This window comes from Nevskia sp. (assembly GCF_021732705.1).
GTDB lineage: Bacteria > Pseudomonadota > Gammaproteobacteria > Nevskiales > Nevskiaceae > Nevskia.
Genome location: NZ_JAKFUM010000006.1, coordinates 285619 through 343289, shown reverse-complemented (window position 1 = coordinate 343289; position 57671 = coordinate 285619). Strand labels below are relative to the sequence as shown.

At 66.9% G+C, this 57671-nt stretch carries 44 protein-coding genes (1 of these 44 running past the window's edge); 28 read left to right on the top strand and 16 right to left on the bottom strand.

The window, feature by feature from the left end:
• The 13 genes from QZ951_RS06950 to QZ951_RS06890 all read left to right on the top strand — a co-directional run.
• Window positions 1-216, top strand: partial view of a GspH/FimT family pseudopilin gene (locus tag QZ951_RS06950; protein ID WP_292999810.1) — the 3' end only. The gene continues 348 nt to the left of window position 1, outside the view; 216 of the gene's 564 nt are visible here — the last part of the coding sequence; the start codon falls outside the window, past its left edge; it ends in the stop codon at window positions 214-216.
• A complete protein-coding gene (gene pilV, locus QZ951_RS06945; RefSeq protein ID WP_292999809.1) occupies window positions 213-749 on the top strand; it encodes a type IV pilus modification protein PilV in 537 nt (178 codons plus the stop codon). Before QZ951_RS06950 ends, pilV (QZ951_RS06945) begins: the two co-directional genes overlap by 4 nt.
• An 8-nt stretch (window positions 750-757) precedes the next feature.
• Window positions 758-1798, top strand: coding sequence for a PilW family protein (locus tag QZ951_RS06940; protein WP_292999808.1), 1041 nt, complete (start codon window positions 758-760; stop codon window positions 1796-1798).
• On the top strand, window positions 1795-2424 hold the full coding sequence (locus tag QZ951_RS06935; RefSeq protein WP_292999807.1) for a PilX N-terminal domain-containing pilus assembly protein: 630 nt from the start codon (window positions 1795-1797) through the stop codon (window positions 2422-2424). The genes QZ951_RS06940 and QZ951_RS06935 overlap by 4 nt, the downstream gene beginning before the upstream one ends.
• 43 nt (window positions 2425-2467) lie before the next feature.
• On the top strand, window positions 2468-7909 hold the full coding sequence (locus QZ951_RS06930) for a PilC/PilY family type IV pilus protein (RefSeq protein WP_292999806.1): 5442 nt from the start codon (window positions 2468-2470) through the stop codon (window positions 7907-7909).
• Window positions 7906-8430 (top strand): type IV pilin protein, encoded by a 525-nt coding sequence (locus tag QZ951_RS06925; RefSeq protein ID WP_292999805.1) that lies wholly within the window; start codon window positions 7906-7908, stop codon window positions 8428-8430. The genes QZ951_RS06930 and QZ951_RS06925 overlap by 4 nt, the downstream gene beginning before the upstream one ends.
• 59 nt (window positions 8431-8489) lie before the next feature.
• Window positions 8490-8966, top strand: a complete 477-nt coding sequence (locus QZ951_RS06920; RefSeq protein WP_366943821.1) for a type IV pilin protein — start codon at window positions 8490-8492, stop codon at window positions 8964-8966.
• 216 nt (window positions 8967-9182) lie between these two features.
• Entirely contained in the window at window positions 9183-9740 is a 558-nt protein-coding gene (locus QZ951_RS06915; RefSeq protein WP_292999803.1) for a GspH/FimT family pseudopilin, read from the top strand.
• Complete coding sequence (gene pilV / locus QZ951_RS06910) at window positions 9737-10399, top strand: type IV pilus modification protein PilV (RefSeq protein ID WP_292999802.1); 663 nt, start codon at window positions 9737-9739, stop codon at window positions 10397-10399. The genes QZ951_RS06915 and pilV (QZ951_RS06910) overlap by 4 nt, the downstream gene beginning before the upstream one ends.
• Window positions 10396-11454 (top strand): PilW family protein, encoded by a 1059-nt coding sequence (locus QZ951_RS06905; protein ID WP_292999801.1) that lies wholly within the window; start codon window positions 10396-10398, stop codon window positions 11452-11454. Before pilV (QZ951_RS06910) ends, QZ951_RS06905 begins: the two co-directional genes overlap by 4 nt.
• A complete protein-coding gene (locus tag QZ951_RS06900) occupies window positions 11451-11999 on the top strand; it encodes a PilX N-terminal domain-containing pilus assembly protein (RefSeq protein WP_292999800.1) in 549 nt (182 codons plus the stop codon). The genes QZ951_RS06905 and QZ951_RS06900 overlap by 4 nt, the downstream gene beginning before the upstream one ends.
• A complete protein-coding gene (locus QZ951_RS06895; RefSeq protein WP_292999799.1) occupies window positions 11996-15871 on the top strand; it encodes a pilus assembly protein in 3876 nt (1291 codons plus the stop codon). The genes QZ951_RS06900 and QZ951_RS06895 overlap by 4 nt, the downstream gene beginning before the upstream one ends.
• A gap of 38 nt (window positions 15872-15909) precedes the next feature.
• The gene (locus QZ951_RS06890) at window positions 15910-16422 is read left to right on the top strand and encodes a type IV pilin protein (RefSeq protein ID WP_292999798.1); all 513 of its coding nucleotides are present in this window, start codon (window positions 15910-15912) and stop codon (window positions 16420-16422) included.
• A gap of 19 nt (window positions 16423-16441) precedes the next feature.
• Here QZ951_RS06890 and lspA read toward each other — a convergent pair whose 3' ends face one another.
• From lspA to murJ, 4 genes are all read right to left on the bottom strand, one after another.
• Entirely contained in the window at window positions 16442-16969 is a 528-nt protein-coding gene (lspA, locus tag QZ951_RS06885) for a signal peptidase II (RefSeq protein WP_292999797.1), read from the bottom strand.
• Entirely contained in the window at window positions 16962-19778 is a 2817-nt protein-coding gene (ileS, locus tag QZ951_RS06880) for an isoleucine--tRNA ligase (protein WP_366943828.1), read from the bottom strand. Before ileS ends, lspA begins: the two co-directional genes overlap by 8 nt.
• Window positions 19779-19855: 77 nt before the next feature.
• Window positions 19856-20800, bottom strand: coding sequence for a bifunctional riboflavin kinase/FAD synthetase (locus tag QZ951_RS06875; RefSeq protein ID WP_292999795.1), 945 nt, complete (start codon window positions 20798-20800; stop codon window positions 19856-19858).
• Between the two features lie 85 nt (window positions 20801-20885).
• Window positions 20886-22436 carry a murein biosynthesis integral membrane protein MurJ gene (murJ, locus tag QZ951_RS06870; RefSeq protein WP_292999794.1) on the bottom strand — a complete coding sequence of 517 codons (1551 nt, stop codon included), beginning with the start codon at window positions 22434-22436 and terminating at the stop codon, window positions 20886-20888.
• 166 nt (window positions 22437-22602) lie between these two features.
• Between murJ and rpsT the strand changes: the two genes are divergently transcribed.
• Window positions 22603-22866: a 30S ribosomal protein S20 gene (gene rpsT, locus QZ951_RS06865; protein ID WP_292999793.1), complete on the top strand. Its 264-nt coding sequence runs from the start codon at window positions 22603-22605 to the stop codon at window positions 22864-22866.
• Between the two features lie 195 nt (window positions 22867-23061).
• On the opposite strand, the gene QZ951_RS06860 is transcribed toward rpsT, so the two are convergent.
• The 7 genes from QZ951_RS06860 to QZ951_RS06830 form a co-directional block, all read right to left on the bottom strand.
• A complete protein-coding gene (locus QZ951_RS06860; protein ID WP_292999792.1) occupies window positions 23062-26307 on the bottom strand; it encodes an efflux RND transporter permease subunit in 3246 nt (1081 codons plus the stop codon).
• Between the two features lie 33 nt (window positions 26308-26340).
• Window positions 26341-27555 carry an efflux RND transporter periplasmic adaptor subunit gene (locus QZ951_RS06855; protein WP_292999791.1) on the bottom strand — a complete coding sequence of 405 codons (1215 nt, stop codon included), beginning with the start codon at window positions 27553-27555 and terminating at the stop codon, window positions 26341-26343.
• Window positions 27556-27787: 232 nt separating this feature from the next.
• Complete coding sequence (gene proB / locus QZ951_RS06850) at window positions 27788-28924, bottom strand: glutamate 5-kinase (protein WP_292999790.1); 1137 nt, start codon at window positions 28922-28924, stop codon at window positions 27788-27790.
• Window positions 28925-28940: 16 nt separating this feature from the next.
• Window positions 28941-30056, bottom strand: coding sequence for an Obg family GTPase CgtA (gene cgtA, locus QZ951_RS06845; protein WP_292999789.1), 1116 nt, complete (start codon window positions 30054-30056; stop codon window positions 28941-28943).
• Between the two features lie 130 nt (window positions 30057-30186).
• Window positions 30187-30444 (bottom strand): 50S ribosomal protein L27, encoded by a 258-nt coding sequence (gene rpmA / locus QZ951_RS06840; RefSeq protein WP_292999788.1) that lies wholly within the window; start codon window positions 30442-30444, stop codon window positions 30187-30189.
• A gap of 30 nt (window positions 30445-30474) precedes the next feature.
• A complete protein-coding gene (gene rplU, locus QZ951_RS06835) occupies window positions 30475-30786 on the bottom strand; it encodes a 50S ribosomal protein L21 (RefSeq protein ID WP_292999856.1) in 312 nt (103 codons plus the stop codon).
• A gap of 172 nt (window positions 30787-30958) precedes the next feature.
• Window positions 30959-31768: an alpha/beta hydrolase gene (locus QZ951_RS06830; RefSeq protein WP_292999787.1), complete on the bottom strand. Its 810-nt coding sequence runs from the start codon at window positions 31766-31768 to the stop codon at window positions 30959-30961.
• Between the two features lie 346 nt (window positions 31769-32114).
• Here QZ951_RS06830 and QZ951_RS06825 point away from each other — a divergent pair, with 346 nt between their 5' ends.
• Complete coding sequence (locus QZ951_RS06825; RefSeq protein WP_292999786.1) at window positions 32115-32909, top strand: hypothetical protein; 795 nt, start codon at window positions 32115-32117, stop codon at window positions 32907-32909.
• A gap of 1 nt (window position 32910) precedes the next feature.
• Here QZ951_RS06825 and QZ951_RS06820 read toward each other — a convergent pair whose 3' ends face one another.
• Both QZ951_RS06820 and QZ951_RS06815 read right to left on the bottom strand, forming a co-directional pair.
• Window positions 32911-33870: a beta-ketoacyl-ACP synthase III gene (locus QZ951_RS06820; RefSeq protein WP_292999785.1), complete on the bottom strand. Its 960-nt coding sequence runs from the start codon at window positions 33868-33870 to the stop codon at window positions 32911-32913.
• A gap of 42 nt (window positions 33871-33912) precedes the next feature.
• On the bottom strand, window positions 33913-37353 hold the full coding sequence (locus QZ951_RS06815; RefSeq protein WP_292999784.1) for a pyruvate carboxylase: 3441 nt from the start codon (window positions 37351-37353) through the stop codon (window positions 33913-33915).
• A gap of 442 nt (window positions 37354-37795) precedes the next feature.
• Here QZ951_RS06815 and QZ951_RS06810 point away from each other — a divergent pair, with 442 nt between their 5' ends.
• On the top strand, window positions 37796-38308 hold the full coding sequence (locus QZ951_RS06810; protein ID WP_292999783.1) for a helix-turn-helix domain-containing protein: 513 nt from the start codon (window positions 37796-37798) through the stop codon (window positions 38306-38308).
• A gap of 4 nt (window positions 38309-38312) precedes the next feature.
• The gene (locus QZ951_RS06805) at window positions 38313-39092 is read left to right on the top strand and encodes an HAD family hydrolase (RefSeq protein WP_292999782.1); all 780 of its coding nucleotides are present in this window, start codon (window positions 38313-38315) and stop codon (window positions 39090-39092) included.
• Window positions 39093-39236: 144 nt separating this feature from the next.
• Here QZ951_RS06805 and QZ951_RS06800 read toward each other — a convergent pair whose 3' ends face one another.
• The gene (locus QZ951_RS06800) at window positions 39237-40673 is read right to left on the bottom strand and encodes a M20/M25/M40 family metallo-hydrolase (protein ID WP_292999781.1); all 1437 of its coding nucleotides are present in this window, start codon (window positions 40671-40673) and stop codon (window positions 39237-39239) included.
• Between the two features lie 182 nt (window positions 40674-40855).
• On the opposite strand from QZ951_RS06800, the gene QZ951_RS06795 reads away from it, so the two are divergent.
• From QZ951_RS06795 to QZ951_RS06745, 11 genes are all read left to right on the top strand, one after another.
• On the top strand, window positions 40856-41875 hold the full coding sequence (locus QZ951_RS06795; RefSeq protein WP_292999780.1) for an NADP-dependent oxidoreductase: 1020 nt from the start codon (window positions 40856-40858) through the stop codon (window positions 41873-41875).
• Window positions 41876-41995: 120 nt separating this feature from the next.
• Window positions 41996-42700, top strand: a complete 705-nt coding sequence (locus tag QZ951_RS06790; protein WP_292999779.1) for a 50S ribosomal protein L25/general stress protein Ctc — start codon at window positions 41996-41998, stop codon at window positions 42698-42700.
• 102 nt (window positions 42701-42802) lie between these two features.
• The gene (gene pth, locus QZ951_RS06785) at window positions 42803-43444 is read left to right on the top strand and encodes an aminoacyl-tRNA hydrolase (RefSeq protein ID WP_292999778.1); all 642 of its coding nucleotides are present in this window, start codon (window positions 42803-42805) and stop codon (window positions 43442-43444) included.
• 68 nt (window positions 43445-43512) lie between these two features.
• On the top strand, window positions 43513-44604 hold the full coding sequence (gene ychF, locus QZ951_RS06780; protein ID WP_292999777.1) for a redox-regulated ATPase YchF: 1092 nt from the start codon (window positions 43513-43515) through the stop codon (window positions 44602-44604).
• Window positions 44605-45048: 444 nt separating this feature from the next.
• Window positions 45049-48054, top strand: a complete 3006-nt coding sequence (locus QZ951_RS06775) for a DUF1800 family protein (protein WP_292999776.1) — start codon at window positions 45049-45051, stop codon at window positions 48052-48054.
• A gap of 19 nt (window positions 48055-48073) precedes the next feature.
• Window positions 48074-49480 carry a DUF1501 domain-containing protein gene (locus QZ951_RS06770; RefSeq protein ID WP_292999775.1) on the top strand — a complete coding sequence of 469 codons (1407 nt, stop codon included), beginning with the start codon at window positions 48074-48076 and terminating at the stop codon, window positions 49478-49480.
• 148 nt (window positions 49481-49628) lie between these two features.
• Window positions 49629-50912: an EAL domain-containing protein gene (locus QZ951_RS06765; protein WP_292999774.1), complete on the top strand. Its 1284-nt coding sequence runs from the start codon at window positions 49629-49631 to the stop codon at window positions 50910-50912.
• Window positions 50913-51134: 222 nt separating this feature from the next.
• On the top strand, window positions 51135-52016 hold the full coding sequence (locus QZ951_RS06760) for a hypothetical protein (protein WP_292999773.1): 882 nt from the start codon (window positions 51135-51137) through the stop codon (window positions 52014-52016).
• Complete coding sequence (locus tag QZ951_RS06755) at window positions 52013-52594, top strand: methyltransferase (RefSeq protein ID WP_292999772.1); 582 nt, start codon at window positions 52013-52015, stop codon at window positions 52592-52594. The genes QZ951_RS06760 and QZ951_RS06755 overlap by 4 nt, the downstream gene beginning before the upstream one ends.
• Window positions 52595-52717: 123 nt before the next feature.
• Window positions 52718-53821: a hypothetical protein gene (locus tag QZ951_RS06750; protein WP_292999771.1), complete on the top strand. Its 1104-nt coding sequence runs from the start codon at window positions 52718-52720 to the stop codon at window positions 53819-53821.
• 179 nt (window positions 53822-54000) lie between these two features.
• The gene (locus tag QZ951_RS06745) at window positions 54001-55572 is read left to right on the top strand and encodes a hypothetical protein (protein WP_292999770.1); all 1572 of its coding nucleotides are present in this window, start codon (window positions 54001-54003) and stop codon (window positions 55570-55572) included.
• Window positions 55573-55730: 158 nt separating this feature from the next.
• Here QZ951_RS06745 and QZ951_RS06740 read toward each other — a convergent pair whose 3' ends face one another.
• Window positions 55731-56222, bottom strand: coding sequence for a BLUF domain-containing protein (locus QZ951_RS06740; protein ID WP_292999769.1), 492 nt, complete (start codon window positions 56220-56222; stop codon window positions 55731-55733).
• An 89-nt stretch (window positions 56223-56311) separates the two neighbouring features.
• Entirely contained in the window at window positions 56312-57562 is a 1251-nt protein-coding gene (locus QZ951_RS06735; RefSeq protein ID WP_292999768.1) for a methyl-accepting chemotaxis protein, read from the bottom strand.
• Window positions 57563-57671 lie beyond the last annotated feature (109 nt).

Sequence of the window (57671 nt, the reverse complement as noted above, 5' to 3'; positions counted from 1 at the left end):
ACCTGCGGCTCGATCACCGGCGGCACCAGCTTCGCCAATCAGGTGTCGTTCAACGGCCTCGGCAAGCCGACCGGCAACGGCCGCTTCGACGTCGTCGCCAACAACCAGACCGACATCCGGCGCCGAGTCATCGTCAGCCCGAGCGGGCGGCCGCGCATCTGCAACCCCGACATCGCCGTCAGCAGTTCCGGCACCGCCTGCGGCACCGCGCCATGAAGCAGCAGGCCGGCCTGACCCTGATCGAGGTGCTGATCGCCGTGCTGGTGCTGGCGATCGGCCTGCTCGGCATCGCCGGCCTGCAATCGTCGGTGCTGGCCAACAACCTGATCTCGTACCAGTACACGCAGGCGGCCACCTTGGCGGAAGGCATGATCGAACGGATGCGCGCCAACCGGCAGGCCGTGCTCGAGGGCGCCTACGCGCTGGCGCCCGGTGCCCGGGCACCGGAAGCACCCGCCAATTGCAGCAGCGCAGCGTGCTCGCCGGCGCAGCAGGCCGCGTGGGACATTGCAGTGCTGTACGCGCAGGTGGCGGCCGATGCCAGCGAGACCAATCTGCCGACCGGTCCGCGCGGCATCCTGCCCGGCGGCCGGATCGGCATCACCTGCGAAACCGGCGTCAACTGCAATGAAACCGCCATCCGCCTGATCACGATCTACTGGGACGCCAACCGCACCGGCGCCACCGGCACCGAATGCACCGAAGACAGCGCGCAACTGCGCTGCTTCCGCCTGCCCTACATCCCATGACGATGTCGATGAAGCCTCCGATCAAGCCTCGGGTCCGCCGACTGCCACGGCGTGCCGGCGGCTTTTCGCTGGTCGAGATCCTGGTCACCGTGGTGCTGGCGCTGCTGTTGCTGGTCGGCGTCGCCCGCGTGTTCCTGAACGCGAAGCAGGGCTATCGGGTGCAGGAAAGCACCAGCCGCCTGCAGGAAAACATTCGCCTGACGGTCGACTACTTCAGCCGCACCATCCGCCTCGCCGACTTCTGGGGCGGCGTGAAGGCGCGCGACCTGACCATCCTCGGAGGCACCGACTACACCGGCCCGGGCCTCTGCAGCAACAGCTGGATCGTAGACCCCGGCAGCGGCATCGTCGGCTTTCAGGGCGGTGCGGCGGCGCCGGCACTGCTGCCGACCGACTGCCTGAACGGCTACGTCCCGAACAGCGATGTGCTGGCGCTGCGCTACGCCAATCCCGATGTCTACGTGACCACCGCCGCGCTGACCGCCGGCGGCACTGCGCTGGCCGTCAATGGCAAGTTCTACGTCCGCAGCCGCGTCGGCCAGCGCGGCGTGCTGTTCGATGCGACCAGTCAGGGCGCGAACGCCGTGGCGGCGATTCCGGACAACGGCGACATCGGTGTCCAGAACTACCAGTACCAGACGGTCGTCTTCTACCTGCAGATGAACGACTTCGGTCGCGGCCCGGTCCCGACGCTCGCGATGCTGAAGCTGCGCAGCGACAGGCTCGTCTCCGAACAGCTGGTCGACGGCATCGAGATGCTCAGCTTCGAGTACGGGCTGGATACCGACGGCAATCGGCTGGTGGATCGCTATCGCCTCGCCGGCGGCGTCTCGGACTGGTCGCAGGTGATGACGGTCCGCGCCAGCTTCATCGCGCGCGGCGATGAACTGGACAGCTTCAGCGACACCCAGCAGTACCCGCTCGCCGGCGACCGCTGCTACGGCCCGCCGTCGTCGAACTGCGCGCTGAAGTACAGCGCCGCCGATGCCCGCTACCAGCGGCGGCTCGTGGTCAAGGAAATCCAGCTGCGCAATCGGGTGCGAGGATGAAGCGATCGAGCAGACAGACGTCCAGCGGCTTTGCGCTGATCACGGCGATCATCTTCCTGGTGCTGCTGACCCTGGTCGCGCTGGCTGCCATCCGCGGCTCCGGCCTTGAAGTGAAGTCCAGCGCCAACAACACCTTGCGCGCCACGGCGTTCGAATCATCGGAATCGACCCGTGCGCTGGTCAGCGCCCTGATCGATCCGCTGTGCTACGCCGGCGGCTGGCCGGGGTCGATCGGCGGCGAAGTCAGCGATGCCGAATTTGCATCGCCGTTGCCGACCGGCTTGACCATCGCGAACAACAACACGGCGACGGCCGGTCCTGACAACTGGTGCGTGGAGACCGAAACCACGTTCAACCCGAACACGTCGACGGTCGACGCCCGCTATGTGCGCACGCTGGACCGCACCCAGATCAATGGCGCGGCGTCGGTGCAGCGCCTGTACATCGCCGGCGCGGTCGGCGCCGGTCAGGCGCAGGGTGCCGGCTATTCGCCGCCCGGCATTGCCGTGGCCAGCGGCGGCGGCAACATCTACTTCCATGTCCAGAGCCGCGGCAACGAGCGCGCCGACGCGCCCGAAGCCAGCTACAACACCTCCGCCGTCTATCGCTACGTGATCCGACGCTGATGTCCGTGCCTGCCTGTTCGAGCCCCGCCCGCGAGGATTTCCGATGACCACGTTCTCCGTGCGCCGTTCGCGGCTCGTGCTGTCCGGCCTTGCCGCCGGCGTGTCCGCGCTGCTGCTCGGCCTGTCCGGCCTGCTCGATGCCGCGCCGACCGGCATCGCGATCTCGTCGCAGACAGCATCGGCGTTCAACAGCCTGCCGCTGACCAGCGTCAACACCGCCACGCCGCTGGTGATGCTGACGCTGTCGCGCGATCACCAACTGCACTACAAGGCCTACAACGACTACTCGGACCTGAACCCGGAAGACGGCCGCGGCGAGATCGAAACCACTTACCGGCACTCGATCCGCTACTACGGCTACTTCGACCCGACCAAGTGCTACCGCTACGACACGGCCAGCAATGTCTTCCAGCCGGCCACGGCGGGCTCGGCCGACCCGGCTGCCCCGAATGCCACCTGCAGCAATCAGTGGAGCGGCAACTTCCTGAACTGGGGCACGATGACCCGCATGGATGCCGTGCGAAAGCTGCTGTACGGCGGCTTCCGCAGGGTCGACGACAGGACCGGCACCGTTCTCGAGCGCGATTTCCTGCCGACCGATGCCCACTCGTTCGCGAAGTACTACAACGGCGCCGATCTGCCGCAGGTCACGCCGTTCACGGTCGATCGTGTGCCGAGTCCGGTCGAATACCGATTCTCCGAATCGCGGCCGCTGGTCATTGCCGCCGACGGCACGCTCAGCGGCGACGGCGTCGTCCGCAACGCGGATGGCAGCCACCAGATCCGGATCGACGACGTCGAGCTGAACCGCGTCTTCGTCGGCGATCAGCTCCGGATCGAGCGCCGCGGCGGCGCCACCGGCACCGATCCCTACCTCGTCGGGGCGGTCTCCGAAGTCTCCGGCGACCGGATCACGCTTGTGGTGTTTCGCGGCAGCGTCGTCAACAGCGGGCGGCTCGAGTCGGCGCAGATCACCAACCTGAGCCGCAGCGGCGTCTCGCTGTGCAACCTGAGCAATGGCCTCGGCGCATCGCACTTCAGCACGGCGCCACCGCTGCTGCGTGTCGCCCGCGGCAATTACGAACTGTGGGGTGCGAACGAGCGCCGCCAGTGCCAGTGGCGCGAGGAGTACGAAAACCTGCAGTCCGGCTTCGACGGCGGTTTCCGCAGCAACGGCAATCGCGCACTGCAGTCGGGCCTGAATGCCAGCGCCGAGAATCCGTCCCGCGAAGCGCTGGGTCTGGGCAACGGCGCCAGCCGCGGCGAATACATCGTCCGGGTTCAGGCCTGCGTCAGCGGCATGATCGGCAGCGAGCGCTGCAAGTCGTACGACACCAGCAACGCCTCGCTGGCGCAGAAGCCGATCGGCCTGCTGCAGGTCTACGGCGACGACGACCGCATCCGCTTCGGCCTGGTCACGCCGAGCTACCAGCGCAACGTTTCCGGCGGCGTGCTGCGCAAGAACGCGGAAGCGATGTCGACCGAGATCGACAGCAGCACCGGCATCTTCACCGGTGCCGCCGGCATCATCCGCAATCTCGATCGCCTGAGAATCTTCGGCTACGACTACGGCAACGGCACCTACCTCGGCGACGGCTGCGACTTCCAGCGCACCGGCATCGCCCCCGGCAACAGCGGCAGCGGCAATGTCGTCAGCGAAGGCAACTGTTCGAGCTGGGGCAATCCGCTGTCGGAGGCCTACATCGAAAGCCTGCGCTATCTCGGCGGCCTGCAGCCGACGTCGAGCTTCTCGTACGGCACCGATGTTTCTCGCGACTCCACGCTCGGCCTGACCGTCTCGACCTGGAGCGACCCGCTCAACGCGACCAACTACTGCGCCAGCCTCAACGTGCTGGCGTTCAATGCCAGTGTCACGTCCTACGACAACGACCAGACCAGCGGCCTCGCGAACCTGGCCGGCGCACCGAGCATCACGGCGCAGACCCGCAAGCTGGGCGACGATGAAGGCATCACCGGCCGCAACTGGTTCATCGGCAGTCTCGGTGGCGGCGACGATCAACTGTGCACCAGCAAGCCGATTCCGGATCTCAGCGCCGCCAACGGCATCTGCCCGGAAGCGGCATCGCTGCAGGGTGCTTACGGCATCGCCGGTGCGGCCTATTTCGCGCGGACCAACCGCATCCGCTCGACACTCGGCGGCAGCAATGTCGTCAATGTCGTGCCGAACAACGACCTCAGTTCGCTGAAGGTGACGACCTACGGCGTATCGCTGGCGACCAACACGCCGCAGATCGTGGTGCCGGTGCCCGGTGGTGGCGGCCGTTCGGTGACGATCCTGCCGGTGTACCGGCTGGACCTCGGGAACAACGGCGTCGGCGGGGGCGCGATCGTCGATTTCCGCATCGTCAGCCAGACGGTCGATCCGGCCACGCGCATCGCCACCGGCCGCTTCTACATCAACTGGGAAGACAGCGCGCAGGGCGGCGACTACGACCAGGACGTCTGGGGCACGATCAGCTACGTGCTGAACGGCAACACCAACACCATCGAGATCACCACCGACGCCGTGGCGCAGTCGACCAATCAGCCTCAGGGGTTCGGCTACATCGTCAGCGGCACGACGCAGGATGGCCCGCACTTCCACTCCGGCATCTTCAATTTCCAGTTCACCGACCCGACCTCGCCCACGGTGCGCGTCAACGGCGGCCCGCCCGGCGGGTACATCAACGGCAGCGGCGGCTGCAACGGCTGCAACCTGGGCGATCCGCCGACCACCGTCACCTACGCGCTCGGCAGCACCAGCACCGGCACGCTGGAGAACCCGCTGTACTACGCCGCGAAGTACGGCGCGTTCCAGGATTCCAACAACGACGGCACGCCGGATCGTCCCGAGGAATGGGATTCGCGCCGCGCCGATGGCAGCGCCGGCGCCGACGGCGTGCCGGACACCTTCTTCTTCGTGACCAACCCGAACGCGCTGGAGGCCTCGCTGGACTCCGCGTTCCGGTCGATCCTGGCGCGGACGGCGTCGGGCACGGCGGCGTCCGTGGTCGCCAACGCGCGGCAGGGTCAGGGCGCGGTCTACCAAGCCTTGTACGAACCGCTGAGGACCGATGCCCGAAACAATCAGGTCGCGTGGATCGGCACCTTGCAGGCGTTGTTCGTCGATCGTGCCGGCAACTTCCGCGAGGACGGCGGCACCACGCCGAACGGCATCCTGGACGAGAACGATTACGCGACCGATCCGATCGTCGAGATCTTCTACGACGCGGGCACCCGCTCGACCCGTTTCCGCCGCTACTCGGGTGCGACCCGGGCCAGCAGCTTCCAGACCTTCAACAGCCTGTCGCAGCTGCGCACGGTCTGGAACGCCCGTGATCGGCTCAGCGCACTGACCGACGATCAGGCCGCCACGCAGCGCAGCTACACGGCATCGGCTGCCACCGGCCGCTACATCTTCACCTTCGCCGACCACAACCTAGACGGTCTTCCGGATACCGGGGAAGTGCTGGACTTCACGCCGGCAGCCCTGGCCATCACCGGCGAGTACGGGATGCTCAACGTCAGCTCGGCGGCGGGCGCAGCGAATGTCATCCGCTATGTCCGGGGCGACAGCCGCGTGCCGAACACGCGCAATCGCACGCTCGATTACGACGGCAACAGCAGCACCGAAGTGATGCGGCTTGGCGATATCGTCAATTCGTCGCCGATCGCGGTCGGCCCGCCCGCCGAAGCCTTCGACACCATCTACGGCGACCAGACTTACGGCGCGTTCGCCCGCCAGTACCGCAACCGCCGGAACGTGATCTACGTGGGTGCCAACGATGGCCTGCTGCACGCGTTCAACGGCGGCTTCTACAACCCGGCAACCGGTGGCTTCGGCACCCAGCGCAATGGCAACGATGTCGCCCATCCGCTCGGGTCCGAACTCTGGGCCTATGCGCCGTTCAACCTGCTGCCGCACCTGAACTGGCTCAGCGATCCGAACTACGGCCACATCTGGTACGTCGATGGCGCGCCGCGCGTGTTCGACGCCCGGATCTTCTCGCCCGACGCCGCGCATCCCGGCGGCTGGGGCACCGTGATGGTGGTCGGCATGCGCATGGGCGGCGGCGCGGTCAATCTGCAGGGCGTCAGGTCCTCGAACGCCGCCGGCTTCTCGAACTACACCGGGCTGGCCGCGAATGCCACGGAGCTGGTGACCCGCTCCGCTTACGTGGTCATGGACATCACGAACCCGGAAGCGCCCCCGCGCCTGCTGGCGGAGATCAACCATCCTTCGCTCGGCTTTACCACCGTCAACCCGACGGTCGCGGTGTTCAGCGCCACCGGCAACGCCAGCGCTCCGGCCGGCGAGAAGTGGTATCTCGTGTTCGGCAACGGACCGCAGCTGTCGACCCTGAACGGTGGCGCCATCTCGCCGACACAGAGCGCCCGGGTTTTCGCGTTCGACCTCGGCACCCGCGCCTTCGCCGAAGGCTTCGGCCCGCGTGATCTCGGGACCAGCGGCGCGGCCAGCTTCCTGGGCGATCCGGTCAGCGTCGACTGGGATCTGAACTTCCGGACCAACAGCATCTATTTCGGCACCAGCGGCGGCACCACGGCGGCACCGACCGGGCGGCTGTTCAAGCTCGATTTCAATCCGACCAATGGCCAGAACGCCGAGACGCCCGCGTCGTCGAACTGGTCCACCGGGGTGCTGCTCGACACGGCCCGGCCGATCCTGGCCGCACCGTCGCTGACGACGGACGAGCAAGGCCGGCGCTGGGTGCTGACCGGCACCGGCCGCTTCCTCGTTTCGGCTGACAAGGCCAGCACCAGCCAGCAGTTGCTGTTCGGCGTGATCGACCGCCCACCCGGCGGCAGCGCGGTGACCCTCGGCGATCTGGTCGACACCACCAACGCCGTGGTGATGACCAATGGCACGATCACCGGCGTCGCCGGCGCAACCACCGAAACCGAACTGACCGAACTCGCGGCGACCCGTGGCGGCTGGCGATTCGATCTCGACGCGATTTCAGGATCGTCGGCCGAGCGCAGCGTCAATCGCACGGCCCTGCTCGACGGCGTGCTGTTCGACACCAGCTACACGCCATCGACCACGCTCTGCGCCGGCGAAGGCAGCAGTCGCCTGATCGGCTTCAACTTCCGCACCGGCACGCCGCGCGCGGCAACGCCGGTGTTCGGGGCCAGCTCCAGCTTCGTCGTCAACAATTCGGTCGACCTCGGCAGCGGCCTGGGCACGGCACCGACGCTGCACATCGACAGCGTGATCTCGGCCATCGGCGGCAATGGTGGCAATGGCGGCAACACCGGTGGCGGGACCGGCGGTTCCACGGGCGGCGACGGCGGCGGTGCCGGCAGCGTCTCGGGCAGCCTGACCTGCCCCGGCGGCCTGACGATCAACGTCCAGACCTCGACCGGCGCCATCGTGCAGCAGTGCGCCAACGTCACCGGCGGCATTCGTTCCGGCGAAATCGACTGGCGCGAAACCCATCCGAACAGCGGACCTTCCGGGCCGTGAGCCATCGCCATCGCAGCCAGCCGATGCCGCCGTGGCGCCGCCTCTCGCGGCCTCGGCCGCGCATCGCCGGCGTCACCTTGCTGGAACTGATGGTCGCCGTCGCGATTGTCGGCATCCTCGCCGTGATCGCCCTGCCCAGCTACGAGAGCTACCGGCTGCGCACCGCGCGTGCGATCGGCAAGGACTGCCTGATCGAGGCGCAGCGACGCTTCGAGAACTACTTCGCGCAGCGCGGGCGTTATCCGGATCGCGAGCTGAACCCGCTGGGCGACATCGGCTATGCAGGCGCTCCGCCGATCTGCGATCAGGACGGTCTGTACGCGCTCACGATCGAAATCGAACAGACCTACGCCCGCTACACGCTGATCGCGACCGCGCGGGGGCGGCAGGCGCGCGACGGCGCGCTGGTGCTGCGAGTCACGCCGGGGCTGGCCAATCCGAACGATCGGATGGAACAGCTGCACAGGCCCCCGAGCGGCGGGGTTGCCATCGCCGGCTGGAACTTTCCGCCAGGACAATGACGATGCCGATCCCGATTGCCGGCGCGTCGGCCGGCCGACGTCCGCACGCCTCGCCGCCCATGCGTCATCGCGGCGCAGGATTCACACTGCTTGAGCTGATGATCACCGTCGTCATCGTCGCGATCCTCGCCTCGATCGCGCTGCCGAGCTATCGCAGCTACGTGCTGCGCAGCAACCGCGCCGCGGTCCGCGCGATGCTCGTCGACATCGCGGCCAAGCAGGAAGTGGAGGCATTGAAGTCAGGCGCGTACGCCAGCGATTTCAACTTCTACCTGCGCGGGTCGAACGCGGCGATGAATGTCGGGCTGACCCGTTTCTTCATCACCAGCAGCGGCCTGACCCAGGCGGTGGCGACCGGCCAGAGCGTCTACCAGATCGATCTGTCGACGACCGCTGTCGCAGCCACCAGCCGCAGCTTCACGCTGACGGCGACGGCGATCGGCAGCCAGACGCAGGACAGCGACTGCCTGACGCTCAGCGTGAACTCGGCCGGACAGCGTCTGCCGGGTGCCGGCAGCGCGTGCTGGTCACGCTGACCTCGCCACGGGTACGGTCGACAGCCCGATCGACGGCGCAACCGGTTGCACCTCCCGCGAGTTGTCACGGCTCGGCGCTGGCCGCCGGCAGGTCGTTGTCGCGGCATGTCCCTTTGTCCGGATCAGCCGCCCGTCGGTCAGAATCGACCCCGTCAAAAATACGACAGCGCCGGCATCTGCGGTAACTTTCTGCCACTTGTCGACCTTGCGCAGGCCATGAAGCAACATCGGGGATTCACGCTGCTGGAACTGATGGTCGTCATCGCGATTTCCGCGGTGCTGATGGCCATCGCCGGACCCGGCCTGCGCAGTTTCCTGCTGGCCGGCGCGCGCGGCGATGCCGCGACCTCGCTCTACAGCGCGATGGTGCTGGCGCGGGCCGAGGCCATCACCCGCAACGCCCCGGTGACGCTGTGCCGGCGCGACTACGCCAGCAGCACCGGCTACGCCCGCTGCAGCGCCAGCAGCACCGGCAACTGGGCGGACGGCTGGGTCGTCTATCGCGACAGCGCACCGAACGCCAGCGGCACCAAGCCGGCGGCAGCGGCCGACATCATCGCCACCGGCGAGCGCGTCAACAGCGCCTTCGTCTACGTTGCCGATCCGGTCACCACCAGCGCCGTGCAGTTCGAGCCGTCCGGCCGGCTGAGCGCCAGCAGCCGCGTGGTGCTGCGGCTGTGCAAGTCGGGCGACAGCGGCTACGAAGGCCGGCGCGTTCAGGTCGATCTGAATGGCCACATCCGCCTGTCGAAAGATGCAGGATGCACGGCATGAGCCTTCCCCATCGCCCGTCGGGCTTCACGCTGATCGAAGTCATGATCACCGTGTTTGTCGTGGCCGTCGGCTTGCTCAGCGTGGCCGGCCTGCAGGCGTTCGCGAAGAAATCGAACTTCGATGCCATCCAGCGCACGCAGGCCGCGGCGCTTGCGCAGGACCTGATCGAGCGCATCCGCGCCAATGCCGCGCAAGGTGCCGGCTACGTCACCGATGCCAGCGCCGGCTGGAGCAGCAGCAATGCGCCCGGCGCGCCGACGCAAAGCTGCTCGACCTCGTCGACCGCGAGCAGCCCGGCCTGCACGCCGGCTCAGGTCGTCGCGTTCGACAAGTACCAGTGGACGCGCGCGCTGTTCGGTGCGGCTGAAAGCCTCAACGGCGAATCCGCCGGCGGACTGAGCGAGCCGACCGCCTGCATCACCAACGCCACCGCGCCGTGCGGCGCGTACACCATCGCCATCGCCTGGCGCGGCATCACGCCGCTGCCGCCGGCCGACAGCAGCGACACGGCCAATCCGGCGAACAATCGCTGCGGCAGCGGCAATGCCGCCTATGACGACATCGCGAACCCCGGCACCGACACCCGCCTGCGCCGGGTGATCGTCGTGCGCACGGTGATCGACGATCACAGCGGCCGCTGTGCCGGAGTCACGCCATGATGCGCCGCCGGCAGCGGGGCTTGTCGCTGGTCGAGCTGATGATCGCGATCACGCTCGGGCTGATCGTGCTGACCGCGCTGCTCACGCTGTTCTCGGCCAACAACCGCAGCTTCCGTCAGACCGACGCGATCTCGCAGATGCAGGACAGCGCCCGCTTCGCGCTCGACACGCTGGCGCGCGACATCAGCATGGCCGGCTTCTTCGGCGGCATGTACGGCGCGTCGAACATCGTTCCGAACACCTCGACGGTCAGCAACGACTGCGGCGCCGCCGACACCGCGGTGACGCCGAATCTGCCGTGGGCGTTCCAGGTGCAGAAGCGCGTCGAGTTCCGCAATCATGCGTCGACGCTGGCCGTGAGCTCGGCGTTTCCATGCCTCGGCCAGACCGATACGCCGGTCGCTGCGAACACCGATGTCGTCGCGCTGCGCCGTGTGGCCGGCCAGCCAACGGCCGAGATCGCGAGCGGCTCGACGCTGACCCTGCGCGCCAACCAGTTCTATCTGAAGACCAACGGCACGGCCGGCTCGCTGATCCACATGGGCAGCGGCACCAGTTACTCCATGGCCGCGAGCACCGATGCGCCGCTGGCGGCACCCGTCGGCTTCTGGAAATACGTGCCGCGCGTCTATTTCATCCGCAGCTATTCGCAGACCGCGAACGACGGCATCCCCGCGCTGTGCCGAATGGAAATGCAGCACGCTGCAAGCGCTTCGATGGCCGTCGAATGCCTTGCCGATGGCGTCGAGAACCTGCAGATCGAATGGGGGCTGGACGTCGACAACGACTGCGTCGTCGATACCTACACCTCGAGCCCCGACGCCGCCGCCCTGGCGCTGTCGGCGATCACCGCACGCATCGCGATCCTGGTCCGCACCACCGATGCCGATGCCGGCTATCGCGATGGCAAGACCTTCACCATCGGTGACTACGCAACGACCGCGCCGAACGCCGATGCCTTCCACCGCCGCGTCTACACCACGACCGTACAGTTGCGGAATCCCGTCGGCGACAACGGCCCCTGCGTGCCGGCCCCGACCGCGAGCACGCGATGAAAGCTCACGGTTCGCCGCGTCGGCAGCAGGGGGCCGCGCTGGCCACGGCGCTGCTGATCCTGATCGTGCTGACCTTGCTCGGCCTGGCCGCGATGCGCGGCAGCCGGCTGGAACTGCGGCTGTCGCAGAACGCCGAAAGCCGCGTCAACGCGCTGCAGTCGGCACAGGCAATTGCCGATGGCGTGACGCAGACCGACAGCAATCTGTCGATCGCCAGCGGCCCGGGCTACATCGGCTGCTACCTGCCCGGCAGCAGCGATGCCCAGCCCGACAGCGTGCCGTTCGCCTGCGCGACCTCGACCATCGCGGCGCCGACCGAGGTCTCGCTGCGCTCGTACACCTATGCCCGCGTCGTCCGCGAAAGCCCTGAGTTCCTGACCACCGCCACCCTGCGCGGCGCCGGCAACAGTGGCCGCTCGTACGACTTCGCGCGGTTCACCGTGATCGGTGGCTACGACCATTCGGCCGAAGGCTTTGGCGCTGCCGAAGTCGTGCAGGGACAACTGAAGCTGCACGCGAAATCGCAGGGAGTGAACTACCAATGAACCACCGCGCGCGCGCCAAGTCCTGGCTGTCGTCGATCCTGCTGACCGTGGCGATGTTGTGCGCCGGGCTGCCTGCCGCTGGCGACGACATCGACATCTACTCGAATCCGGCCGCCAACACCCTGCGGCCGCCGATGACCGTGCTGGTGCTCGATCTGAACCTGCTCGGCATCTGCAACAACGTGCTGCTGAACCCGGCACCGTCGTCCGATGGCAACAACCCGCTGGGCCAGACCGCCTGCATCAATCTGCGCGCGACGACCTCGCTGCTGACCTACCTGACACCGATCACGCCCGGCGGCTCGACGCCGGCGCAGTTCCTGACCTCGCTGCTGGTCGGCGCCAATCTCGGCGCGCCGGCGCTGTGCAATCTCTACAACCTGCTTGGCCTGCAGTCGCCTGTCGTCGCGCTTCCCGCAGTCGGCCCGCTGCTGTCGCCGCTGCTCGGCGGCGTCACCCAGTTGACCTGCGGCACCCTGAGCTTCCTGACCGGCATTCCGCTGCTGGGCACCGTCGTCAATGGCCTGCTGCCCGGCTTCATCACGCAGTTGATCAGCGGCCTCATCAACCCGCTGCTGTCGACGGTCGTCGGCGCGTTGCCCGCCGCCATCGTCGGCCTGCTCGACAACGCCCTCGCCGCGCCGCAGAAAATCCTGGCCGACCCGCTCAGCGTCAACAACCTGATCAGCGTCATCGGCGGCCTGTTGACGCCGCTGGTGAACTCGCGCGTGGCGATCGTCGTCGCGCACAACAACCGCAGCAACGCCGCCGGCACACCGGTCAGCATCTCCGGCGGCAGCTATGCCTGCTCGTTCGCCGATCTGGCGTCGATTCCCGGCAGCCGCCGCACCACCACCAACTGCAGCAATGGCGGCTATTTCCTGCTCGGTTTCACCGAACTGGTCGGCACCACGACCATCGCCAGCGTGCTGCAACTCGTCACCAATCAGCTCAATGGCCTGCTCAATCCGCAGAACCTGGTCAACGTGCTCGGCACGACGCTGGCCTCGGTGACATCCGCCAACCTGAGCAGCCTGACGCCGCCGTATCAGGGCAAGGAGTTGTACACGGAAATCGCGCATTACTTGAGCGGCGATGCCGTCTACAACGCGCCGTTGCGAACCTGGGATTCGGTGCTCGGACTGCTGTCGCGCGATACCTCGATCGAAAGCGGTGGCCGATACATCCAGCCCCAGGCGGCTTGCGACATCGTCAATGTCGTCAACATCCAGCTGACCAACTCCAGCGGCGAAGGCGATTCCGATGTCGAGACCGCCCGGTATTTTCCGGGTGCCGTGCAGGGTGGCGGCATCACCTTCCCGAATCTCGTGCGGGAAGCGGCGACCACCGGCTTCACCGACACCAGCGGCCGGCTGATCAAGCTGAACTCGTATTTCGTGCTGCAGGAGAACCTGTCGAGCCTCAACGCGCTGGCCAATGCCGGCGCCAACGTCCTGACCTATGCCAGTTCGGTCGGGCTGCTGAATTTAGGCCAGACCATCGCCGATTTCGTGAAGCCGAGCCTTGTGGTCGATGCCTCGCTGGTCACCGCGAGCGTGGCCAACAGTCCGCTGTCGACCACCGGCTTGCTGGAACCGTCGTACTTCGCGCAGTTCCAGCCGAAGGCGAACCAGAGGCCGACGTGGAGCGGCAACGTCAAGCAGCTGCTGCTGAACCGCGGCAGCGCCGGCGGCGCGCTGGCCTACCGCGACGCGGCTGGCGCCACCGCGATCGCCACCGACGGCCGCATCGCCACGTCGGCGCTGACCGTGTGGACACGCAGCAATCAGCTCGGCAGCGCCGGTGTTGACGGCCGCAACACCGAGCTTGGCGGCGCCGGCCAGAACATCCCGGGCTATCGCTTCGGCGGCGGCGGCAATCCCGGCCGCAACAACAGCGATGCGGCCCGCAAGATCTACTACGACGCGATCAACGCTTCGAACGTGCCGTCGCTGGCCGGGCTGGATGCCGACACCCAGAGCGTGCGCGATGCGCTGCGGACGGATCTCGGCATCACCGGCACCACGACCGCCGACGACACGCAGCGCCGCGCGCTGCTGCTGCACGCGCGTGGCTTCAATGTCGGCACCACGGCACAACCGCTGGGCACCGGCAGTGGCCTGAGCGGCGTCACCGGCCGGCCGTGGCTGCTGGGCGCCGTGCTGCATTCGCGGCCGGTGGCCGTGAATTACGGTGCCCGCACCGGCTTCACGACGGCCGATCCGGATATCCGCGTGCTGTTCGGATCGACCGATGGCCTGCTGCACGCCGTGCGCAGCGGCGCCCGCGCCACGCCATCCGGTGCCGAAACCTGGGCGTTCATGCCGCGGGCAACGATGTCGAACCTGAAGACCTTGCGTGACGACACCTACTCGGCACGTTTTCCGTACGGGGTCGACGGCGCACCGTCGGTGCTGGTGATCGATCGCGGCACGAGCAGCAGCCTGCCGGAAGGCGGCCCGGCAGACGGCGTGATCAACGCCAGCAACACCAACGACCACGCCTATGCGTTCTTCGGCCTGCGCCGCGGCGGCAACCAGTACTACGGACTCGACATCACCAATCCAGACACGCCGAGCCTGATGTGGCGGATCGGCAGCGATGGCTTGTACAGCGCCACGGCGGCAACGCCGGGGCTGGTCAGCGGCTCCGCCGCGCAGTTCGCGGAACTGGCGCTGAGCTTCGGCACGCCGATGGTCGGCCGCATGCGCTTCACCACGACAGGGACCACCGTGGTCACACGGCCCGTGCTGCTGTTCGGCGGCGGTTACAACGGCGGTGTCAGCGGCACCGGGGCTCGGCTCGGCAAGGACCTGAACAGCAGTCGCAACGCGACGGCGGCGGCCCAGGTCGGTGTCGACGACACGCGCGGCAATGCGCTGTTCATCGTCGATGCCGTCACCGGCGAGCTGATCTGGAAGGCCAACCGCAGCGCCACCAGCAGCGTCACCGCCTACGACAGCACGGCCCGCAGTTTCGGCCATCCGATGCTGCGCGACAGCATCGCGTCCGATGTCACCGCGCTCGATACCGACGGCGACGGCCTGACCGATCGGCTGTACGTCGGCGATACCGGCGGCCGCGTCTGGCGTGCGGATTTCCCGTCCAACGATCGCGCTGCGTGGACGATCACGCCGATCGCCGTACTCGGCCGCAGCCATCCGAACGGCAGCACGCCCGCCGATGCCACCAATGCCGACGATCGCCGCTTCTTCCACGCGCCGGATTACGTGCCGCAGCGCGACAGCAGCGGCCCCTACGATGCCATCGTCATCGGCTCGGGCGACCGCGAAGATCCGTTCAACATCGCGACGACGAACTGGCTGTACACGATCCGCGATCGCGACACCGTCAGCGGCAAGTCGCTGACCGATACCGGCAGCAACGGCGTGATCGTCAGTGAAACCGATGCCCGGCTGATCCGGCCAGCGAGCCTGACCGACGTCACCGCGACCTGCACGGCCATCAACAGTGTCTGCACGACGGCTGCCGCCGGCTGGCGGCTGCAATTGCCGAACGCGGGCGAGAAGGCGATCTCGGCGCCGGTGACGATCGGCAACACCGTGACGCTGAGCAGCTTCGTGCCGCCACCGGTCGGCGGCACCAGCTGCGCACCGAGCGAAGGCAGCAGTCGCCTGTACGGCGTGAATCTGCGCGACGGCCGTCCGTACGTGCAGCAGTTCATCGACGATGGCGATGGCGCCGCCCGCAGCACGCGCGCCGCGGCGCCGGGCCTGGCCGGCGAGGCCACCGCACTGACGCCGCAGCTCATCGGCATCAACGCCCAGACGCTGAATACGACCGTTCCGCTGATCTACCGCACATTCTGGCGCGAACGTCGCGAAGACGAGGAAAAAGCAGTGGCACAATGAGACATAACAACAATTCGTTGCCCCTGCCCGGATCCAGCATGTCGCGACCCAGCGGCTTCTCACTGATCGAACTGATGGTCGCCGTGGTCGTCGTCGCGATCCTGGCGACGGTGGCGTTGCCGTCGTATCGGACCTACTCGGTCCGGACCAACCGAACGGTCGCCAAGACCGTGCTGAGCCAGATCGCGCAGCAGCAGGAAGCCTGGTTCGGCGATCGCAAGACCTACGCGTCGCGGCTCGGGCTGCCGGGCTATCCGTCGGATTCGATGTACATCGACTCGTCCGGCGAAGTGCGCTCCGGGGCCACCAGCAGCAGCACCTACCGCATCAGTCTCGCGGCGGTCGGCACCGGCGAGTTCTCGCGCTGCACGACCAATACCGCATCGACGGCCTCGACCCGTTTTTCATGGGTGCTGATCGCCGAACCGCAGGGCGCCCAGATGGCGGGGGATTTCGTCTGCGGCACCCTGTGCCTGTACTCCACCGGCCAGCGCGGGGCGACGGCGCCGGCAACGTCCGATCAGATGTTCAAGGAGTGCTGGTCGCGCTGATCGCGCGCGCCCTCGCCGATCAGGCTTTGTTGGCGTCGGCAGCGCCAGGCCGAAATGTCTGCAGCAGCAGGTCGAGAATCATCAGGCCAGCGCCGAGCGAGATCGCCATGTCGGCGACATTGAACGCCGCGAAACTCCAGTCGCCGACGAAGAACTGCACGAAGTCGACGACGTAGCCGCGCGTCGCACGGTCGATCGCGTTGCCGAGCGCACCACCCAGCACGAAGACGAACGCGAGCGCGGTCAGCAATTGTCCGTAGCGGTTGCTGCGCAGCCAGATCATGATGCCGGCGCTGACACCGACGCTGAGCACGATGAACAGCGCCGGGTGCGCCGTGTTGAACATCGAGAATGCCGCACCCGTGTTGTGCAGGCGGACCAGGTTGAAGTGATCGATCACCGGGATCGAGTCGAACAGCGCCAGCCGGGTCGCGACGAAATACTTCGTGATCTGGTCGACCACGATGACGAACGCCGCGATCCACAGCAGCCGGATGTTGTCGAAACCCTTGGCCGTGCCCGCAACGCTGGCGCCCGAATCAGACATGTTGACGCGCCTCGCCGGATCCATCGATGTTGTCGATGCAGCGGCCGCACAGCGCCGGATGCGTGGCGTGCGTGCCGACATCGGCGCGGCGATGCCAGCAGCGGCCGCACTTCTCCGCCGCGGTTGCGCTTGCCGCGATCCAGACGGTCTGGCTGTCGTCGAGCCTGGCTTCACTGGCCGCGGCCGGCTTCCGTAACAGCGGCTGCGTTGATGCGCCCGATGTCAGGAGCCAGAAGCGCAGTTCGTCGCCGACCTTGGCCAGCGCATCGTGCGTGGCGCCGTCGGCGTAGATCGCCACGTCGGCATCGAGTGCGGAGCCGATCGTGCCGGCTGCACGCAGCGTTTCCAGTTCCTTCTTGACCGCCTCGCGGGTCGCGAGCAGCACGGTCCAGTCGGTCGGCGCGATCGGGTTCGACGCGGCGACCGGCACCGGATACCAGGTCTGGATGAACACGGTCTGGCTGCGATCGCCCGGCAGCAGCTTCCAGATTTCGTCCGCCGTGAACGACAGGATCGGCGCGATCCAGCGCACCATCGCTTCGGCGATGTGCAGCAGCACGGTCTGCGCCGAACGGCGGGCGTGGCTCGCTTCCGGCAGGGTGTAGAGCCGGTCCTTCAGCACGTCGAGGTACAGGCTGCCGAGATCGACCGCGCAGTAGTTGTGCAGCTGCTGGTAGACCTGATGGAACTGCTTCGCCCCGTACGCGGCCTTGATGCCGTCCTGCACGCGCGCGAGTTCCGACAGCGCCCAGCGATCCATCGACAGCAGCGCATCCGGCGTCACCGCGTGCAGCGCCGGATCGAAGCCATGCAGGTTCGACAGCAGGTAGCGCACGGTGTTGCGGATGCGGCGGTAGGCATCGGCGATGCGCTTCAGCAGGTTGTCGCTGATCGCGATCTCGCCGGAGTAGTCGCTGGCCGCAACCCAGAGACGCAGCACGTCGGCACCAAGCGTCTTGGTCACCGTCTGCGGGGCGACGACATTGCCCAGCGACTTCGACATCTTGTTGCCCTTCTCGTCGACCGTGAAGCCGTGCGTCAGCACCGCCTTGTACGGCGCGCGGCCGCGCATAGCGACGGACGTCAGCAACGACGACTGGAACCAGCCGCGATGCTGATCCGAGCCTTCGAGATACATGTCCGCCTGCGGCGCGAGGCCATCGGCATCGAGCTTGTCGGGATGCACCGAGACGAACGAGCACTGGTGCACCGAACCCGAATCGAACCAGACATCGAGCGTGTCCGGGCACTTTTCGTAATCGTCGACCTCGGTCGTCGGCAGCCAGTCGGCCACGGTCGAGCCGAACCAGGCTTCGAGGCCATTGGCTTCGACAGCATCGGCCACGCGCTTGAGCAATGCCGCGGTCTGCGGATGCAGGGTCAGTGTGTGCTTGTTGACCAGCACCGCCATCGGCACGCCCCAGGTGCGCTGACGCGAGATGCACCAGTCCGGCCGCTCGCCAACCATGCCGCGAATGCGATCCTCGCCCCAGCCCGGAATCCACTCGGTCTTGCCGATCGCGGCCAGCGCCTGCTCGCGCAGGCCATTGCCATCCATCGACACGAACCACTGTGCGGTGGCGCGGAAGATCAGCGGCGTCTTGTGGCGCCAGCAGTGCGGATAGCTGTGCTGGAACCGGGTGTCGTGGATCAGCGCACCGACGTCGCGCAGCGCGCCGATCACGGCCTCGTCGACCTTGCGGACGTACAGGCCGCCGACCACCGGCGTGCCCGCGGCATAGACGCCCGTGCCGAGCAGCGGACTTTCGACCGCGATGCCGTACGCCTTGCTGACGTTGTAGTCGTCGACGCCATGCGCCGGCGCGGTATGCACGAGGCCGGTACCGGCATCGAGCGACACGTGATCGCCCAGCAGGATCAGCTTGGCGCCGGAATCCACGCCGCTGATCGCATCGAACGGATGCGAGTAGGTCAGCCGATCGAGCGAAGCACCCCGGGTCTTGCCCAGCACGACCGGTGCCTCGATGCCGTAACGTTTCGCGCAGGCTTCGAGCAGGCCTTCGGCAACGATCACGCGGCCGAACGAGCCCATTTCGACCAGCACGTAATCGAGGTCGGCATTGACCGACGTCGCCTTGTTCGCCGGAATGGTCCACGGGGTGGTGGTCCAGATCAGGAACTTGATCGGCCTGTCACCACCAACTCCGCCGCTGGCCCCGAACAGGGCCGCGACCTTGGCCGGTTCATGCGCGGTGAAGCCGACATCGATCGCGAAGCTCTGCTTGTCCTGATACTCGACCTCGGCTTCCGCCAGCGACGAGCCGCAGTCCAGGCACCAGTGCACCGGCTTGAAGCCGCGCGTGACATGGCCGTTGTCGACGATGCGCGACAGCACGCGCAGCTGTTCGGCCTCGAACTTCGGCTGCATCGTCAGGTACGGCTTGTCCCAGTCCGCCAGCACGCCCAGACGCTTGAAATCGACGCACTGGCGCGCGATCTGCTCCTGCGCGTACTTGCGGCATTCGGCGCGGAATTCGGCGGCATTGAGCTTCTCGCCGACCTTGCCGAACTTCTTCTCGACCTGCAGTTCGATCGGCAGGCCGTGGCAATCCCAGCCCGGCGTGAACGGCGCATGGAACCCGTCGAGGCGCGCGGCCTTGACGATCATGTCCTTCAGCACCTTGTTCACCGCGTGGCCGATGTGGATGTCACCGTTGGCGTACGGCGGACCATCGATGAACCAGTAATCCGGGCGGCTGGCGGTGGCGCGGTCGATCTGCGCGTACAGGCCTTCGGCTTCCCAGCCCTCCAGCATCTTCGGCTCGCGCACGGCGAGACCGGCCTGCATCGGAAATTCGGTCTGCGGCAGGTTCAGCGTCTGCTTGTAATCGGGGCCCGCTGGCGCGGCGTCTTTCACGGAATCGTTCACGAGGGGATCAGCTCACGCTTGAAATGGTTGCGCGCGTCGAGGCCATCGGCCTGCATCTGCGCGGCGAGTGCGTCGAGCCCGTCGAACTTGAGCTGCGGCCGCAGGAACTTGTGGAACTCGATGACGACTTCCTGCCCGTACAGGTCGGGCTTGAGGTCGAAGACGTGGGTTTCGAGCAGGCAAGTGGTCATGCCGAGCGTCGGCCGCACGCCGAGGCTGGCGACACCGGCCGCCCCTTGCGGACAGCCCGGCCAGCTCGCGCGCACCGCGTACACGCCATGCGCGAGCGCCGGCGGGCGCTGCAGGTGGACGTTGGCCGTCGGCATGCCAAGTTCGCGGCCGAGCTTCAGGCCATGACGCACGCGGCCGACGATGCAGTAGCGGCGATCGAGCAGGCGTTCGACGTGCGCAAGATCCGGCTCCGATAGCGCCGCACGCAGCGCCGTGGAGCTGGAGCGCTCGCCCGCCACTTCAACCGTGCCCATGCCTTCGGCGCTGAAGCCGGCACGAGCCCCGATCTGCTGCAGCAGCGCGAGATCGCCTGCCCGCTTCTGGCCGTAACGGAAATCGTCTCCGACGACCACGGCGCGCGCCGCGAGACCGTCGACAAGCACCGCCTCGACGAAGGCTTCGGCCGACATCGCCGCCAGCCGCGGCCCGAACGGCAGCACGACGACACGGTGGACGCCGTAGCGCGCAAGGTCGTGGATCTTGCCCCGCAGATCGGCGATGCGCGCCGGTGCCTGCGCGCCGAGGAAGTACTCGCGCGGCATCGGCTCGAAGGTGACGACGGTGATCGGCAGGCCATGCACGGCCGACAGCTCCCGCAGTCGGGCGATCAGCGCCTGATGGCCGCGATGCAGGCCGTCGAAATTGCCGATCGACACGACGCTGCCGCGATGTCGCGGCGCGAAGTTGTGCAATCCGCGGATCAGCTCCATGGCAGGTCGGGAACTCGGAAAACGCTGATTATAAAGGCCGCGTCGTGACGTGATCGTGCGCCCGAGCGGGTTGGCCGCTCGCCCATCAGCGCGGCGCGGCGCGGAAGTGCCGCAGCCGCAGACCGCTGGCCGCCAGCACGGCGAAATAGACGGTGATTGCGGCCGCCAGCAGCATCAGCATGCGGCCGCCGCGCACCCATTCGCCGGCCGCGGTCCAGCTGGCCAGATCGCCGGCCAGCCACAGCACCGCTGCCCCCATCAGCAGGTTGGCGACGATCAGCCGCAACCAGAAGCCACCCCAGCCGGGTGCGGCGCGGTAGATGCCATCGCGCCGCAGGCGCCAGAACAGCAAGCCACCGTTGATGCAGGCCGTCAGCGAGGTCGACAGCGCCAGCCCCACATGCGCGGCCTCGAACGCGTAGAGCTTCGACGCCGCGAACAGCGACAGGCTCAGCGCCATGCCGATGACGAGACTGGTGATCGCGTACCGCACCGGAATCTTCGTCTCCTGCCGCGCGTAGAAGCCGGGCACCAGCACCTTGACCATCGAGAAGCCCATGAAGCCGGCGCCGTAGGCCCACAGCGCGTAGGTCGTCATGCGGACATCGTCGGCACCGAAGGCGCCGTGGCCGTAGACGGTCGACACCAGCGGTCCGGCCAGCAGGATCATGCCGACGGCGGCCGGCAGACCGATCAGCAGGATCACGCGCAGGCTCCAGTCGAGCGTCGACGAGAACGCTTCGGGCGTCTTCTTCGCGTGCTGGGCCGACAGTGCCGGCAGGATCGCGGTGCCGACCGCAATCGAGAAGATGCCGAGCGGGAACTCCATCAATCGGTTTGCGTAATAGAGCCAGCTGACCGACCCGTGACCGATGTGGGTCGACAGGTTGGTGTTCAGCAGCAGCGAAATCTGGGCCACCGACGAGCCGATCATCACCGGGATCATCAAGCCGAGAATGCGCTTGACCCGGCCATCGCCCCAGGCCCAGCGCGGTCTCGGCAGCAGCCGCAGCTTCGCCATCAGCGGCAACTGGAACGCGAACTGGAGGATGCCGGCGACGAAGACCGCGTAGGCCAGCACCTGCACCGAATTGGCGTCGATGAAGGCGGTGGCGATCAGGCACAGGTTCAGGATCACCGGCGTGAAGGCCGGCACCGCGAACTTGCCGTAGGCGTTCAGCACGCCGCCGGCCATCGAGGTCAGCGAGATGAACATCAGGTACGGAAAGGTCCAGCGCAGCAACTCGGTGCCGAGCGCGTCCTGTGCCGGATCGGCCGTGAATCCCGACGCGAACAGCCAGACCAGCACCGGTGCGCCGAGGCAGCCGATCACCGTGACCACGCTCAGCACGCCGCCGAGCGTGCCCATGACGACGGCGACCATGTCGCGCGCCTCGTCGTGGCTGCCGGTGGTCTTGACCTCGGTGAACACCGGCACGAAGGCCTGCGCGAACGCGCCTTCGGCGAACATCCGGCGGCCGAAGTTCGGGATCATCAATGCCACGAGGAAGGCGTCCATCGCTGCGCCAGCGCCGAAAGCGGTGGCAAGCATGATTTCGCGAACGAAACCGAGCAGGCGCGACAGCAGGGTCAGCAGGCTGACGACGCCGCTGGACTTGAGCAGGCTTTTCGACATTCGGGATCAGCGGGGATGGCGTGCGTCGGCGGCGCCCCGAGTCGGTTCGCGTTGACAGAGGCGGAGTCGGCGAAGATACTAGCGCGCTTCGATTTTGTCAGCCGCCGCTTCAAGGTGCCGACAGGTCGCAATTCCCGTCACACCGAACCGCTTCAGGAGTTTTACCTTGGCCAACACCCCGCAGGCGCGCAAGCGCGCACGCCAGTCCGAACAGAACCGCGAGCGCAATGCCAGCCAGCGCTCGATGACCCGCAGCACCATCCGCAAGGTGGTTGCCGCCATCGAAGCAAAGTCGAAGCCGGAAGCGCAGGCCGCCTACGCCGCGATGGTGCCGGTGCTTGACCGCTACGCAAACCGTGGCCTGATCCACAAGAACAAGGCCGCTCGCCACAAGAGCCGCTTGCTGGCGCACATCAACGCCCTCGCCTGATTCGGGCGAAGCGTCCAGAAAAACGCGACCTTCGGGTCGCGTTTTTCGTTGTGGCTGCGATTCTTGTCTGTCAGCCCGTCGATCGCTCGAGGGCTTTGAACCCGGGCGCTGGCCACCGATGCATTGCCGGCCTTCCCGCCCGCGCAAACGACGACGCGACCCGAAGGTCGCGTCGTTGCTGATCCAACCCGACGATCAGTCGTCGCGGCGCGGCGACATCGGGCTCGCCAGCGGCGCGCCCCCGCCACGCACGGTCGGCGGCAGATGGCCGTCATCGGCCCCGGATGCGAACCAGCGCGATGCCCGCTCGCCGATCCGCTGCAGGTAGGTGAACAGCACCGGCACCACGACCAGCGTCAGCAGGCTGGAGGTGATCACGCCACCGATCACCGCACGGCCCATCGCCGCATTGGTCTCACCACCCGCGCCGGCACCGATCGCCATCGGCAGCATGCCGAAGATCATCGCCAGCGTGGTCATGATGATCGGCCGCAGACGTACCTGTCCGGCCCGCAACAGCGCGTCGCGCAGTCCGTAGCCCTCGCGCAGGCTCTGGTTGGTGAAATCGACGAGCAGGATCGCGTTCTTGGTCACCAGACCCATCAGCATGATGAAGCCGATGATCGAGAACATATTCAGCGTCGTGCCGGTGACCAGCAGCGCGATGAAGACACCGGCCAGCGACAGCGGCAGCGATACCATGATCGCGATCGGCTGCAGGAAGCTGCCGAACTGCGACGCCAGGATCAGATAGATGAAGATCACGGCCAGACCCAGCGCCGCCAGCGCCGCCTGACCGGATTCGTCCTGATCCGCCTGCTGGCCCCCGATATCCCAGCGGTAGCCCGGCGGCAGCGGCCAGTTGTTGATGATCTTCTTGACGTCGTCGCCGACATCGCCGGCCGGCCGGCCTTCGGCGTTGGCGTAGATCGACACGCGACGCTGCAGGTTCTGGCGCTTGATCTGCTGCGGACTGGTCGTTTCGGCCAGTTCCGCGACCTGACGCAGCGGCACCAGCATCGGCGCGCCATTGGCGTCGAGGCGCGTGCTGGTCAGCGACAGCGCACCGAGATCGCCGGCGATTTCGCGATTGCCGCGCGGCAGACGCACGATCACGTCGTAGTTCTGGCCGTCCGGCCCGAGCCAGTGGCTGATCTGGTCGCCTGCGATCAGCGGCCGCAGTGCCTGTCCGATCCGGGCATTGCTCAGACCGAGGTCGCTGGCCAGATCATTGTTGATGCGGACCGCGAGCCCCGGGCTGCCGCCCTTCTCGCTGCTTTCCAGATCGGCGATGCCACGGACCTTGGCCATCTCCACCATCACCGCCTGCGTGATCTCGGTCAGCTTGCCGGCATCCGGACCGAGCAGCGAGATGAAGATCGAACCGCCGAAGCCGACGGTCAGATTGACGCCGGCGACGCTCGCCACGCGCTCGCGCAGCGCTTTCTCGATGTCCTTCTGCGGGCGCCGGTGCGTCGTCCAGCGATCAACCAGGCGCAGGTTCATGCGCGCGTAGTTCTTGCCTTCCTCGGTGCCGATCTGCGTCGCGATCGTCTCGATCTCCGGGAATTCCTTCAGGATCACTTCGACTTGATCGGCCTTGGCCTTGGTGTATTCGAGGCTGGAACCGATCGGCGTGTTGATGCGGATCGAAGTGAAGCCGTCATCGCCGCGCGGGAAGAACTCGCTGCCGATGAACGGCAGCAGCCCGAAGCTCCCGAAGAACGTGACGGCGGCGATCCACAACACGATGCCGCGGTTCGACACCGTGCCGATCTGGCGCCAGTCGAGCTTGCGCGCCGCATGCGCGAGTCCGAACAGCGGGAACCAGACCCGGCGGCGCTCGGTGCGCAGCGCCCAGGCGAGCACGCGACCATAGACCCGGTGCAAGGCTTCGACGCCGTGCTCCACCTTCTCCATCAAACGGCCGAGCCACGGCACGTACTTGAAGCGGTTCTCCGGCGGATCGCGCCAGACGGCGGACAGCATCGGGTCCAGCGTGAAGCTGACGAACAGGCTGACCAGAACCGCCACCGCCACGGTGATGCCGAACTGGAAGAAGAAGCGACCGATGATGCCGCTCATGAACGCCACCGGCACGAACACGGCAAGGATCGCGAACGTCGTCGCCATCACCGCCACGCCGATTTCCTGCGTGCCGTCGAGTGCGGCGCGGACATGGCTCTTGCCCATCTGCAGGTGGCGCACGATGTTCTCGCGCACCACGATCGCGTCATCGATCAGCAGACCGATGCACAGGCTCAGCGCCATCAAGGTCAGGAAGTTCAGCGTGAAGCCGAACGCGTGCAGCGCGATGAACGTGGCCAGCACCGAGATCGGCAGGGTCAGGCCGGTGATGATGGTCGAGCGCCACGAATGCAGGAACAGGAACACGATCAGCACCGTCAGCAGGCCGCCTTCGATGATCGTTTCCTTGACCTGCTCGACCGACGCCCGAATGTCGTCGACCGACGCGTAGATGGTCTTGATCGTGACGTCCGGCGGCAGTTCCTTCTTCAGCAGCGCGATCTTTTCGGCCACACCATCGCCGACCGAGACGATGTTCGAGCCCTGTACCTTGAAGATGTCGAGCGCCACCGCGCGGCGGCCATCGACGCGCGAGATCGAGGTTTCCTCGGCTTCGCCATCGACCACCTCGGCAATCTGGCCGAGATAGACCGGCGTGCCACCGGTCGACGCGACGATCACCCGGGCGAATGCCGCCGGATCCTTGATGCGCCCTTCGACCCGCACCAGCTGTTCGGAGTCGCCTCGGCTGATCGTGCCGGCCGGCAAGTCCTGATTCGCGGCCTGGATCGCGGCAATCACCTGATCGACGCCGACGCGATATGCCTCCAGCGCATCCGGCTTCAGGAAGATCTGGATCTGACGCTCGGACTGACCGTTGATCGCGATGTTGCCAACGCCCAGCACGGTCTGCAGCCGCTTGACGATGATCTGGTCGACGAGCGTCGAGACCTCGCGCAGCGTGCGCGTGTCGGAATAGACCGCCAGATTGATGATCGGCTGCTGGTTCTCGTCGTTGTTGGTGCGCGAGATCAACGGTGCCTTGGCATCGCGCGGGAAGCTCGGCTGGATCTGCGCGACCTTGTCACGGGTTTCCTGCGCCGCACGGGCGGCATCGACCTGCAGATCGAACTCCACCGACATGAAGCCCAGACCTTCGCGCGCCGTACCCCAGATGCGCTTGACGCCTTCGACCGAGTTCACCACTTCCTCGATCGGCTTCAGCAGGTCGTTCTCGACCGCCTCCGGCGAAGCGCCCGGATACTGCACCGAGATGCTGAGCACCGGCACCGAGACATCCGGCAGCTTTTCGACCGGCAGGCGCTGGTACGAGAACACGCCGAGCACCAGGATCGCGACCATGACCATGGTCGCGAACACCGGCTGATTGACACTGGTCTTGGTGATCCACATGCGTGTTGGCGCTCCGTGATCGCGGCTTGCGGATTACTTCTGAACGCCGGCCGGAGCCGTCGCGGCGCCGGGTTCGGCAGCCTTGGCGATGGTGATCTCGGCGCCGGGCAGCAACGTGTCGATCTTCGCCGACAGCACCTGCGTGCCGACACTGAGGCCATCCACGACCTCGACGTAGCTGTTGTCGTCGGTCTTGAGGCCCAAGGTGACCGTGCGGCGTACCAGCTTGCCGTTGTCGACGACCAGCACATAGGTCACGCCGGCGTCGCTGCGGATGGCGGAGGTCGGCACCGTCGGCGCCGGGGCGGTCTTGTCGAGCACCAGTTCGCCCTGCGCGAACATGCCGCCGCGCAGCGCGCCATCGCTGTTGTCGACCGACAGATACAGCTTGATCGAGCGGGTGCCGGCATCGGTGGCCGGGTTGATCCGCTCGACCTTGGCCTCGAACACGCGATCGCCGTAGCCGCCGACTTTGAACTGGCCAACCTGCCCGATCCTGACCGACGGAATCTCGGACGCCGGTGCCGGTGCTTCCAGCTCCAGCTTGGTCAGATCGACGATGGCGAGCAGCGGCAGGTCCGACGACACCTTTTCGCCCGGTTGCGCCATGCGCTGCGACACGATGCCGGCGATCGGCGCGCGGACCACGGCATCCTCGACGCCGATCTGGGCCAGCCGCGCCTGGGCCTCGGCCACGCGCACGGACGCGGCCGCCGCTTCGTAAGTGCTGGCCGCAGAGTCGTAGGCATTCTGCGAGATGAACTTTTCCTTCAGCATCGCGGCGTTGTTGTCGCGATTGATCTTGGCCAGCGACAAGTCGGCGCGCGCCTTCTCGAGCGCCGCGCGTTGCGAGTCGAGTTGGGCGCCGAGATTCTTGATGTCGATGCGGGCCAGCACTTGCCCCTTGGTCACCGCCTGCCCCTCGCGCACCGTCATCTCCAGCAGCTCGCCGGAGACCTTGGCCTTGACCGTGGTCTGCACCAGCGGCGTCAGCGAGCCGGACAGCGGCAGCGCGCGCGCCAGCGTTCGAAGCTCGACGGTCGCGACATCGGCGGCCGCGAGTTCGCGCGGGCCGGTCGGGGTCTTGCCGTCCTTGGCAACGGCGGCGGGTGCCGCCGTGTCGCCGGACTGGAGCAGCACCAGGCCGCCGCCCAGCGCGGCGATCACCGCGAGCGCCGCGACGATCTTCCAGATGGTTCCGAAACTGCGCACGCCGTTGACGGGCCCGCTGTGGGTCATTGCACTCATCCTGAAAGTCCCCGTTCGGCGGTCGCGCGTGGCGCGCTGCCGATCTGTCATGGTGGCTGGAAACGCTAATGCGCGTTTGATGCAGCCAAGCTGCCGCTTGGATGCAGCAGCTTTCACCGGGGTTTGATCGGGGTCTCGATCGGCTTGCCGGCCAGCGGCTGCGGCCCTGTTGCCGTTCGACGACCGTGTTGCAGCGTCCGGACGCGCGGGCGCGACCCGTGCGGCGGAACGATCAGACCGCGAGCACGAGATTGTCGCGGTGGATCAGCTCCGGCTCGCCCGGGTAGCCGAGACGCCCGGCGATGTCGGTGCTGGGCGCGCCGACGATCCGCGCCGCTTCGGTAGCATCATAATTGACCAGCCCGCGCGCGATTTCCCGCCCGTCGGCATCGAGGCACAGCACCAGATCGCCGCGATCGAACTCGCCGCTGACCTGCCGCACGCCGACCGGCAGCAGGCTGCGGCCCTGCTCGCGCAGCACCTTCACCGCGCCATCGTCGAGCGTCAGTCGGCCACGGACCTGCAACTGGCCGGCAATCCAGCGCTTGCGCGACGCCATCACCGATTGCGCCGGCTTCAGCAAGGTGCCGATCGACTCGCCGGCGGCAATCTTCAGCAGTGCATCCGGCGTGCGGCCGTAGGCGATCACCGTTGCCGCGCCCGAGCGCGCCGCCCAGTGCGCCGCGGTGAGCTTGGTCCGCATGCCGCCGCGGCCCAGTTCACCCTTGGTTTCGCCCGCCATGCCGCCGAGGTTCGGGTCCGACAGGTCCGCTTCCGACAGCAGCCTGGCATCCGGGTTGTTGCGCGGATCCGAGTCGTAGAGGCCTTGCTGGTCGGTCAGGATCACCAGCAGGTCGGCTTCGATCAGGTTGACGGTCAAGGCCCCGAGCGTGTCGTTGTCGCCGAGTCGTATTTCATCGGTCGCGACCGTGTCGTTCTCGTTGACGACCGGGACCACGCCCAGTTCCAGCAGCGTGTTCAACGTGCCGCGTGCATTCAGATACCGGCCACGGTCGGAGACATCGTCATGGGTCAGCAGGATCTGCGCGGCGCGCAGCCCGTGCTTCTCGAATTCGGTCTCGTAGGCGCGCACGAGGCCCATCTGGCCCACGGCGGCGGCGGCCTGCAGGCCATGCAGGTTGGTCGGGCGCTTGCTCATGCCAAGCCGCGCCATGCCTTCGGCAACGGCACCGGACGAGACCAGCACCACCTGCCGGCCTTGCGCACGCAATGCGGCGATCTGCGCGCACCAGTCGGCGATCGCTTCGCGATCGAGCCCGCGGCCGCGCGCGGTGACCATCGCGCTGCCGACCTTGATCACCCAGCGCCGGCTGGTATTCAGCGTTTCACGGCTTTTCGTCTGCGTCATGACTCGGTCTTGCAGTTCAGGCGTCGAGATCGTCGTCGGCGTCGTCGTGGTCATCAGGTGCCGCAACCGGTCGCACCGGCGGCGCATCATCGAGCAGCGTGTAGTCCGGCACCGTGCGCACCGGCGCATGCGCCTCGACCCACTCCATCGCGTCCTTGCACAGCGGTTCGAGATTGCGCCGGGCACCGGCGGAAATGCGGTAATGGCGGCCCGTCCAGCCGAGCCGGTCGAGCGCGTCGTCGATCAGCGCGTCCGATTCCTCGTCGGTCATCAGATCGATCTTGTTGAACACCAGCCACTGCTCGCGGCCGGCCAGTTCTTCGCTGAACTCGCCGAGTTCGGCAATGATCGTCTCGATGTTGTCGACGATGTCGGCATCGTCCGGCGGCAGGATGTCGACCAGATGCAGCAAAAGGCGCGTGCGCTGCAGATGCTTGAGGAATCGGATGCCCAGACCCGCCCCCTCCGCCGCACCTTCGATGATGCCGGGAATGTCGACCATCACGAAGCTGCGGTTCTGGCCGACCGACACCACGCCGGGCTGCGGGTACAGGGTGGTGAACGGGTAATCGGCGATCTTCGGACGCGCGGCCGAAACCGCACCGAGCAGGGTCGACTTGCCGGCATTCGGCATGCCGAGCAGGCCGACGTCGGCCAGCACGCTCAGTTCCAGACGCAGGTCGCGGCGTTCGCCGGGCGAACCGGGGCTGGCGCGGCGCGGCGCGCGGTTGGTCGACGACTTGAAACGGGTGTTCCCGAGGCCGTGGAAGCCGCCGGCGGCGACCTTGATGCGCTGGCCCTTCATCGTCAATTCGCCAATCAGTTCCTCGGTGTCGACATCGAAGATCTGGGTGCCGAGCGGCATCGGGATTTCGATGTCCTCGCCGCCGGCGCCACGGCAATCGGAGCCGGAGCCGTTCTCGCCGCGCTTGGCGCGGAACACGCGGTTGAAGCGGAAATCGGCCAGCGAGTTCAGATTCGGTTCCGACACGACCCAAACCGTGCCGCCGTCACCGCCGTCGCCGCCATCGGGGCCGCCGAGCGGAATCGCGCGCTCGCGCCGGAAGCTGACGCAGCCATTGCCGCCGTCACCGGCTTCAACGCGGATGGTGGCTTCGTCGACGAATTTCATGGTCTGCGGCAACTCTGGAGAACAGCAAATCGGACTGCGGAATCAACGTCTTGCAGCAGCAAGCGAGACAACGGGGTGCAGAAACGACAAGGCCCCGTTGTGCGGGGCCTTGTCGCGATGCAGACGCGGATCAGGCCGCGACGATATCGACGAACTTGCGACCGTGCGGACCGCGGGTCACGAACTTCACGTGGCCATCGGCCTTCGCGAACAGCGTGTGGTCGGTGCCGATGCCGCAATTGACGCCCGGGTGCACCTGGGTGCCACGCTGACGGATGATGATGTTGCCGGCGATCACCATCTCGCCGCCGAAACGCTTGACGCCGAGGCGCTTGGCCTGCGAATCGCGACCGTTACGGGTTGAACCACCAGCTTTCTTGTGTGCCATTTCTGTACTCCTGCGTTAAGAACGTCGCCCTCAGGCGACGATCTCCTTGATCGTGATTGCGGTGAAGTTCTGCCGGTGGCCCTGCTCTTTGTGATAGTGCTTGCGGCGGCGGTGCTTGATGATGCGGATCTTGTCGCCGCGGCCGTGGGCCGTGACTTCCGCCTTGACCGTGGCGCCAGCGACGGTCGGCGCGCCGACCTTGATCGCGTCGCCATCGGCAACCATCAGCACTTCGCTGAAGCTGACGACGTCGCCGACAGCGGCTTCGATCGTCTCGATCTTCAGGGACTCGCCCGGGGCAACCCGGTACTGCTTACCACCCGTTTTGATGACGGCGTACATGAAAAACTCCAAAAGAATGAAACCATCTAGTTGCTTTTGTAAGGCCATCCCGCCGACAGCAACAGCCACGAGCGGCCCCGTGAACTCGACATTCTAGTTTTGCAGGCAGCCGCGGTCAAACCGCCCGGCCGGTGCACGATCTGCGGCGGGCCGCGATCCGCGACGAACATCGCTAGGCGATCGTCAGGTGCTCGCGAACCAGGTCCGCGACCCGCTCGGGCGCTTCCGCCGCTGCCCAATGACCGGCATCGGTCAGCACCTGCACGTCGGCAGCGCCGAAGCGCTGGCAGAACGACAACGGAATGAACGGATCGCGCGCGCCCCAGATCACCCGGGTCGGCCGCTGCGCAGTACAGGCCAGCATCGGCTGCTCCCACGGCGCGAACTTCGCCGGATCGGTCTCGCGATAGATCCGGAGCACCTGCGCCCGCGCCTTTGGATGAAAGTTGGCAAAGGTTTCATCGAGTTGCGCCTTGGTCAGCAAGGGCCCGCCGATGCGCATCGTGATGCCGAGTGCGGTCGGGCCGATCACCGGCCAGTCGAACGCCTTCATCGACAGCTCGCCAAGTCCGGACCGCCAGACCCGCGCCCAGAAGTGCCATTGATAGTCGGCATGCAGCAGTGTGTTGCTGACGACCAGCCGCCGCAGTTTGTCCGGATGCAGGGCTGCCCAGGCCAGACCATAGAAGCCGCCGATGTCGTGAACCATCAGGTCGACCGGCTGATCGAGTTCGAGTGCGGCAATCAGGTCGTCGGTCCAGCGCGCGAAGCCGGCCAGGCTCACGTCGTTGTTTGCGGGCAGCGCGGAAGCCCCGAAACCTGGCAGATCCGGGGCGATGCAGTCGAAGCGGTCGGCCAGATGCTCGATCATCGGCAGCCACATCCGGTGCGAATCGGGATTGCCGTGGATCAGCAGCAGCGGCGTGCCGCCACGCGGACCACGACGGTGGACGAAGACCTCGGCGTTCTGGACTCGGATCATGGCTCTCGGGTTCGAATGGCGTGCCGGCATCAACCTTGTCGCCGGTCGTGCAGTATCGATGAGCCGCGCACGCGATGAAACCGCCGTTTGCCGCCTGCCCTGCCAGCCCTGGTCGAGTCGCCCGGCCCGTGCCGCTGGCGCCCTTCGACGCCGCGAGTCGCCATCGAACGGCGTTGGAGCGTTATCCTGCGCAGCTTGTGAGGAATCACCGCCGTTTCCTACGCCAGCCGCCGCCCGCGCCACGCCCGATGCCCGCTGCCCCGTCTTGCCGCTGCCTTGCTGATCGACGTCCGGACCTCGTTCCTGCCGGCGAGTCGTCGCGCGTTGGCCGCGAGGGCATGACCGCGTGAGCGAGTGGTCAGTCCTGGTCTTCGGTTTTTTGCTCGGCGTGCAGCACGCGACCGACAGTGACCACATCGCCGCCGTGGCCGCGCTGACGACCCGCCAGAACAGCCTGCCGCAGGCGCTGCGCCAAGGCGTGGCCTGGGGCTTCGGCCACGCGCTGACGCTGTTCCTGCTCGGCGGCACCGTGCTGGTGCTGGGCCGCGCCCTGCCGCAGCAGTTCGTGCCGCTGCTGGAGATGGCGGTCGGCGTCATGCTCGTCGCGCTCGGTGTCGACGTGCTGCGCCGTCTCGCCGGCAATCCGATGCATGTCCATCGTCATCGCCACGGTCCCGGCGAGCGCGAACACTTCCACAGCCACCTGCATGGCGGGCCGACACCGGTTGCGCCGCCGCGAGCCGCGGGGCTCGAGTTTTCGGCGCTGCAATTCCGGCCCGATCAGCGCGCTGCCATTCACGGCATGGCGCCGCACGTGCATCCGGAGATTCCGGGTTTGCCGCTGCGGGCATTGCTGGTCGGGATGATGCATGGCATGGCCGGCACCGCGGCGCTGACGGTGATGACGCTGCAGCAGGCCACGTCGATCACCAGCGGGCTGCTCTACATCGCGCTGTTCGGCGCCGGATCGATTGCGGGCATGGCGCTGCTGTCGCTGGCGATCGCGGTCCCGCTGCGGCTGTCGGCCGGCTCCGTGACCTTGCTGCATCGGGTGCTGACCGGTGCCGTCGGCGCCATCAGCATCGGCATCGGCATCTGGACGCTGATCAGCACCGGCATCACGCTGTCGCAGGCGCCCTGAATCACCAGCGCAGCAGCACGGACCCCCAGGTCATCCCGCCGCCGACACCCTGCAGCATCACCAGATTGCCGTGCTTGATCCGGCCGTCCTTGACCGCCGCATCGAGCGCCAGCGGCACCGACGCCGCCGACGTGTTGCCCTGCTGGGCCACCGTCACCACGACCTTGTCCTTCGGCACGCCGACCTTCTCCGCCAGCGTGTTGATGATGCGGATGTTGGCCTGGTGCGGCACGTACCAGTCGAGCTGGTCGGCGGTGACATTGTTCTTCGTCAGCGCTTCCTGCGCGCACTCGCTCAGCGACTTGACCGCGACGCGATAGACCGACTGCCCGTCCATCTCCAGATAGGGCGAGCCGCGCAGCTGGCCGCCGGCAATGCCGCCTGGCACGCGCAGGATGTGACTCAGCGAGCCGTCCGAATGCAGGTGCGACGACAGGATTCCCGGCGTCTCGGACGTCTTCAGCACCACCGCCCCGGAGCCGTCGCCGAACAGCACGCAGGTGCGGCGATCGTTCCAGTCGAGGATGCGCGAGAACACTTCCGCGCCAATCACCAGCGCGCACTTGTGCTGACCACAGGCCACGAGCTTGTCGGCAATCGCGAGTGCATAGATGAACCCGGTGCAGACCGCCTGCACATCGAACGCAGCGCCCTTGGTCACGCCGAGCTTGGCCTGCACGAGACAGGCCGTGGACGGAAAGACCATGTCCGGCGTCGTGGTCGCGACGATGATCAGATCGATCTCGTCGGCGGTCACGCCAGCCGCCGTCATCGCATTGCGCGCGGCGTGCAGGGCCAGGTCGCTGGTCAGTTCATCGTCGGCGGCAACGTGTCGCGCCTCGATGCCGGTGCGGCTGACAATCCAGTCGTCACTGGTCTCGATCCGGTCTTCGAGCTCGCGATTGGTGACGATGCGCTTCGGCAGGTAGCTGCCGGTGCCAACGATGCGGGAGTAGGTCATAGCCGCGCAGTTTAGCGCGCGGCCAGACCGCCACCCCAGCCCTTATTCCAGCTCGATCAAAAGGTCACGAGTGTTCACCGTGCTGCCCGGCTTGGCGTGGATCGCCTTCACCTTGCCATCGCGCGGCGCGCCGAGCACGGTCTCCATCTTCATCGCCTCCAGTGCCAGCAATGGCTCGCCACGCGCCACGGTCTGGCCTTTCTGCACGGCGATGCGCACCACCATGCCCGGCATCGGTGCCCCGACATGGCTGGCGTTGCCCTCGTCGGCCTTCGGCGTCTCGAACTGCGCGGTGGCGCCGGCTTTCGGCACGCGCACGAGGCGCGACTGGCCATTGAGCTCGAAGAACAGCTTCACCACACCTTCGTCTTCCAGCTCCGTGCGGCTCTGCAGGCGAATGACCAGCGTCTTGCCGGTATCGATGTCGACGCTGATCTCTTCCTGATCCTGCAGACCATAGAAAAACGTCGGCGTCGGCAAGGTGGAGACATCGCCGAACAGCTTGCGATGCTCGACGAAGTCGCGGAACACCTTCGGATACATCAGATACGACGCCAGATCGGCCTCGCCGATCGCCTCGCCGACCAGTTTCTCGACCTCGATCTTCGTCGACGCCAAGTCGACCGGTGCCATCGAAGCCCCCGGGCGCCCCGCCAGCGGCGGCTTGCCCTTCAGGATCTTGTGCTGCAGCGCCGTCGGCCAGCCATCCGGCGGCACGCCGAGTTCACCCTTGAACAGGCTGACCACGGACTCCGGAAAATCGATGTCGCGATCGGGATTGGTGACGTCGTCCGGCGTCAGGCCGTTGCCGACCATGAACAGCGCCATGTCGCCGACCACCTTCGAGGTCGGCGTCACCTTCACGATGTCGCCGAACAACTGGTTCACGGCCGCGTACGCACGCGACACTTCCGGCCAGCGCGCTTCCAGACCCAGCGCTCGTGCCTGCTCGCGCAGATTCGTGTACTGCCCGCCCGGCATCTCGTGGCGATAGACATCGGCAGTGCCGGAGCGGATGTCGGCCTCGAACGGCGCGTAATAGCGACGCACGCCTTCCCAGTAATCGGACAGCGACTGCATCGCGTCGAAATCGACCCGCGGATCGCGCTCGGAGCCGGACAGTGCAGCCGCAATCGCGCCGAGGTTCGGCTGTGACGTCAGTCCGGACATCGCATCCATCGCGCCGTCCACGGCATCGCAGCCGGCTTCGATCGCAGCCAGCACACTGGCGGCGGCGATGCCGCTGGTGTCGTGGGTATGGAAATGGATCGGCAGGCCGATCTCGTTCTTCAACGCCTTGACCAGTTCGCGCGCGGCCCGCGGCTTGCAGATGCCGGCCATGTCCTTGATGCCGAGGATGTGCGCGCCGGACTTCTCCAGCCGCTTCGCCATCTCGACGTAGTACTTCAGGTTGTATTTCGGGCGCGCGGCATCGAACAGGTCGCCCGTGTAGCAGATCGTGCCTTCGCAGACGCCGCCGGCCTCGATCACCGCTTCCATCGCGACCTGCATGTTGTCGACGGCATTCAGCGAGTCGAACACGCGGAAGATGTCGATGCCATGCTTCGCCGCCTGCTGCACGAAATAGCGAACGACGTTGTCCGGGTAATTGGTGTATCCGACGGCATTGGCCGAGCGCAGCAGCATCTGGAATGGAATGTTCGGCACCGCCGCGCGCAGCATCGTCAGCCGCTGCCACGGGTCTTCCTTCAAAAAGCGCATCGCCACGTCGAACGTCGCGCCGCCCCAGCATTCCAGCGACAGCAGTTGCGGCACCAGCCGCGCGTAGTGCGGCGCGATGTCGAGCATGTCGCGCGTGCGCATGCGCGTGGCGAACAGGCTCTGGTGGGCATCGCGCATCGTGGTGTCGGTCAGCAGCACCTGCGGCTGTGCCTTGATCCAGTCGGCAAAGCCTTTCGGCCCGCGTGCCTTCAATTCGTCGCGCAGCCCTTTGGGTGGCGCGCTCAGCAGATCGAGTTTCGGCCGGATCGGCTTGGCCAGAATGCCCTGCGGCGCCTTGCGGCCCTTCATTTCAGGATTGCCGTTGATCGCGACATCGCCGATGAAGCGCAGCACCTTGGTCGCCCGGTCGCGCCGCGCCGTGAATCGGAACAGTTCCGGCGTGGTGTCGATGAAGCGCGTCGTGCACTCGCCGGACTTGAACAGCGGATGCGAAATGACGTTCTCCAGAAACTGGAGATTGGTCGACAGCCCGCGAATCCGGAATTCGCGCAGCGCGCGGTCCATTCGCGAAATCGCCTCGGCTGCCGTCGGCGCCCAGGCGGTGACTTTCACCAGCAACGAGTCGTAGTACGGCGTGATCACGGCACCGGAATACGAGGTGCCGCCATCGAGTCTCAGTCCGAAACCGGCCGGGCTGCGATACGCGAGGATGCGGCCGTAATCCGGAGTGAAACCGTTTTCCGGATCTTCGGTGGTGACTCGGCACTGCAGCGCGAAACCATCGAGCTTGATCTTGTCCTGCGCCGGCAGCAGGCCGTCCGGCGCACCGATCTTCGCGCCTTCGGACACCCGGATCTGAGCCTTGACGATGTCGACACCGGTCACTTCCTCGGTGACGGTGTGCTCGACCTGAATGCGTGGATTGACCTCGATGAAATAGAAATGGTTGGTGTCGGCATCCATCAGGAATTCGACCGTGCCGGCGTGGGTGTAGCCCACCTGCCGACAGAGCCGAACGGCCGCGTCGCACAGCTCGATCCGCCGTTCCGGCGTCAGGTAGTGCGCCGGCGCGCGCTCGACCACTTTCTGGTTGCGGCGCTGCACCGAGCAGTCACGCTCGAACAGGTGGATCAGGTTGCCGTGCTGATCGCCCAGCACCTGCACTTCGACGTGACGCGCGCGGCGGATGAGCTTCTCGAAATAGGCCTCGTCATTGCCGAAGGCCGCCAGCGATTCGCGCCGTGCCGACTCCACGGCCGACTGGAGTTCCGCTTCGTTCTCGATCGCACGCATGCCGCGGCCACCGCCGCCCCAACTCGCCTTCAGCATCACCGGGTAGCCGATGCCGGCCGCGATCTTCTTCACTTCCTCGATATCGCGCGGCAATGCCTGCGACGCCGACAGCACCGGCACGTTGGCGGCTTCCGCAGCCGCACGCGCGGCGACCTTGTCGCCCAGTGCCCGCAGGACGTCCGGCTTCGGACCGATGAACAGGATGCCGGCGGCGGCGCAGGCCTCGGCGAACAGCGGGTTTTCCGACAGGAAGCCATAGCCGGGGTGGATGGCATCGACACCGGCCGACTTGGCGATCCGGATGATGTCCGGAATGTCCAGATACGCCGCGATCGGCTTCTGTCCGGCGCCGACGAGATAGCTTTCGTCGGCCTTGAAGCGATGCAGCGCGAAACGGTCTTCGTGCGCGTAGATCGAGACGGTGCGAATTCCCATTTCGGCGGCAGCGCGCATCACGCGAATCGCGATCTCGCCTCGGTTGGCAACCAGCAGCTTGCGGATAGACATGGTCCCGGGAGCAGTTCTTGTATGTAAGGTGGAAGAAGGCCTTGAAACGCTGGAATGACGGCCATTCCCGTGGCCGTGATTGAAATCAGGGTGGATTACAGCACAAGCGGTGACAGCAGCAGGTGATTCGACGATTTAATTCCCGCATCCAGCCTCGGACGCGACCCTTACCGGTAATTTGGTGCAGCCATCCGATCAGCGGATCGTTGCAATGATGCGAGCGGCAGCGAGGATGCGGCCCAGACTATAGTTTTTTGAGCCTAATCCGGACCCTCCACTGTTCTGATCCAGACAAATAAAATCATTTCAGGCAATAATTGCGTCTGGTCTGTTGGACCCCTACTGGCGGGCACGAGAATGCTGATCGATTCCGCCCGTATTGCCGCTTCCCCCTGGAGCAACGTTGAAAACCAAATCCCGCACCAAAAAGGCATCCAAGAAAATGACTTCTGAATCGTCGTCCCCGCGTCGCAAGCGTCAGAGTGGAGTCCGTGGCCGCATCCTCGACATGCTGGCGGATGGCCCGGCCCTCGCGCAGGACATTCTCGACAAGGGCGGATTCTCGCCGGCCTCGCTGTACCTGAACCTGAAGGCGCTGAAGAACGAAGGTGCGGTCGACACCCAGCGCGATGGCCGCGCGGTGCGCTATTTCCTGACCGGCCAGGCGCCGGCGGCGGCCGAAGGTTCCGACGAAGAAGGCGCAGCCGCGCCAGCGCCGAAGAAGCGCGGCCGCAAGCCGGGCTCGGGCAAGAAGGGCAAGACCGCCGCAGCGCCGAAGGCACCGAATGACCTGCGCGATGCGCTCGGCGTGCTGACCGCGCGTCTGGCCCCGATCGACAACGTCAACGAGAAGCTGCTGGTGCTCGGCCAGCTCGCCGGTTCGCTGCCGGGCCCGGTGTCGAAAGTGCTGAACTCGGTGATCGACGACCTCAGCCGCCTGTCCGGCAAGCGCTGAGGCGATGCCGGCAATCCCGCTTCAGGCCCTGATCTTCGACGTTGACGGCACCCTTGCCGACACCGAACGGGATGGCCACCGGATCGCGTTCAACGACGCGTTCCGGGAAGCGGGATTGGACTGGCGTTGGGATGTGCCGCTGTACGGCGAACTGCTCGCCGTCACCGGCGGCAAGGAACGCATCCGTCATTATTTGCAGGGCGCGCATCCATCCCTGCTGATGGAACCCGGGATCGACGCGCGCATTGCGGCGTTGCATCAGGCAAAAACCCGTCATTACGTCGAATTGGTTTCCCGCGGCGGCCTGCCGTTGCGGCCTGGCGTTGCGCGCCTGATTCAGGAAGCCCGTGCCAACGGGCTGCGCCTCGCCATCGCCACCACGACCACGCCGGAGAATGTCAGCGTGCTGCTGAAGCATTCGCTGGCCCCGGACGCGGTGGACTGGTTCGAGGTGATCGGTGCCGGCGACATCGTGCCGGCCAAGAAGCCGGCGCCGGACATCTATCGCTGGGTGCTCGACCAGCTGGGCCTGCCCCCGGAAGCCTGCCTGGCATTCGAAGATTCGGACAACGGCCTGCGGGCATCGCGCGGCGCGGGCCTGGCCACGATCGTGACCGTCAACGACTACACGGTCGACCACGATTTCACCGGTGCCACGGTCGTGCTGAGCGATCTCGGCGAGCCGACGCAGCCGTTCAGGTGTCTGTCAGGCGATGCCGGCAGCGCCGTCTGCGCCGATCTCCGCGCGCTGCGTCACTGGCATTCCACGGCGCGCGGCCGTTGATCCAGCCGTAACAACCGGCGGGTGTGGCGACCCGATCGAACGCTTGCCGCGCCGTTGTAGCCATCCGGCGAATCGCAAAAGTCCGAACCGGGTTGCTGGCCCACGCGCCGGGGCGCGCTTGCTGCGCCCGACGCACGGATTGCCTCACTCGCCGGCCTTTTCCACCGGCAGCCGTTCCAGCGGCTCCGGGGCCTCGGCCAGCCACCAGGCCAGCGTCGTCATCACGGCGACCTGCCGCCGCAGATGGTCCGGCTCGACCTTGTCCAGCGTGTCGGCCGCGGTGTGGTGATAGTCGAAGTAATGCCGGGTGTCGAGCAGCGGCTCGAAACCCGGCACGCCGGCCAGCGACAGCGGCGCGATATCGGCACCCACCGGACGATCGCTGCGCTTCAGCACCGACGCTCCGAACGGTCGCAGCGCGTCGGTCAGCGCCTCGAGTCGCTTGATCGAGCCCAGCGTGACATTGGCATGAAGGCCCAGCGGCAGGCCGGCGCCGGCATCGCTCTCGATCGCGGCGATCTGCTTCTCGATGCTGCCCTTGTTCGCGTCGAAATAGGCGCGGGCACCGCGCGAACCGTTTTCCTCGTTCATGTAGGCGACGAGGCGGATCGTCCGTCGGGCCCGCAGGCCCTGAGACTTGAGGACCGACAGCGCGCCCATCGCCGACGCAACGCCAGCGCCGTCATCGATCGCGCCGGTGCCGAGATCCCAGGAATCGAGATGGCCGGACAGCACTACCACCTCGTCCGGCTTGTCGCGGCCCGGCCAGTCGGCGATGACGTTGTAGCTGTCGGCGTCCGGCAAGGTCTGCGGCGTGACGGTCAGCGTCATCGTCACCGGGCCTTTCGCGGACAGTCGTTCGATCAGCAGCGCATCCTCGACCGTCACCGCGGCCGCCGGAATCTTCGGGCCCTTGTCGTCGAAGCGCGTCGCGCCGGTGTGCGGCAGGCGGAAGCGGGCGCCGCCGACCGAACGCACCAGCATCGCGGCGGCGCCCAGCTTCGCGGCAGCCGCCGGGCCGCGGAAACGTGGCTCGCCGCCCTGCCCGTAGGCCACGCCGGAATGGCCGTTCTCGGCCAGGTTCTGATCGAACGGCACGCTGAGCAGCACGATGCGATCCTTCACGGCGGCGGCCTTGGCCTCCAGTTCGGCGAAGCTGCGGACGACGACGACCTCCCGGGTCAGTCCCTTGGCCGGCGTCGCGCCGGAGCCGCCGAGCGCCGTCAGATCGATCCGCTGCGTCAGGCCCGCCGGCTGACCGGGATAGCCGACCAGCTCCGCGCGTTCCTCGCCGCGCACCCAGTGCGGCACCTTGACCGGCTGCAGGGTGACGGTGGCGCCGAGCGCGCGCATCGCGTCCGCCACCTGCGTCACCGCCGCGGCCGCCTGCTTCGAGCCGGACAGACGCGGGCCGATGGTGTCGGTCAGATCGCTCAGCCGCTCATAGGCGTAGTCGCTCTGCAGCGCAGCGTCGCGCAGCTTCGCGAGCGTGGCCGGATCGACTTCGGGCGTGGCGTCGGCCGCGAATGCGGCGGTGGTGGTCAGGCTGGCAATCAGCAACAGCGAGGCAAACGGACGCATGGCGGGTTCGTCGTGGTGTCGTCAAGGAGTTCGGCGAAGTGTTGAGCAATGCCCGTGCCGCGTAAAGCGCGACGCATCCGATCGCGGATGACGAAGCACCCGGGTGCTTGTCGGATGATCGGAGGGTGCCCGCGCATGCAATCATTCGAAATCGTTTTCAACTTTTTCGAGGAGCGGGTTCGATGTCGGCAGTGATGACCGGTTTCACCAACACCAGTTTCAAGCTTGCCGCGCGGCCGTTCGGGCTGCCGAAGGACAGCGACTGGCTGCGCGAACAGACGCCGGTGCCGGCGCCGGGCGACGGCGAACTGCTGGTCAAGGTCCGTTACATCTCGCTCGATCCGGCGATGCGCGGCTGGATGAACGAGGGCAAGAGCTACATCCGCCCGGTGGCGATCGGCGAAGTGATGCGCGCCGGCGCGCTCGGCGAAGTGATCGCGTCGAACCATCCGGATTTCGCCGTCGGCGACATCGTCGAGGGCATGCTGGGCGTGCAGAAGTACGCAATCTCGAATGGCCGCGGCCTGAGCCGCATCGATCCGACCCTCGCGCCGCTGCCCAGCTTTCTGAATGCGCTCGGCATGCCCGGCATGACCGGCTATTTCGGCCTGCTCGACGTCGGTCAGCCGAAGGCCGGCGAGACCGTGGTGGTGTCGGCAGCGGCCGGAGCGGTCGGTCAGGTCGTCGGCCAGACCGCGAAGATCCTCGGCTGCAAGGTCGTCGGCATCGCCGGCGGACAGGACAAGTGCGATTTCGTCGTCAACGAACTGGGGTTCGACGCCTGCATCGACTACAAGCGCGGGCCGATCTTCCCGGGGCTGGCCAAGCACTGCCCGGAAGGCATCGACGTCTATTTCGACAATGTCGGCGGCGACATTCTCGACGCGGTGATGGCGCGCCTGCGGCTGCACGCCCGCATCGTGCTGTGCGGCGCCATCTCGCAATACAACAACACGACGCCGATCCAGGGCCCGAAGAACTACCTGTCGCTGCTGGTCAACCGGGCGCGGATGCAGGGCATCGTCGTGTTCGACTGGGCCGATCGTTACCCGGAAGCCGTGACGGCGATCAGCGGCTGGATGCGCGAAGGTCGTTACAAGTCGCGCGAGGACATCGTGCCAGGGCTCGACGCCTTTCCGGAGACCCTGCTGAAGCTGTTCCGCGGCGAAAACTTCGGCAAATTGATCATTGAAGTGACGTGATTGGCGGCGTTTCAGCCGGTCCCGCCCGGTCTGGCAGGCCGGCAGCCACCTCTGTATAGTGCGCGGCTCGCTGCGTCTGGTCGCGGACGCGGCTTTTTGCTGCAAGTCACGGAGAGTCACATGAAACAGTCATTCGTCATCAGTGCCGAAACTCGCACGGTGCACGGGAAGGGTGCGAGCCGCCGCCTGCGCCATGAGGGCAAGGTGCCCGCCATCATCTACGGTGGCACGGAAAATCCGCAGTCGATTCAGGTCAGCCACAACGAGCTGATGAAGAGCCTGAAGTTCGAGTCGTTCTACTCGGCGATCCTGAAGGTCGAGATCGACGGCAAGGCCGAGCAGGCCGTGCTGAAGGATCTGCACCGTCACCCGGTGCGCAATGAAGTGATGCACATGGATCTGCAGCGCGTGCTGGCCCACGTGCCGCTGCGCATGCACATCCCGCTGCACTTCAAGGGCGGCGATGTGGCCCCGGGCGTCAAGATCGGCGGCGGTGTCGTCGAACACCAGCAGATCCAGGTCGAAGTCGAGTGCCTGCCGAAGGACCTGCCGGAGTTCATCGAAGTCGACCTGTCGGGTCTGAATGTCAACGAAGCGGTGCATCTGTCGCAGCTGCAGGCGCAGCTGGCCGACGGCGCCACCTTCTATGAACTGAAGCACGGCAACGACATCTCGGTCGCCGCGATCCATCTGCCGCGCCAGTCGGCCGCGGAAGCTGCGACCGAAGCCGCCGAAGCCGCTGCAGCGAAGGCGCCGGCCGCCAAGGGTGGCAAGGCCACCCCGGCTGCCGCCGCGACCAAGACCGCGCCGGCCAAGAAGAAGTAAGGATTGCGGGACGGTCCACGTCCCGGCAGCAACCGACCCGTCCGTTCGCCCGCCGAGCGGACGGGTTTTTCATGATGCGGCAGTGCCGCGCGGAGGGGATCGATGTCGGACCATCGCCTGCGTGCCATCGTCGGCCTCGGCAATCCGGGGGCCGAATACGAGCGCACGCGCCACAACACCGGCTTCTGGTTCGTCGACCTGCTGGCGTCGGCGCATCGCGGCACGTTCCGGATGGAATCGAAGTTCAAGGGCGAGCTGGCGCGCATCCGCATCGGCGGCGACGAGGTCCTGCTGCTGAAGCCGGCCACCTTCATGAACCGCAGCGGCGAAGCGATCCAGCCGCTGGCGGCGTTCTACAAGCTCGCCCCGGAAGACATTCTGGTGGCGCATGACGAACTCGACCTGCCGGTCGGCGCGATGAAGCTCAAGCGCGCCGGCGGTCACGGCGGTCACAACGGGCTGCGCAGCGTTCATCAGCATCTCGGCGAGGCTTACCTGCGGCTGCGGATCGGCATCGGCCATCCGGGCACGAAGGATCAGGTGCTGGGCTACGTGCTCGGGCGCCCGAACGCCGCGGATGACAAGCTGATCCGCGATGGCCTGATCGACGCGATGAACGCCGTTCCGGTCTGGCTCGACCAGACGCTGGAAAAGGCGATGCAGAAGCTGCACAGCGCCGCGCCGGCGCCGGCCAAGGCCCCCCGACCGGAACCCGCATCACCGGCCGCGAAACCGGCGAGCTAGCCGGTCGCCGGTCACGCTACAAAGCCTCTTTCCACGTATCAGCTCGCAGCACTCAAGGATTCGAAATCATGGGCATTCAATGCGGCATCGTCGGTCTCCCGAACGTCGGCAAGTCGACCTTGTTCAACGCGCTGACCAAGGCGCAGATCGCCGCCGAGAACTATCCGTTCTGCACGATCGACCCGAATGTCGGCGTCGTCGGCGTGCCGGACCCGCGCCTCGATGCGCTGGCGAAGATCGTCAAACCGCAGAAGATCCTGCCGGCGACGGTCGAGTTCGTCGACATCGCCGGCCTGGTCGAAGGCGCGGCCGAGGGCAAGGGCAAGGGCAACGCCTTCCTGTCGCACATCCGCGATACCGATGCCATCGCCCATGTCGTGCGCTGCTTCAAGAATGACGACGTGATCCACGTGATGGACAGCGTCGATCCGATCCGCGACATCGAAGTGATCGGCACCGAACTGGCCCTGGCCGATCTCGAACGCGTGACCAAGGCGCTGGAACGCTCGAACAAGCTGGCGAAGTCCGGCAACGCCGATGCCATCGCCCGCAGCGCCTGCCTGAGCCGCGTGCAGGCGCATCTGAACAACGCCGAAGCCGTGCGCAGCATGAGCCTCGACGCCGACGAGCGCGCCATCGTCAAGGAACTGCAGCTGATCACCGCCAAGCCGGGCCTGTACATCGCCAATGTCGACGAGGCCGGTCTCGGCGGCAATGAGTACGTCGAGCGGGTGAAGGCGCTGGCGGCAAAGGAAAACGCCACCGTGGTCGTGGTCTGCGCGCAGATCGAGGCGGAAATCGCGCAGCTCGACGAGGCCGACAAGAAGGACTTCCTCGAATCGCTGGGACTCGACGAGCCGGGCCTGAACCGCGTCATCCGCAGCGCCTATGACCTGCTCGGCCTGCAGACCTATTTCACTGCCGGCGTGCAGGAAGTGCGGGCGTGGACGGTCAAGGTCGGCGCCACCGGGCCGCAGGCAGCTGGCGTCATCCACACCGATTTCGAGCGCGGCTTCATTCGCGCGGAAGTCATCGCCTATGACGATTACATCGCCTACAAGGGCGAGGCGGGCGCCAAGGAAGCCGGCCGTTGGCGGCTGGAAGGCAAGGACTACATCGTCAAGGAAGGCGATGTCATGCACTTCCGCTTCAACGTCTGACGCCATCTCCCTCGGCGTGACCTGAAAAACCCCGCTTCGGCGGGGTTTTTTGTTGGGCGATGGTCAGCGACGCGCCGGGCGCTTTCGCTGCCTTGCGTGCGCGAGACGACCATTCGTCGCCTTCGCGTGCCGGATTTGGTGACGCAAAAACGGCAGATGACCCGTTCATCTTCGGCCGATACCCGCTTGTCGATAGCGCTCAAGATCGGTTTGGCTAGCACGATACAAAGGCCGCGTGCTGTAGAGATTATTTACTACTGCCCGCCCCCGATAAATCTTGACCACCCCCGAATCGTCATGACCCCCACCTGTCTCGCCGGCCGCGACCAGCGCTTGAACAGCGTTGCCGCTTCGACGGGTCAGTCCTCCATGACGTGCCGCGAAGTCTCGATGCCTGCCCCCAGACGCGTCACAAGCGCAAAAGAACCCATTAGGGAGATCGCCATGAGCGCCGCATCCATCCGTATCCAGAGTCTGACACCGCAAGCGACGCTACTGCGCTCGCTGGCGATTTTCCTCGCCTTTTTCCTGACGCTCGGTCAGGCCTTTGCCCAGACGGTCACCTACGCCCGTCCGGTTATCTCGAGCTTCTCGCCTTCGTCCGGCCCGGTCGGCACGGTCGTGACGGTCCGCGGCAGCAAGTTCACCGGCGCCAACTCGGTCCGCATCGGCCAGACCAACGCCACGTTCACCATCGTCAACGACACCACCCTCACCCTGACCGTGCCGGCGAATGCCCCCACCGGTGTGGTGCGCGTGGCGAATCCGTCGTTCTCGACCTCGACCTCGGCGCGGTTCACCGTCACGGCCAGCGCGCCGCAGCCGGTTGCGACCTTTCCGCAGCCGTATCTGGTCAGCCGGGCTCCCGCTTCGGGACCGGTCGGCACCGTCGTCACGATCCGGGGCTCCGGCTTCACCGGCGCCACCGCGGTCTGGCTCGGCGCCGGTCGCGACCTGCCGTTCACCGTGGTCAGCGACACCGAACTTCGCGCCACGGTCACGGCTTCGTCGACCACGGCCGGCTTCGGCATCCTGAATCCGGTCCATGGCGGCTTCTCGCCGGATGTCTTCACGATCACTTCCGGCACGCCCACCGTGCTGACGCCGATCATCAGCAGCTTCCTGCCGGCCAGTGGACCGGTCGGCACGGTCGTCACGCTGACCGGCAGCAACTTCACCGGCGCCACCAGCGTCACCGTCGGCGCTTCGGCGCAGATCCCGGTCACCAACGTCACGGCGACCTCGCTGAGCTTCACCGTGCCGGCCACCGCGACGACCGGCAGCATCCGCGTCTACAACAGCAGCACCAACGGCACGTCGGTGGCGAGCTTCACGGTCACCGTGCCGGCGCCGATTCCGGTTCCGAGCGTGCTGACCTTCTTCCCGCTTTCGGGCCCGGTGGGTACCGTGGTGACCGTCACTGGCCTCGGCTTCACCGGTGCCACGGCAGCCTCGATCGGCAACTCGACCCGCGTCGCCGTCAGCGGCGTCACGGCAACCTCGCTGACCTTCACCGTGCCCGCCGGTGCCGCCAGTGGCCCGGTGCAGGTGCATAACGCCAGCTACAGCGGCAGCTCGCCGCTCAGCTTCACCGTCACCGTGCCGGCCGCCGTCCCGGCGATCACCAGCTTCGCGCCGTCGTCCGGCCCGGTCGGCACCGTCGTCACCGTCACCGGCACCGGCTTCACCGGCGCCAACAGTGTCTCGATCGGCGGCGTCGCCGCGACCGGCGTCACCGTGGCCTCGAACACGTCGCTGAGCTTCACGGTCCCGAATGGCGCCAGCAGCGGCACGATCCGCGTTGCCAACCCGACCAACAACACGACGTCGACGGCCAGCTTCACCGTCACCACGGTCACCGTCCCGCCGGTGCCGCCGGTCACGCCGGTCGGCGCGATGGGCCTCACGGCGGCCTCCCGTCTGCTGACCCAGGGTACCTTCGGCGCCTCGCCGGCCAGCCTCGATGCCGCTGCCGCCCAGAGCTACGACGCCTGGTTCGCCGCGCAGGCCGCCGCGCCGACCAGCCTGATCCTGCCGAGCGTGCCGAACAAGGACGCGCCGTGGGTGCCGACCTGGTGGAAGAACGTGGTCACCGGTCCGGACCAGCTGCGTCAGCGCATGGCCTTCGCACTGTCGGAAATCCTCGTGGTGTCCGATCAGGCCGGTTCGATCATGAACCGCAGCGAGACGATGGCGGCCTACTACGACCTGCTGTCGACCAATGCCCTCGGCAATTACCGCACCCTGCTGGAGCGCGTCACCCTGTCGCCGACCATGGGTCTGTACCTGAACATGTTCCGCAACAACAAGGAGAACCTCGCGACCGGCGTCCATGCCGACCAGAACTACGCTCGCGAAATCATGCAGCTGTTCAGCATCGGTCTGGTACGGCTGAACCTCGATGGCTCCGTGCAGAAAGACGCTGCCGGCGTGCCGCTGCCGACCTACTCGCAGGCCGATGTCGAAGGCATGGCCAAGGTGATGACCGGCTGGGCCTCGGCCCCGGTGACGCAGACCGGCGAAGGCGCCTGGCAGTACGACATCGACTACATCCGTCCGATGGTCGCCTACGAAAGCCACCACGACACCAGCGCCAAGACCATCGTCGGCGGCGTCGTGGTGCCGGCGGGCGGCACCGCCGCGCAGGACCTGCGGATCGCGCTCGACACGCTGTTCAACCACCCGAACGTCGGTCCGTTCATCGCCCTGCGTCTGATCCAGCGCCTGGTGACCTCGAACCCGTCGCCGGCCTACATCGCCCGTGTCGCCACCGTGTTCAACAACAACGGCAGCGGCGTTCGCGGTGACCTGCTGGCGGTGGCCCGGGCGATCCTGACCGATCCGGAAGCGGTGAACCCGGGCGACAACACCGCCGGCAAGCTGCGCGAACCGCTGATCCGCGTGACCAACCTGTGGCGCGCCTTCTCGGCCTCCGACAGCAACGGCAATGTCAGCGAATACGGCCTGATGCTGCAGTCCAGCGACATCTTCGCCCAGTCCGTGCTCAGCTCGCCGAGCGTCTTCAACTTCTTCGCGCCGGACTACCAGCGCAGCGGCCCGCTGAAGTTCGCCGGCCTGCTGGCACCGGAGTTCCAGACCACCAACGAGAACACCTTGGTGCTGACCGCGAACATGCTGCAGCGTCAGGTCTACCAGTACGTCGACAGCAACGGCGTTCGCAACGCCGGCCCGAACGGCTACAGCGAAGCCGGCAATCTCGGCCCGACCAGCGTGCTGCTGAAGACCGCCGCGTGGGAACCGTATGCCGCCAACCCGGCGACGCTGGTCGACCGCCTGAACCTCGTGTTCATGCAGGGCCTGATGCCGGCCGCGATGCGGACCACGCTGATCAACTACGCCTCCGCCATTCCCGCCAGCTCCCCGGCCAGCCGCGTCATCGAAACGACCGACCTGCTGATCAACTCGCCGCAATTCGCCGTCCAGCGCTAATCGCTCAAGGAGACCGAACATGACCCACCAGAACACCCAGAACGCGAACCCGGCCGGCCATGGCCTCAATCGCCGCGATTTCCTGAGCTTCGGCGCCAAGGCAGCCGGTTCCGCCGGCATCCTGGCGACGATGGGCGGCCTGCAGTCCGCCCTCGCCGCCACCGCTGACACCACCGGCTACAAGGCGCTGGTCTGCCTCTACCTCGCCGGCGGCAACAACGGCTTCAACATGATCGTGCCGACCACGGCGGCCGGATACTCGACCTACCAGCGCAGCCGCAGCAACCTGGCACTGGCCCAGAGTTCGCTGCTGCCGCTGACCGGCACCGCAAGCGACGGCTACAGCTACGGCCTGCACGGCAACTGCCCGGAACTGGCCAGTCTGTTCAACAGCGGCCGCATGGCGATCCTCGGCAACGTCGGCACGCTGGTGCAGCCGACGACGACGGCGCAGGCCGCCGGCGGCCAGGTGCCGCTGCCGCTGCAGCTGTTCTCGCATTCCGATCAGCAGACGGCGTGGTGGACCAGCATCGCCAACCGGTCGGAGCGTTTCGGCTGGGCCGGCCGCGTGGCCGACCTGTACGCCAGCCAGGGCTATCGCTCGCAGCTGTCGATGAACATCAATGTCGGCGGCGCCAACTACTGGCAGGAAGGCGCGGTGGTCAACCCGTACGTGCTCGGCACCGGCGGCGCGCCGACGCTGCTGTCGACGGCCGACACCTTCTACCGCGGCGGCCTGCGCCGTGCGGCCTCGCAGGACCTGCTGAACCAGTCGCTCGGCAATGCCAACATGCTGGTGGCCGAGTACGGTTCGATCGAAGCCAACGCCGCGTCGAAAGTCGGCATCGTCAATACCGCCCTCAACGCGGCCGGCGCCGTCGCCACGCCGTTTCCGGTGTTCCCCGGCGACAATGGCCTCGGCTACCAGTTCCGCGCGGTCGCCAACTGCATCAAGGCGCGTTCGCAGCTCGGCGACAGCCGGCAGATCTTCTTCGTCCGCCTTGGCGGCTTCGATACCCACAACAACGAGCTGGGCGGTCAGGCGGCGCTGCTGAACATGGTGTCGAAGAACGTCGCGGCATTCTGGGCGGCGATGGGCGAGATCGGCCTGCAGAACAATGTCACGCTGTTCAGTGCATCGGACTTCGGCCGCTCGCTCGGCTCCAACGGCGACGGCTCCGACCACGCCTGGGGCAACCACCATTTCATCCTCGGTGGTGCCGTGAAGCCGGGCTGGTACGGCCAGATGCCGAATCTGGCGATCGGCGGCCCGAACGACATGGGCGCCGGCCGCATCGTGCCGACGACCTCCACCGACCAGTACTCGGCCACGCTCGCACGCTGGTTCGGGGTCGCCGACAGTGATCTGACCACCGTGTTCCCGAACCTCGGGAACTTCCCGACCCGGACGCTCGGCTTCCTGTGATCACGCGCTGAAGCAGGGAACCCGAAACCGCCCGGCATCCCGCCGGGCGGTTTTTTCATGTCCGGCCCGGCTTCCGCATGATGGCCGGACGGCCCTCCACGACCGCCGAACGGTTGCGCCAGACGCTCGGCCCCGCCGATAGCCTGTGATGAGCCTTCTTTCTCCCGACAATCGCCCCGCCACGTCGTACGCGAGCCTGATCGAGCGCCTCAAGGCCTGGTCCTGCGAGCCCTGCGCCGCGCTGTTCTACATTGACCTGCGGCAGCTGCGCTCGATCAACCGGATCGCCGGCTCGATCGAAGGCGACGCCGTGATCTCGCAGGTCGAAGCGCTGCTGCGCGACTGGGTCGGCCGGCTCGGACTGTCGGCCCGGCTGTGGAGCAATGAATTCATCGCCGCCCGCGTCATCGACCACACCCAGAGCGCGATCGACGACGCCACCGAACTGCGCGATCGCCTGTCGACGCTGCGCTTCCACGGCCCGCTGGGCGAAAACCCGGTCGCGGTGTCGATCGGCGTCACCGTCGTCCGGCCGGGCGTCGACTGGCCGGCGGCACTGGCCGAGGCCGGCGATGCCTGCGAGGCGAGCAAGCGGCGTGGCCTGAACCAGGTCAGCTGCCACGGCCCGAGCAACACCTTCGCCACGCGGCCGACGGTCAACGCCGGCGATGTCACGGTGTTCCGCAAGCTGATGGCCCGCGGCCAGCTGTCGCTGCATCCGCAGCCGATCATGGACATCCGCAACGGCGAGTCGCGCCTGCGCAAGGCCGAATTCCTGCTGCGGATGGAACGGAACGGCGTCTACATGCCGGTGCCGGCCGGCACCATCGAAACGCTCGAATACTTCGGCCTCGTGGGCGAACTGGACCGCTTCTCGTCCACCTTCATCCTCGACTGGCTGGCCGACAACCGCAGCGCGCTCGACCACCTGCACAGCGTCTCGATCAACCTGTCGGCCCGCTCGATCGTCGACGGCCGGTTCATGGATGATCTGCTTCGGGAGGTCAAGAATGCCGCGCTGCCGGCCGGCAAGCTGTATTTCGAGATCACCGAAACCGCGGCGATCGAGAATCTGGAAGTCGCGGCCGACGTCATCCGCGCCTTCCGCGCCATCGGCTGCGGCTTCAGCCTCGACGATTTCGGCTCCGGCCTGTGCTCGTTCGGCTACCTGCAGTCGCTGCCGGTGGACGAGGTCAAGATCGACGGCTGCTTCATCAAGGAAGTGGCGCAGGGCGGCGCCTCGCAGGAAATCGTCCGCGCGATCAATCAGGTCGCCCATGCCACCGGCAAGCGCACGATTGCCGAGTTCGTCGACGACGCCCGCAAGCTCGCCGCGCTGCAGGACATCGGCATCGACTACGCCCAGGGCTGGCTGTTCTACCCGACGGTGCCGCCGGAAAAGTTCCTGCAACTGCTCGACGCCCGGCACTGACCGCGTCGGCGCTCGCCGAACGCGGGCCGCCGGCCCGGTTCGCGAGCGCGCCCGACTGCCCGCCACGGGCATGCGCAGGCCCATCGACGCCTGCCGACAACGCCATTCCATTCAATGGCTTGTCGTGACTTTCAATTTCGTTTGAGTTCCGTTTGAAATCCGTGAGGACTCCTGAAGGCAGGGGTCCCAGTGTGGCGGCAGGTTTTCCGGAGCTGATCCGCCATGCCGCTGCCCGCCTCTTCTGGCCCCACCCCGCCGCCGTCGGCCTCGTCGCCGAGCCCTTCATCGACCCCGTTCGAGCGCAGCGTCGTCGATGGCGACGTGCTTCGAACCAACGCCTGGCTGCGGATCGATCTGGTCGCCCTCGCCGCCGAACACGGTACCGCCAACGCCGCCGTGCTCGCCGACGAACTGGCCCGGATCCACACCGCCCGCGCCGCGCAGGAACGCCGCCTTTATCTTGCCCGTGAAGCGACCGGCCGGCTGATCGGCTTCGTGCTGACCCGCTGGCAGCCGCTGGTGCTGGCCGGCAAGTCGATTCCGGCCGTGCAGGTCGTACTCACCGTGGCCGCGGCCGGCCCGGCGGGCGTCCCGGTCATCGCCGGCCTGCTCGACGATTGCCGTGACGAACTCGCGTCCCAGCATCGTCAGCCGAGCCAGCCGCCGATCCTGTGGGCTGCGGCACGATCGCCGCTCGATTTCCTGAATCTGGCCAGCCACCTCGACCAGACCGAGCCGCGCTACGACGGCAGCTATTCGCTGCGCGGCGACCGCATCGTCCGCGCCATTCGGGAGCAGCTCGGCGTGGGCCTCGGCGACGCCGACGATCACCCGTTCGTGCTGCGCGGCGATGCCGGCGAGCCCGCACCGGGCGTCCGCTCCGCGCCGTCGGGCGCGGCCCGCTACTCGCTGTTCGAACAGCTCGGCGTCGACGGCAGTCGCGCCGATCGCCTGATCGTCATCGCCAGCCCGCCGCTGACCCGAGCCAGCCGCGTGCGGCCCGAGCAAGCACGTGCGGGGAATCCCGCCGCGCCAGCCGCCGCCGATACCAGCCACCGCCGCACCGTCCATCCGCTGTCCACCGCCCAGGAGTCTCACCGATGAACCCTCTGCACGCCGATCCCGCCACGGCCGTGGTCGTCCTGCTGATCCTTGCCGGCTATGCCAGCTGGGGCTGGGGCGCCCGCCACTTCTTCACCAAGCCCACCGGCACCAATTCCGGCATCGACGCGATCTACCTGCTGAGCAATCTGCTGGGCCTGTACGTGCTCGCCGGGCTGCCAGTGCTCGGGGTGGCGTCGTCCGGCCATTTCGCGGCCGCCGCGATCCTGCTGGGCCTGAGCCTGTCGCTGTTCTGGTGGGCGATCGCCGCCAACCGCCGCAAGCCGCTGTCGTTCGCGTTTTCCGAGGATCTGCCGGAACACCTCGTCGCGGAAGGGCCGTACCGCTACATCCGCCACCCGTTCTACACCTCGTACCTGCTGACCTGGCTCGCTGCCGGCGTTGCCACCGGCAGCGCCTTCATGGCCCTGCCGTTCGCGGTGATGGCGCCGATGTACTTCACCGCCGCCCGCGTCGAGGAACGCAAGTTCAGCAGCACCGCGCTAAACCGCGATTACGACCGCTACCGCGCCGGCACCGGCATGTTCCTGCCGTGGCCGTTCAGCAGCCGCGCCTCGTGATCCCGCTGGACCCTGCTTGAACCCAGCTCGATGCACGCAGCCCGGATGGTCAGGGGCGCGTCGCCGAGACCCGGAACGGATGCCGGAACGCCTCACTGCCATGCACATCTATTCGGGGTTCCCATGTCTCTCAAGATCGCTGTCGCCGAAACCGAAGCCGAGCGCGAAGCCTGCTACCGCCTGCGCTACGACGTGAACATCAACGCCGGCAAGCAGGGCAGTTTCCTGTGTCATCACTCGCGCCGCGTGGTCGATGAACTGGACGAGATCGCGACCATCTACTACGCCGCCGAAGACGACCGGATCATCGCGACGATGCGCACCGTGTTCGGCCGCGACGCGGTGCCGGATCGCTACCGCGACTGGTTCCAGACCGACCTGCTGCACGACATTCCGCGCAACGAACTGTCGTTCACGTCGCGTCTGGTCATCTGCGAAAGCCATCGCAACTCGATGGCGCTGCGCCTGCTGCTCGGTGCCAACTACTACACCGGCCGACGCAACGGCGCGCTGATCGATCTGATGCATTGCGCGCCGGCGCTGATCCCGATGTACGAAAAGATGGGCTACCAGTGCTATGCCCGCGGCATCGCCCATACCGATGTCGGCAGCCATGTGCCGATGCTGCTGCTGTCGGACGATGCCGTGCGCCTCAAACGCCTCGGCTCACCGTTCGGCTTCTGGGCCGAGGAGTTTCCGGTCAGTGACGCCCGTACCGCCTGGTTCACCCGCCGCTTTCCGGAATTCGCCGGCGGCATGAGCACGTCGCTGAGTCCGGTCGACGGCTTCATCGCGCGAATCAAGGCGGCCCTCGCAGCCGATACCGGCGTCGGTCCGGCGGCCTCCCCGGCCGACGTTGCCGCCAGCCGCATCGGCAGGGAACTGGCCGCGGGCCTCGCCAGCGGCGAGCGCCCGTTCAAGCGTGCCACCCGCCTGCTGTGCCGTCGTGGTGACATCGCCGCCAACAGCGACGAGGCCTTCGCCGACCTGCTGATCCAGATCAGCGGCAGCAGCACGCTCGTCGCCAACGCCACCAGCCACCGTCTGAACATGACCGCCCACAGCGGCACGACCGTCATCGACCAGTTCGTCGACCGCCCGAAGCACGAGCAACTGCTGCTGCGCTGCACGGCCGACAGCGAGTTCCTGGTGATCCCGGGCAAGGAACTCGCGCGTCGCAAGCCGCAGCCGGCAGCGGATGGCGAGGAGTCCGCTCGGGCGGCCTGAACGGCTTTTCGATCAATGGCTTGCGCTTCGCAAAACGTCGTTAGGAATTCGTTAGAAATTGAATGGACATCCGTTGAGACCGTGGCGGCGCAATCGCCGACCGTCTCGGCACACCGAGCCACCCGGCACGGTCTGCCGGGACGACGAGCCCGGCGCCACATCTCATCAGGGATCACACCATGAAAAAGAGTTCTACCTGCATCCGCACCGCCGTCGTGATCGGCGTGGTCGGCGCGGCAACGCTGCCGCCGACGTTCGCCGCCACCGGATCGAAAGCTGTCGGCACCCTGGCCCCCAAGGTCGTGATCGCCGCGACCTGCGCGGATCTGCGCAGTGCGGCATTCGCGTCCGGAGAAGGCAATCTGGAGAAGCTGCGCGCGGATGCGCTGGCATCGGCCAATCAGGCGATGAACAAGGCCGTCGCCGACGAACGCGCGGCGGCGACGCCGGAGGCGCGGGCCAGCGCTGCATCGGCCCGGAAGTTTGCCGAGAAGGCGGTGGAAGCCGCCAACGCCTTGCCGATCGTCACCGGCAAGTCGGCGAGCGTGAAGGCCGCGGAAGCCAACATGCTTGCCGCCAAGACCGACGATGAAAAGCTGGCCGCGCACCGGGCGCTGAAAGCCGCCGAATCCGCGTCCGACGCCAATCCGGCCGATCCCTCCAAGGCGGGCGCGGCCGAGGCCATGATGGCGGCCTCGGCCGAACCGACCGTCCGCGACGGCATGATGGTCGGCGAGATGCTGAAGGAGTCTGCCGGTGAGGTCGCCATTCTGGACAAGTCGATGGAAGCGCTGCGCTCGGCATGGGATGCGCTCGGCCCGTACCCGGATTCGCACATCGGCAATCGAGACTACGCGGCCGAACGCGACCTGGTGAAGGCTCGCGAGAAGTTGGCCGACTGCGCGCTCGAAGCGTTCGAAGGCGCGTACGCGCATTACGAGATTCTTCAGAAGGTGGCGGCCAAGGATGCGTTGACCCGGACGGCCCTCGCCCGCTTCCGTGAACTGAAGCGCGACTATCTGTACATCGCGCAGCGCGAGGTCTACGACAAGGCGCAGCTGGCGATCTATGCCGGCCCGAGCCTGTCGCTGAACGGCGACGACAAGTTCAAGACCGGCGTCGAGGCCGCCGTGGCGTTCGAAGGGGGTGCCGGCTCGCTGCTCGGCGTCGGACGCGTGTTCACCGACATCACCTACCGCACCAAGGGCAGTGTCGATGTCGCCTCACGCGCCAATGCGACGGGTGCGGTGCCGCCCCCGAACGCGAACGACCTGTTCCGCTCGGACAAGGGCTACCTGCGCTTCAATGTCGGCGCCTCGACCAAGATCAGCTCCGATGACCGCTATGCGCTGTTCACCGTCGCCGGCGTCAGCACCATTCCCGGTGTCGGCGGCGATTTCCCGCAGGCACTGCGGCCGCGCTACGGCCTCGGCATTCGCGGTCAGACGTTTCTGTCCGACGGGGCCTACTCGCGCCTGTCCCTCAGCGTGGCGCATGACGAATACTGGCGGCAGCCGCAGGGTGCGAACGCCACGAACATCGTCAACGCGTATGAGCGTGGCGTGATCGAGGCGCTGGTCCTGCTGCCGAATGCCGGCAGCAGCGGTGTCGCCACGTCGGCCCGTCTGACGCTCGACACGCCGCTCGATGGCAAGGGCCCGTCGGAAGTGCGACTGTCGGTGCTCGCGGCATTCAGTTTCGAGGACTTCTTCAAGAAGATTCTCGCCGCCGGCGTCGCCACGCCGAAGTAGCACACGGTGTCCCCGTCGCTGGCCTGGCACGACCGCTCGTCGTCCGGGCCAGCGACGCGGTTCAAGCCCCGCCAGCGCCGACTCGCGCGGGCAGACCCCGGCTGGCCTCGCGCCGGCGCGACGCTGACCGTCTCAGCGCATCGAATCCACCCGGCCGCTCACGGCGCGGTAGGCACCGCATCGATCACGGCGGCGCTGCGCACGACGGCTTCGGCATTGCCATCCAGCGCGATCACGCGCGGAATCGCCATCATCAGCTGGACCATCGCGGTCCGCGACGGAACCGGGCTGATGATCACGGTCTTGACCAGTCGACGCAGCTCGGTCATCGCGAGGTCGTTGACGGTGTAGTGCTGGTCGAGATTCATCATCCGCATCGACCAGTTCGGGAACCGGCGTTCATGCACGAGGCCGCGATACAGCGTGCGGAACTCGCCATGCCGATCGTCGACGAGGATCCGCTCGACCAGGTCCAGCACCGGATCGCGCGCGCCTTCCAGCACCTGCACGAAGTGGTCGCCGATGACCATCAGCACGCCGGTGATACCGGTCTCGCTGTTGCGCCGGGCGAAGTGGCGGCACATCACGTCCAGCTCGGCGACATCGAACGAGCGCGAGAAGCGGCTCATGTACACATGGGTGGTCAGCATGATCGGTTTCCGGTGACGTTCGAGGACGACGGGACGCAGGGCTCGTGACAGCCTTGGCCATCACCGCCAGAGCGGTGGCGGCCAATGATTCAGAACAGTTCGACCGCGCCGGCCTGCATCGACAGCTGGGCCACCGGCTTGTGTGCCGGGATGCGCCAGTCGTTCGCCGCGGGCGGCACCGCGGCCGGCGGTGGCGGCGGCACGGCAGCCGGAGCAACGCGCGGCGCGCTGTAGGCCGCAGGCGGCGGCGTCGGCACGTGATAGGTCGGCGACGGCAGTGCTTCGTTGACCAGCACCGCCTGCAGGCTTTCGGTCTCGTCGCCGATCTGGCGCAGATGGCCGACATGAACCAGCGCCGAACCGAGCGCCTGGGTCGCGATGTCCTCGAACTGCAGGCAGCGAACGGCCTGACCGACCGCGATGTTGATCTGCTCGCCGGCCAGCGAGGCTTCGCGGGCGCTGGTGGCGACCGCGGCGTTGATCTCCTCGACCTGCGACATCAGCCGGCCGACCTCGTTCTTGGCATGGACGCTGGCGCCCATGTCGCGCGTGGCCATCTCGCCAACCGCTTCGCGGACCTTGGCGATGGCGTCCTTCGAACTGAACACGAGCTTGCGAATCTGCTCGTTGAAGCTGGTGGACCGTTCCGACAGGTTGCGCACTTCCTCGGCCACCACCGCGAAGCCGCGGCCGGCTTCACCGGCGCGGGCCGCTTCGATCGCCGCGTTCAGCGCCAGCAGGTTGGTCTGATCGGCGATGGTCTTGACGTCGCCGAGCAGCTCGAAGATCGCGTCCAGATGCTTGACCATGGCGTCGATGTGCTGGACCGAGTTCGCGCTCTGCCGCGACACGCCGGCGAGGATGTCGACGAGGCCTTCCATCAGCTGGCTCGCGGTGCGGGCGAAGTACTGCACGTCCACCCCGCCGCCACCGGCACCGCCTTCGGCCCGGCTCAGGATGCGGCCGACCGCCGCTTCCTGCGCGCGGGACTGCTTGTTCATCTGCTCGAACGCCTGCCCCAGCGTGCGCACGGCTTCGGAGATCAGCGTGCGGACGCGTTCGACCTCGTTCTGCACGCCGACCGATTCATTGACCAACCCGCCGCGCAGTTCCTCGAGCAGGCGGCGATGGTGCTGCAGCTGCGTGTCGTGGCGCTCGGCCAGATGGCGCCCGGCGTCGCTCGTGCGCCGCGTCATCCAGCCGAACGTACCCCAGCCGGCCAGCGCCGCGGCGATGCCGATCCAGGCCAGCGCACCCGAGGCGCCGGCCAGTTGCACCGCCAGCAAGACCACCGTTCCCGCCAGCGGCAGGACCCAGGGTTTCTGATTGATCGTGTTCATGTTGTTGTCCAGTTCGCGAAGAAGATCGGGGAGTGAATCGGTGCAGCGGGGGTCGGGTCGGTGTCTCGTCGGGCTATCGGCAGCGGGCGATGCTGATGAAGGGCATTGA

Bases quoted from the DNA above. Each gene is read 5' to 3' on its own strand.
- pilV (WP_292999809.1), top strand. From the start codon at position 213: ATGAAGCAGCAGGCCGGCCTGACCCTGATCGAGGTGCTGATCGCCGTG.
- QZ951_RS06940 (WP_292999808.1), top strand. From the start codon at position 758: ATGAAGCCTCCGATCAAGCCTCGGGTCCGCCGACTGCCACGGCGTGCC.
- QZ951_RS06935 (WP_292999807.1), top strand. From the start codon at position 1,795: ATGAAGCGATCGAGCAGACAGACGTCCAGCGGCTTTGCGCTGATCACG.
- QZ951_RS06930 (WP_292999806.1), top strand. From the start codon at position 2,468: ATGACCACGTTCTCCGTGCGCCGTTCGCGGCTCGTGCTGTCCGGCCTT.
- QZ951_RS06920 (WP_366943821.1), top strand. From the start codon at position 8,490: ATGCGTCATCGCGGCGCAGGATTCACACTGCTTGAGCTGATGATCACC.
- QZ951_RS06915 (WP_292999803.1), top strand. From the start codon at position 9,183: ATGAAGCAACATCGGGGATTCACGCTGCTGGAACTGATGGTCGTCATC.
- pilV (WP_292999802.1), top strand. From the start codon at position 9,737: ATGAGCCTTCCCCATCGCCCGTCGGGCTTCACGCTGATCGAAGTCATG.
- QZ951_RS06905 (WP_292999801.1), top strand. From the start codon at position 10,396: ATGATGCGCCGCCGGCAGCGGGGCTTGTCGCTGGTCGAGCTGATGATC.
- QZ951_RS06900 (WP_292999800.1), top strand. From the start codon at position 11,451: ATGAAAGCTCACGGTTCGCCGCGTCGGCAGCAGGGGGCCGCGCTGGCC.
- QZ951_RS06895 (WP_292999799.1), top strand. From the start codon at position 11,996: ATGAACCACCGCGCGCGCGCCAAGTCCTGGCTGTCGTCGATCCTGCTG.
- QZ951_RS06890 (WP_292999798.1), top strand. From the start codon at position 15,910: ATGTCGCGACCCAGCGGCTTCTCACTGATCGAACTGATGGTCGCCGTG.
- lspA (WP_292999797.1), bottom strand. From the start codon at position 16,969: ATGTCTGATTCGGGCGCCAGCGTTGCGGGCACGGCCAAGGGTTTCGAC.
- ileS (WP_366943828.1), bottom strand. From the start codon at position 19,778: ATGCAGGCCGGTCTCGCCGTGCGCGAGCCGAAGATGCTGGAGGGCTGG.
- QZ951_RS06875 (WP_292999795.1), bottom strand. From the start codon at position 20,800: ATGGAGCTGATCCGCGGATTGCACAACTTCGCGCCGCGACATCGCGGC.
- murJ (WP_292999794.1), bottom strand. From the start codon at position 22,436: ATGTCGAAAAGCCTGCTCAAGTCCAGCGGCGTCGTCAGCCTGCTGACC.
- QZ951_RS06860 (WP_292999792.1), bottom strand. From the start codon at position 26,307: ATGTGGATCACCAAGACCAGTGTCAATCAGCCGGTGTTCGCGACCATG.
- QZ951_RS06855 (WP_292999791.1), bottom strand. From the start codon at position 27,555: ATGAGTGCAATGACCCACAGCGGGCCCGTCAACGGCGTGCGCAGTTTC.
- proB (WP_292999790.1), bottom strand. From the start codon at position 28,924: ATGACGCAGACGAAAAGCCGTGAAACGCTGAATACCAGCCGGCGCTGG.
- cgtA (WP_292999789.1), bottom strand. From the start codon at position 30,056: ATGAAATTCGTCGACGAAGCCACCATCCGCGTTGAAGCCGGTGACGGC.
- rpmA (WP_292999788.1), bottom strand. From the start codon at position 30,444: ATGGCACACAAGAAAGCTGGTGGTTCAACCCGTAACGGTCGCGATTCG.
- rplU (WP_292999856.1), bottom strand. From the start codon at position 30,786: ATGTACGCCGTCATCAAAACGGGTGGTAAGCAGTACCGGGTTGCCCCG.
- QZ951_RS06830 (WP_292999787.1), bottom strand. From the start codon at position 31,768: ATGATCCGAGTCCAGAACGCCGAGGTCTTCGTCCACCGTCGTGGTCCG.
- QZ951_RS06820 (WP_292999785.1), bottom strand. From the start codon at position 33,870: ATGACCTACTCCCGCATCGTTGGCACCGGCAGCTACCTGCCGAAGCGC.
- QZ951_RS06815 (WP_292999784.1), bottom strand. From the start codon at position 37,353: ATGTCTATCCGCAAGCTGCTGGTTGCCAACCGAGGCGAGATCGCGATT.
- QZ951_RS06810 (WP_292999783.1), top strand. From the start codon at position 37,796: ATGACTTCTGAATCGTCGTCCCCGCGTCGCAAGCGTCAGAGTGGAGTC.
- QZ951_RS06805 (WP_292999782.1), top strand. From the start codon at position 38,313: ATGCCGGCAATCCCGCTTCAGGCCCTGATCTTCGACGTTGACGGCACC.
- QZ951_RS06800 (WP_292999781.1), bottom strand. From the start codon at position 40,673: ATGCGTCCGTTTGCCTCGCTGTTGCTGATTGCCAGCCTGACCACCACC.
- QZ951_RS06795 (WP_292999780.1), top strand. From the start codon at position 40,856: ATGTCGGCAGTGATGACCGGTTTCACCAACACCAGTTTCAAGCTTGCC.
- QZ951_RS06790 (WP_292999779.1), top strand. From the start codon at position 41,996: ATGAAACAGTCATTCGTCATCAGTGCCGAAACTCGCACGGTGCACGGG.
- pth (WP_292999778.1), top strand. From the start codon at position 42,803: ATGTCGGACCATCGCCTGCGTGCCATCGTCGGCCTCGGCAATCCGGGG.
- ychF (WP_292999777.1), top strand. From the start codon at position 43,513: ATGGGCATTCAATGCGGCATCGTCGGTCTCCCGAACGTCGGCAAGTCG.
- QZ951_RS06775 (WP_292999776.1), top strand. From the start codon at position 45,049: ATGAGCGCCGCATCCATCCGTATCCAGAGTCTGACACCGCAAGCGACG.
- QZ951_RS06770 (WP_292999775.1), top strand. From the start codon at position 48,074: ATGACCCACCAGAACACCCAGAACGCGAACCCGGCCGGCCATGGCCTC.
- QZ951_RS06765 (WP_292999774.1), top strand. From the start codon at position 49,629: ATGAGCCTTCTTTCTCCCGACAATCGCCCCGCCACGTCGTACGCGAGC.
- QZ951_RS06760 (WP_292999773.1), top strand. From the start codon at position 51,135: ATGCCGCTGCCCGCCTCTTCTGGCCCCACCCCGCCGCCGTCGGCCTCG.
- QZ951_RS06755 (WP_292999772.1), top strand. From the start codon at position 52,013: ATGAACCCTCTGCACGCCGATCCCGCCACGGCCGTGGTCGTCCTGCTG.
- QZ951_RS06750 (WP_292999771.1), top strand. From the start codon at position 52,718: ATGTCTCTCAAGATCGCTGTCGCCGAAACCGAAGCCGAGCGCGAAGCC.
- QZ951_RS06745 (WP_292999770.1), top strand. From the start codon at position 54,001: ATGAAAAAGAGTTCTACCTGCATCCGCACCGCCGTCGTGATCGGCGTG.
- QZ951_RS06740 (WP_292999769.1), bottom strand. From the start codon at position 56,222: ATGCTGACCACCCATGTGTACATGAGCCGCTTCTCGCGCTCGTTCGAT.
- QZ951_RS06735 (WP_292999768.1), bottom strand. From the start codon at position 57,562: ATGAACACGATCAATCAGAAACCCTGGGTCCTGCCGCTGGCGGGAACG.